This is a genomic window from uncultured Methanobrevibacter sp. (assembly GCF_902801725.1).
Taxonomy (GTDB): Archaea; Methanobacteriota; Methanobacteria; order Methanobacteriales; family Methanobacteriaceae; genus Methanocatella.
The window spans coordinates 1-53203 of the sequence record NZ_CADCJB010000008.1 but is presented as its reverse complement, the minus strand read 5'-3'; the positions used below and the strand labels follow the sequence as shown (position 1 = coordinate 53203).

54 protein-coding genes and 5 tRNA genes are annotated in these 53203 nt (G+C 35.9%); 42 read left to right on the top strand and 17 right to left on the bottom strand.

From position 1 onward, the window contains the following. The 3 genes from QZV68_RS02765 to QZV68_RS02755 form a co-directional block, all read left to right on the top strand. A partial coding sequence (locus QZV68_RS02765; protein WP_363136856.1) for a molybdopterin-binding protein occupies nucleotides 1-398 on the top strand: 398 nt, incomplete at its 5' end. A 26-nt stretch (nucleotides 399-424) separates the two neighbouring features. Continuing rightward, on the top strand, nucleotides 425-886 hold the full coding sequence (locus tag QZV68_RS02760; RefSeq protein ID WP_296878342.1) for a GyrI-like domain-containing protein: 462 nt from the start codon (nucleotides 425-427) through the stop codon (nucleotides 884-886). A gap of 8 nt (nucleotides 887-894) precedes the next feature. Continuing rightward, on the top strand, nucleotides 895-1146 hold the full coding sequence (locus QZV68_RS02755) for a hypothetical protein (RefSeq protein ID WP_296878339.1): 252 nt from the start codon (nucleotides 895-897) through the stop codon (nucleotides 1144-1146). Between the two features lie 17 nt (nucleotides 1147-1163). On the opposite strand, the gene QZV68_RS02750 is transcribed toward QZV68_RS02755, so the two are convergent. The 3 genes from QZV68_RS02750 to hypD are packed head-to-tail and all read right to left on the bottom strand — an operon-like array spanning nucleotide 1164 to nucleotide 4238. Then, nucleotides 1164-2474, bottom strand: a complete 1311-nt coding sequence (locus QZV68_RS02750; protein WP_296878337.1) for a TldD/PmbA family protein — start codon at nucleotides 2472-2474, stop codon at nucleotides 1164-1166. Nucleotides 2475-2482: 8 nt separating this feature from the next. Further along, complete coding sequence (locus QZV68_RS02745) at nucleotides 2483-3187, bottom strand: phosphoglycolate phosphatase (RefSeq protein WP_296878335.1); 705 nt, start codon at nucleotides 3185-3187, stop codon at nucleotides 2483-2485. 4 nt (nucleotides 3188-3191) lie between these two features. Beyond that, on the bottom strand, nucleotides 3192-4238 hold the full coding sequence (hypD, locus tag QZV68_RS02740; protein WP_296878346.1) for a hydrogenase formation protein HypD: 1047 nt from the start codon (nucleotides 4236-4238) through the stop codon (nucleotides 3192-3194). 89 nt (nucleotides 4239-4327) lie between these two features. Here hypD and QZV68_RS02735 point away from each other — a divergent pair, with 89 nt between their 5' ends. Together QZV68_RS02735 and QZV68_RS02730 are read left to right on the top strand one after the other, a co-directional pair. Next, nucleotides 4328-5992 carry a cytidylyltransferase domain-containing protein gene (locus tag QZV68_RS02735; RefSeq protein ID WP_296878332.1) on the top strand — a complete coding sequence of 555 codons (1665 nt, stop codon included), beginning with the start codon at nucleotides 4328-4330 and terminating at the stop codon, nucleotides 5990-5992. 9 nt (nucleotides 5993-6001) lie between these two features. Next, nucleotides 6002-7054 (top strand): N-acetylneuraminate synthase family protein, encoded by a 1053-nt coding sequence (locus tag QZV68_RS02730; RefSeq protein WP_296878329.1) that lies wholly within the window; start codon nucleotides 6002-6004, stop codon nucleotides 7052-7054. Nucleotides 7055-7089: 35 nt separating this feature from the next. Here the strand turns inward: QZV68_RS02730 and QZV68_RS02725 are convergent, their stop codons facing one another. The 4 genes from QZV68_RS02725 to QZV68_RS02710 all read right to left on the bottom strand — a co-directional run bounded on the left by QZV68_RS02725 (nucleotide 7090) and on the right by QZV68_RS02710 (nucleotide 11605). Next, nucleotides 7090-7269: a 4Fe-4S binding protein gene (locus QZV68_RS02725; protein WP_296878328.1), complete on the bottom strand. Its 180-nt coding sequence runs from the start codon at nucleotides 7267-7269 to the stop codon at nucleotides 7090-7092. 89 nt (nucleotides 7270-7358) lie between these two features. Further along, nucleotides 7359-8900 carry an NERD domain-containing protein gene (locus QZV68_RS02720; protein ID WP_296878325.1) on the bottom strand — a complete coding sequence of 514 codons (1542 nt, stop codon included), beginning with the start codon at nucleotides 8898-8900 and terminating at the stop codon, nucleotides 7359-7361. A 131-nt stretch (nucleotides 8901-9031) separates the two neighbouring features. Beyond that, nucleotides 9032-10750, bottom strand: a complete 1719-nt coding sequence (locus tag QZV68_RS02715) for a glycosyltransferase family 39 protein (RefSeq protein WP_296878323.1) — start codon at nucleotides 10748-10750, stop codon at nucleotides 9032-9034. A 12-nt stretch (nucleotides 10751-10762) separates the two neighbouring features. Next, nucleotides 10763-11605 (bottom strand): UbiA family prenyltransferase, encoded by an 843-nt coding sequence (locus QZV68_RS02710; RefSeq protein WP_296878321.1) that lies wholly within the window; start codon nucleotides 11603-11605, stop codon nucleotides 10763-10765. Between the two features lie 158 nt (nucleotides 11606-11763). Here QZV68_RS02710 and QZV68_RS02705 point away from each other — a divergent pair, with 158 nt between their 5' ends. The 3 genes from QZV68_RS02705 to QZV68_RS02695 all read left to right on the top strand — a co-directional run bounded on the left by QZV68_RS02705 (nucleotide 11764) and on the right by QZV68_RS02695 (nucleotide 15838). Beyond that, nucleotides 11764-12858 (top strand): inositol-3-phosphate synthase, encoded by a 1095-nt coding sequence (locus tag QZV68_RS02705; RefSeq protein WP_296878319.1) that lies wholly within the window; start codon nucleotides 11764-11766, stop codon nucleotides 12856-12858. 193 nt (nucleotides 12859-13051) lie between these two features. Beyond that, nucleotides 13052-14764, top strand: a complete 1713-nt coding sequence (gene oadA / locus QZV68_RS02700) for a sodium-extruding oxaloacetate decarboxylase subunit alpha (protein WP_296878318.1) — start codon at nucleotides 13052-13054, stop codon at nucleotides 14762-14764. A gap of 69 nt (nucleotides 14765-14833) precedes the next feature. Then, complete coding sequence (locus QZV68_RS02695; protein ID WP_296878316.1) at nucleotides 14834-15838, top strand: tRNA-dihydrouridine synthase; 1005 nt, start codon at nucleotides 14834-14836, stop codon at nucleotides 15836-15838. A gap of 57 nt (nucleotides 15839-15895) precedes the next feature. Here the strand turns inward: QZV68_RS02695 and QZV68_RS02690 are convergent, their stop codons facing one another. The 3 genes from QZV68_RS02690 to QZV68_RS02680 all read right to left on the bottom strand — a co-directional run bounded on the left by QZV68_RS02690 (nucleotide 15896) and on the right by QZV68_RS02680 (nucleotide 17873). Continuing rightward, nucleotides 15896-16213 (bottom strand): TfoX/Sxy family protein, encoded by a 318-nt coding sequence (locus tag QZV68_RS02690; protein ID WP_296878314.1) that lies wholly within the window; start codon nucleotides 16211-16213, stop codon nucleotides 15896-15898. 278 nt (nucleotides 16214-16491) lie between these two features. Next, entirely contained in the window at nucleotides 16492-17211 is a 720-nt protein-coding gene (locus QZV68_RS02685; protein WP_296878312.1) for a DUF4012 domain-containing protein, read from the bottom strand. 131 nt (nucleotides 17212-17342) lie between these two features. Beyond that, nucleotides 17343-17873: a hypothetical protein gene (locus QZV68_RS02680; protein WP_296878310.1), complete on the bottom strand. Its 531-nt coding sequence runs from the start codon at nucleotides 17871-17873 to the stop codon at nucleotides 17343-17345. 148 nt (nucleotides 17874-18021) lie between these two features. Between QZV68_RS02680 and QZV68_RS02675 the strand changes: the two genes are divergently transcribed. The 3 genes from QZV68_RS02675 to QZV68_RS02665 all read left to right on the top strand — a co-directional run bounded on the left by QZV68_RS02675 (nucleotide 18022) and on the right by QZV68_RS02665 (nucleotide 20062). After that, entirely contained in the window at nucleotides 18022-19038 is a 1017-nt protein-coding gene (locus QZV68_RS02675) for a M48 family metallopeptidase (RefSeq protein ID WP_296878308.1), read from the top strand. A gap of 8 nt (nucleotides 19039-19046) precedes the next feature. Continuing rightward, complete coding sequence (locus QZV68_RS02670; protein ID WP_296878306.1) at nucleotides 19047-19295, top strand: ArsR family transcriptional regulator; 249 nt, start codon at nucleotides 19047-19049, stop codon at nucleotides 19293-19295. A 149-nt stretch (nucleotides 19296-19444) separates the two neighbouring features. Next, nucleotides 19445-20062: a vWA domain-containing protein gene (locus tag QZV68_RS02665; RefSeq protein ID WP_296878304.1), complete on the top strand. Its 618-nt coding sequence runs from the start codon at nucleotides 19445-19447 to the stop codon at nucleotides 20060-20062. On the opposite strand, the gene queC is transcribed toward QZV68_RS02665, so the two are convergent. Together queC and larC are read right to left on the bottom strand one after the other, a co-directional pair. Beyond that, nucleotides 20063-20740: a 7-cyano-7-deazaguanine synthase QueC gene (gene queC / locus QZV68_RS02660; RefSeq protein ID WP_296878302.1), complete on the bottom strand. Its 678-nt coding sequence runs from the start codon at nucleotides 20738-20740 to the stop codon at nucleotides 20063-20065. Continuing rightward, nucleotides 20737-21906, bottom strand: a complete 1170-nt coding sequence (gene larC, locus QZV68_RS02655) for a nickel pincer cofactor biosynthesis protein LarC (protein ID WP_296878300.1) — start codon at nucleotides 21904-21906, stop codon at nucleotides 20737-20739. Before larC ends, queC begins: the two co-directional genes overlap by 4 nt. Before the next feature lie 86 nt (nucleotides 21907-21992). Here larC and QZV68_RS02650 point away from each other — a divergent pair, with 86 nt between their 5' ends. The 3 genes from QZV68_RS02650 to QZV68_RS02640 all read left to right on the top strand — a co-directional run bounded on the left by QZV68_RS02650 (nucleotide 21993) and on the right by QZV68_RS02640 (nucleotide 24685). After that, a complete protein-coding gene (locus QZV68_RS02650) occupies nucleotides 21993-23069 on the top strand; it encodes a phosphatidylglycerophosphatase A (RefSeq protein WP_296878299.1) in 1077 nt (358 codons plus the stop codon). 2 nt (nucleotides 23070-23071) lie between these two features. Continuing rightward, the gene (gene cobS, locus QZV68_RS02645) at nucleotides 23072-23854 is read left to right on the top strand and encodes an adenosylcobinamide-GDP ribazoletransferase (protein ID WP_296878297.1); all 783 of its coding nucleotides are present in this window, start codon (nucleotides 23072-23074) and stop codon (nucleotides 23852-23854) included. A gap of 288 nt (nucleotides 23855-24142) precedes the next feature. Beyond that, the gene (locus tag QZV68_RS02640) at nucleotides 24143-24685 is read left to right on the top strand and encodes a tRNA (cytidine(56)-2'-O)-methyltransferase (protein WP_296878344.1); all 543 of its coding nucleotides are present in this window, start codon (nucleotides 24143-24145) and stop codon (nucleotides 24683-24685) included. Here the strand turns inward: QZV68_RS02640 and QZV68_RS02635 are convergent. Then, entirely contained in the window at nucleotides 24682-25776 is a 1095-nt protein-coding gene (locus QZV68_RS02635) for a DUF763 domain-containing protein (RefSeq protein WP_296878295.1), read from the bottom strand. The genes QZV68_RS02640 and QZV68_RS02635 overlap by 4 nt on opposite strands. A gap of 674 nt (nucleotides 25777-26450) precedes the next feature. On the opposite strand from QZV68_RS02635, the gene QZV68_RS02630 reads away from it, so the two are divergent. Together QZV68_RS02630 and QZV68_RS02625 are read left to right on the top strand one after the other, a co-directional pair. Next, complete coding sequence (locus QZV68_RS02630; RefSeq protein WP_296878293.1) at nucleotides 26451-27185, top strand: peptidylprolyl isomerase; 735 nt, start codon at nucleotides 26451-26453, stop codon at nucleotides 27183-27185. Between the two features lie 87 nt (nucleotides 27186-27272). Then, entirely contained in the window at nucleotides 27273-27848 is a 576-nt protein-coding gene (locus tag QZV68_RS02625) for a sugar O-acetyltransferase (protein WP_296878291.1), read from the top strand. Here QZV68_RS02625 and QZV68_RS02620 read toward each other — a convergent pair. Continuing rightward, nucleotides 27845-28336: a fumarate hydratase C-terminal domain-containing protein gene (locus tag QZV68_RS02620; protein ID WP_296878289.1), complete on the bottom strand. Its 492-nt coding sequence runs from the start codon at nucleotides 28334-28336 to the stop codon at nucleotides 27845-27847. The genes QZV68_RS02625 and QZV68_RS02620 overlap by 4 nt on opposite strands. Nucleotides 28337-28472: 136 nt before the next feature. Between QZV68_RS02620 and QZV68_RS02615 the strand changes: the two genes are divergently transcribed. The 6 genes from QZV68_RS02615 to QZV68_RS02590 are packed head-to-tail and all read left to right on the top strand — an operon-like array spanning nucleotide 28473 to nucleotide 33074. Then, nucleotides 28473-28736, top strand: coding sequence for a ferredoxin family protein (locus QZV68_RS02615; RefSeq protein WP_296878288.1), 264 nt, complete (start codon nucleotides 28473-28475; stop codon nucleotides 28734-28736). Between the two features lie 2 nt (nucleotides 28737-28738). After that, entirely contained in the window at nucleotides 28739-29860 is a 1122-nt protein-coding gene (locus QZV68_RS02610; protein ID WP_296878286.1) for a 2-oxoacid:acceptor oxidoreductase subunit alpha, read from the top strand. Nucleotide 29861: 1 nt separating this feature from the next. After that, on the top strand, nucleotides 29862-30725 hold the full coding sequence (locus QZV68_RS02605; protein ID WP_296878284.1) for a 2-oxoacid:ferredoxin oxidoreductase subunit beta: 864 nt from the start codon (nucleotides 29862-29864) through the stop codon (nucleotides 30723-30725). Nucleotides 30726-30734: 9 nt separating this feature from the next. Beyond that, on the top strand, nucleotides 30735-31283 hold the full coding sequence (locus QZV68_RS02600; protein ID WP_296878282.1) for a 2-oxoacid:ferredoxin oxidoreductase subunit gamma: 549 nt from the start codon (nucleotides 30735-30737) through the stop codon (nucleotides 31281-31283). A gap of 8 nt (nucleotides 31284-31291) precedes the next feature. Beyond that, the gene (sucC, locus tag QZV68_RS02595; protein WP_296878280.1) at nucleotides 31292-32410 is read left to right on the top strand and encodes an ADP-forming succinate--CoA ligase subunit beta; all 1119 of its coding nucleotides are present in this window, start codon (nucleotides 31292-31294) and stop codon (nucleotides 32408-32410) included. Between the two features lies 1 nt (nucleotide 32411). Then, on the top strand, nucleotides 32412-33074 hold the full coding sequence (locus tag QZV68_RS02590; RefSeq protein ID WP_296878278.1) for a flavodoxin family protein: 663 nt from the start codon (nucleotides 32412-32414) through the stop codon (nucleotides 33072-33074). Here QZV68_RS02590 and twy1 read toward each other — a convergent pair. Further along, nucleotides 33049-33966 (bottom strand): 4-demethylwyosine synthase TYW1, encoded by a 918-nt coding sequence (gene twy1, locus QZV68_RS02585; RefSeq protein WP_296878276.1) that lies wholly within the window; start codon nucleotides 33964-33966, stop codon nucleotides 33049-33051. The two genes, QZV68_RS02590 and twy1, sit on opposite strands and share 26 nt — an antisense overlap. 131 nt (nucleotides 33967-34097) lie before the next feature. Here twy1 and QZV68_RS02580 point away from each other — a divergent pair, with 131 nt between their 5' ends. Genes QZV68_RS02580 through QZV68_RS02565 form a run of 4 tightly spaced genes read left to right on the top strand, consistent with a single transcriptional unit; the run spans nucleotide 34098 to nucleotide 37797 of the window. Further along, nucleotides 34098-34967, top strand: coding sequence for a hypothetical protein (locus QZV68_RS02580; RefSeq protein WP_296878274.1), 870 nt, complete (start codon nucleotides 34098-34100; stop codon nucleotides 34965-34967). Between the two features lies 1 nt (nucleotide 34968). Beyond that, nucleotides 34969-35847 carry a site-specific DNA-methyltransferase gene (locus QZV68_RS02575; RefSeq protein WP_296878272.1) on the top strand — a complete coding sequence of 293 codons (879 nt, stop codon included), beginning with the start codon at nucleotides 34969-34971 and terminating at the stop codon, nucleotides 35845-35847. Nucleotides 35848-35892: 45 nt separating this feature from the next. After that, on the top strand, nucleotides 35893-36561 hold the full coding sequence (gene tpiA, locus QZV68_RS02570) for a triose-phosphate isomerase (protein WP_296878271.1): 669 nt from the start codon (nucleotides 35893-35895) through the stop codon (nucleotides 36559-36561). A gap of 21 nt (nucleotides 36562-36582) precedes the next feature. Then, nucleotides 36583-37797: a phosphoglycerate kinase gene (locus QZV68_RS02565; RefSeq protein WP_296878269.1), complete on the top strand. Its 1215-nt coding sequence runs from the start codon at nucleotides 36583-36585 to the stop codon at nucleotides 37795-37797. 247 nt (nucleotides 37798-38044) lie between these two features. Here the strand turns inward: QZV68_RS02565 and thiE are convergent, their stop codons facing one another. Continuing rightward, entirely contained in the window at nucleotides 38045-38665 is a 621-nt protein-coding gene (gene thiE, locus QZV68_RS02560) for a thiamine phosphate synthase (protein ID WP_296878267.1), read from the bottom strand. Then, nucleotides 38662-39528, bottom strand: a complete 867-nt coding sequence (thiM, locus tag QZV68_RS02555) for a hydroxyethylthiazole kinase (protein WP_296878265.1) — start codon at nucleotides 39526-39528, stop codon at nucleotides 38662-38664. The genes thiE and thiM overlap by 4 nt, the downstream gene beginning before the upstream one ends. A 115-nt stretch (nucleotides 39529-39643) precedes the next feature. On the opposite strand from thiM, the gene QZV68_RS02550 reads away from it, so the two are divergent. From QZV68_RS02550 to QZV68_RS02475, 16 genes are all read left to right on the top strand, one after another. Then, a tRNA-Thr gene (locus QZV68_RS02550) sits at nucleotides 39644-39717 on the top strand. Between the two features lie 116 nt (nucleotides 39718-39833). Further along, nucleotides 39834-39908 (top strand) — tRNA-Pro (locus QZV68_RS02545). A 4-nt stretch (nucleotides 39909-39912) separates the two neighbouring features. Beyond that, nucleotides 39913-39986 (top strand) — tRNA-Tyr (locus QZV68_RS02540). 136 nt (nucleotides 39987-40122) lie between these two features. Next, nucleotides 40123-40194: transfer RNA gene (locus QZV68_RS02535), tRNA-Asp, on the top strand. Between the two features lie 30 nt (nucleotides 40195-40224). Then, nucleotides 40225-40298 (top strand) — tRNA-Lys (locus QZV68_RS02530). A gap of 44 nt (nucleotides 40299-40342) precedes the next feature. Beyond that, nucleotides 40343-40576: a DNA-directed RNA polymerase subunit H gene (locus QZV68_RS02525; RefSeq protein WP_296878263.1), complete on the top strand. Its 234-nt coding sequence runs from the start codon at nucleotides 40343-40345 to the stop codon at nucleotides 40574-40576. A 244-nt stretch (nucleotides 40577-40820) separates the two neighbouring features. Beyond that, the gene (locus QZV68_RS02520; protein WP_296878261.1) at nucleotides 40821-42365 is read left to right on the top strand and encodes a DNA-directed RNA polymerase subunit B''; all 1545 of its coding nucleotides are present in this window, start codon (nucleotides 40821-40823) and stop codon (nucleotides 42363-42365) included. A gap of 19 nt (nucleotides 42366-42384) precedes the next feature. Beyond that, nucleotides 42385-44190: a DNA-directed RNA polymerase subunit B gene (gene rpoB / locus QZV68_RS02515; RefSeq protein WP_296878260.1), complete on the top strand. Its 1806-nt coding sequence runs from the start codon at nucleotides 42385-42387 to the stop codon at nucleotides 44188-44190. Between the two features lie 25 nt (nucleotides 44191-44215). Beyond that, a complete protein-coding gene (locus QZV68_RS02510; RefSeq protein ID WP_296878258.1) occupies nucleotides 44216-47443 on the top strand; it encodes a DNA-directed RNA polymerase subunit A' in 3228 nt (1075 codons plus the stop codon). An 8-nt stretch (nucleotides 47444-47451) separates the two neighbouring features. Next, nucleotides 47452-48639, top strand: a complete 1188-nt coding sequence (gene rpoA2 / locus QZV68_RS02505; RefSeq protein ID WP_296878256.1) for a DNA-directed RNA polymerase subunit A'' — start codon at nucleotides 47452-47454, stop codon at nucleotides 48637-48639. Nucleotides 48640-48647: 8 nt separating this feature from the next. Next, entirely contained in the window at nucleotides 48648-48947 is a 300-nt protein-coding gene (locus tag QZV68_RS02500; protein ID WP_296878254.1) for a 50S ribosomal protein L30e, read from the top strand. Nucleotides 48948-48953: 6 nt separating this feature from the next. Then, on the top strand, nucleotides 48954-49385 hold the full coding sequence (locus QZV68_RS02495) for a NusA-like transcription termination signal-binding factor (RefSeq protein WP_296878252.1): 432 nt from the start codon (nucleotides 48954-48956) through the stop codon (nucleotides 49383-49385). 329 nt (nucleotides 49386-49714) lie between these two features. Then, entirely contained in the window at nucleotides 49715-50140 is a 426-nt protein-coding gene (locus tag QZV68_RS02490; RefSeq protein WP_067044341.1) for a 30S ribosomal protein S12, read from the top strand. Between the two features lie 12 nt (nucleotides 50141-50152). Beyond that, nucleotides 50153-50713: a 30S ribosomal protein S7 gene (locus tag QZV68_RS02485; protein WP_296878251.1), complete on the top strand. Its 561-nt coding sequence runs from the start codon at nucleotides 50153-50155 to the stop codon at nucleotides 50711-50713. Between the two features lie 28 nt (nucleotides 50714-50741). Next, nucleotides 50742-52943, top strand: a complete 2202-nt coding sequence (locus QZV68_RS02480; protein WP_296878249.1) for an elongation factor EF-2 — start codon at nucleotides 50742-50744, stop codon at nucleotides 52941-52943. Nucleotides 52944-53104: 161 nt separating this feature from the next. Beyond that, nucleotides 53105-53203: GTP-binding protein (locus tag QZV68_RS02475; RefSeq protein ID WP_296859870.1), on the top strand; the 99-nt coding region annotated here is incomplete at its 3' end.

Below are 53203 nucleotides of genomic sequence, written 5' to 3'. Positions count from 1 at the left end.
TAGGCGAAGTTCACATTCATGGAATTTCAGTTCAACCGGGAAAACCTACAATTGTTGGGGTTATTGATGGAAAACTTGTTATTGGCCTTCCTGGAAATCCGGTTTCTGCTCTTATGATTTTCAATGCATTTGTGGCTGAACCGTTAACAAAACTTGCAGGAATTGATAAGAACTTTGAACTTGAAACAATCAAGGGCAAAATCACAAAAAGAATTCATTCTCAGGTTGGACGGATGCAATATCAACTTGTTAAAGTCGACGGTGACAATGTCCAACCTATTTTCAAGGATTCCGGAGCAATTTTTTCACTTTCAACTGCTGATGGGTATGTGAAAATTCCAAAACTGGTTGAACTTGTTGATGAAGGTGAAGAAGTAGAAGTTTATTTATTCAATTAAGATTAAAATTTAAATTAGGTGTAACAATGGATTATGAAGTTAAAGTAGTTCCTGAACAAAAATTAGGTGTTATCAATTATAAAGGTCCGATTTCCGATTTGGATGTTTTGGTTTCCAAATTGATGGGTTGGGTTGATGCTGAAGAGATAGAATACGAAGGCGAACCATTTGTTGTTTATTTTTCACCAAGACATGAAGTCAATCAGGGTGATGCAGTTTATGATGTCAGTATCGTAATTAAGGAAGATGCAGACGAGCAGGATGTCATTCGTGTTGTTGACATGATAGAAAACAAGGTTTTAAGCGGAATGCATTACGGCTCAACAGATAATATTATGGACACTTACGCTGAACTGGTTGAGGTTGCTCAGGCCAACCATTATGACATAATAGGATCTCCAAAGGAAGTTCTAATAAAAAGTTTCCACAACTGTGATGATGAAAAGGATTACATCACAGAGATTCAATTGCCAATCATAGAAATGTAGGTGGAATCATGTCTAAAAAGAAGGAAATTGATTTTGAAAAGGAAGTTGAAAAACTTGCCCGCAAATCCAATTTGAATATAAGAAAATCTGAATATGCATTCGAAAATCAGATAAGGAAGTTGGATAAGGACATAGATAAAATTGTAAAGGATAAAATAAAAGATTTTGATAACAATAAACAGTTGACAGAAGAATATTTGACTATGGACTACACCAATTCCACAATTAATCAGTATAGAGAAAAATTAAAGAAAATTTAAATTTTCTCTCTTTTTTTTTAATTTTGACCGACAACTCTTAAATCATGCACTAACAGTTTTGGGATAATAAATGATCCGTACTGTCTGATTTCTGAGGTAATACCTTCTACATTTTTCATTATTTCAAATATGTTTCCTGAAATCATTGCTTTATTGATAGGTTCTGTCAGTTCTCCGTTTTCTATTTTAAATGCGTTACTTGCTTCTACTGAAAAGTCTCCTGAAATCGGATTGGCAGTGTGAGCTCCAAGAACGCTGGTGGTCAGAACTCCTTTTTTAATTTCAGATAAATCTTTCATTTCACTGAATTTGAATTCGAGGTTTGATGGAGAAATCATCGGTGTTGTAAGGTAGCTTCCTCTGTATCCGTTTGAAGTTGTTTTCACACCTTCTTTGTTTGCGGTGTAAATGTCATATATGAATGAGTTTAAAACACCGTCTTTGATTAGCTCAGTAGCTTTTGATACGCTTCCTTCCCCATCACATTTTGTTGTTGCCATTCCTTTTTCCAGTAATGGGTTGTCAATGATGCTTAATGAAGGATTTGCAATCTCACTGCCTATTTTATCTTTCAAAATTGACCTTCCTCGCGCCACATTTTCACCATCAAAAGCATTGATGAATGTTTGAATAAGTCCTATGGCAGCATAATAATCCAATACGACGTTATAATTGTCGGTTTCAATCGGTTTTGAATTCAGTGAACTTTTAGCCAAGTTACATACTTCGTCAGCTAATTTTTCACCTTCTAAATCGCAGAATCTTGAAGAAGCTGAATTGTATGCTGTTGCAATTTCTCCGTCTTTTTGGATAGTCACTGACAGGGAAATGCCGAATCCTGTTTCTTTGTTTTCTATTGAAACTCCATTGGAATTTAGTATTAATGACTTGCATTCGGATGCTGAAAATCCTGACCCTGTTACTTCACATCCGCTATCTCTGGCTTGTGAAATGGTATTTTTCAGCAATTCCACGGATTCGTTCAGGTTAAGGTCGTTAAATTTTTTATCATAAACTTTTTTAACATCAGTTACTTTTTCCAATTCTGCAAATGAGTAGTTTTCATCACGTTTATTCAATTTGGTGTTTTCTATTGATTGTCTTGCAGTTTCGGAAATTTTGTCCATGTTTGATGTGAATGCAAAACCTATTTTGTTGTCTTTGATTACTCTAATTCCAACTCCGGTTTCAATTTCTTCTTTTGCAAAATTTAACCTGTCCTGTTCGGAGTTAAGTTCAATCAGTTTGCTTTCATCAATGTAAATTTCAAAAGCGTCACAATTGTTTTCAACTTCTCTTTTTGCTTTTTCGGCAATTTCATAAATCATATTATCACTTATAATGCAAATTTCTCAATGGCTTCAGCTACGCCGTCGCCGAATTTATTTTTACAGGTGTATGTGCTTATTCCTTTCAATTTATCTTCGGCATTGCCGACGGCTATTTTATATCCTGCTTCTCTTAAAAAATCTTCATCGTTTTGACTGTCTCCGATAGCCATAACATTTTCCATATTAATTCCGTTTCTTTCACATAAATATCTGAGTGAAGTTCCTTTGTTCACTCGCTTATCGGTAATGTGCAATGCAAAACCGCTGTCGTAAAGTTCTAATTGGTCAATGTACTTGAAATCTTTAAGCGCTTCCTCAAGTTCATCTCGTGCAAGAGTTTTGTAAAATACGGTTTCAGTTAATCTGTACATGTTGTCATGGGATGCGTGCTTGTCGAATTTGTCACCTAACCTTTCCTTCAGGTGTTTTTCTGCAGATGTTACAAAGTCTCTTTCGACTAGGGTTTCAACAGCATTATTGTTTTCGCCTTCTTTAAATACGACGCCTCCGTTTTCTGCAACTAATCCTCCGCTGCATCCGATTAATACTTCGGTTGCATAAGCATAGTTCACTACATTGCCGGTAACTATGATTGTTGGAATTCCTTTAGCTTCGGCTTTTCTCAAAGCTTCAATTGCTGAGATGCATATTTGTCTTTTCTCATCAGTAATTGTGCCATCTATATCTACTGCAATTGCTTCTATTGTCATTTTATCACTGTCTTGAATATCTGTGCGCAATATTGCAGGTTCCTTCTTTACTTACCATACATGCTCCGATTGGGTGAAGAGGATTACATTCATTTCTGAATAGTTTACAATCTTCAGGACGTGCAAGACCTCTTAAAATAGGTCCGCAAATACATCCTTTAGGAGCTTCATTGACATCCTTCACTTCAATGTCATATTTTTCACGGGCATTGTATTCGCTAAATTCATCTTTTATCTCAAGGATGGAATTCGGTATTTTTGGAAATCCTCTCCATTCTCGAGATCCGACATCAAATACCTGTTCAATCATGTCCTGTGCTATGACATTTCCTTCCTCGCGCACTGCTCTGTTGTATTCATTATCTATTTTCGGTGTTTCGTTATGAATTTGTCTTAAAATCATATATACTGACATTAATATGTCTAATGGGTTAAATCCAGCTACTGCTTGAGGAATATTGTAGTCTGTTGAGAAATATTCGAAAGGTTTGGTTCCAATGATTGTACATACGTGTCCAGGTTGAATCAATGCATTTAGGCTTGTCTGTCCTGAATTAATTAAAAAATCGATTGCAGGAGGTATCAATCTGTGGCATGAAAGTACTGAGAAGTTTTCAGGAGGTTTTGCTAATAATTCAGCGGCAGTAGTTGGTGCAGTTGTTTCAAATCCGGCTGCAATAAATGCCACATCATTGTCTGCTTTTTCAGCAATTTCAATAGCTTTGTTAATTCCGTAAACCACTCTTACATCGCCTCCTTCAGCTTTGGCATCTGCAAGTGATGAGTGAGATCCAGGAACCCTTAACATATCTCCGAAGGTTGTGATTGTAACTCCCTTGTCAATAAGCTCCAGTGCTTCATCAATTTCACGGGATGGAACCACACAAACTGGACATCCAGGGCCCGCAACGATTTCCACTTCATCTGGAAGCAAACTTCTTATTCCATTTTCCATTATTGTGTGTTCATGAGAACCGCATACGTGCATTATCTTTACTGGTGCGGATAATTCTTTTATTCTTTTCAATAACTCTTTTGACATATTTTTCATATTCATATTAACACCGAAGATTTAATATTATACTATTAATATATTTATTTGTATTAATTAAATTTTATTGTAAACTTATAGGGATTATTATGTTCAATAATAATAAGATTTTAGTAGTGATTCCGGCAAGAGATAACTCTAAGATTATTCCTCGTAAAAATATGCATTTGCTGCATAATAGGCCGGTGATTTCTTATGCAATTGGGGTTGCTCGAGCATCCCAATATGTTGATGATGTTGTGGTAGTTACTGAAGATTCTGAAATCGCATTACTTTCTGAAAAATTTGGGGCAAGTGTCATTAGGCATTCCAAATTGGATTTAGAAGACAATTTTTCATTAGATGCACTTGTTTATGATGCAATGATTCAAAAGGAGAAGTTGACTTTTGATGAATATGATATAGTAATCACTCTTAAGCCCAATTTCCCTCTGCTCAAAACACAAACATTGGATAGCTGCATTGAAAAATTTGAAGACTTTTCAATTGATAGTGTCATCACTGTTGTGGATGATAGGCGTTTGGACTGGGGTTATGACGAAAAGAATCAAAGGTATTTTCCATTGTATATGAAAAGGGTAGAAAAGGAACTGCTGCCGAAATCCTTTAAGGAAACAGGTGCTATACTGGCTACCCGCAGGTCATTTGTACATGAAGATTCTCGTTTGGGAACTAATATTGATTTGGTTGAATTGAACAGGGTAGAAACAGTAGATATTGTTGATATGGGTGGATGGCTGATTGCAGATACTTATCTTCAAAAAAGAAGGATTGCAATTGTGGTAAATGCCTATGAAGAAATTGGAACTAGTTACATTGAAAGGTGTCTATCTATAGCTTCAAATTTAATTTTTCAGGATGTCCTGTTTTTCGTTGATGAAAATTATCCGTTGACTAGCCATATTTTAAGTAATTATGATTATCCTTATGTGCTTTATGATGGTGTTGATGAACTCTTTGATAAATTGAGACGATACCATACCAATATCGTTATTAATGATATCATGGACACCTCTTCGGAATATGTTCTAAAATTGAAAGAGGAAGGATATTTTGTCGTCAACTTCGAAGATTTAGGAACAGGCAGTGAATTTGCTGATATGGTATTTGATTCACTGTATGAACATGACTTCTCTGAAAGGAATGTATTTTCTGGTTATAAGTATTATCTTTTAAGCGATGAGTTTTATTTCCAACCTCCGAAAATCATTACCAATGAAGTTAAAAATGTGCTGATTATTTTTGAGGGAAGAGATTCGAATAATTTGACGGAAAAGGTTTTAAATTCGATTTTGGCAACCAATTACAATGGCAGGATAAATATTATTTTGGGATTGGATTATCCTGATAAGGAAGGATTTATTTCTAAAATCGAATCAAATCCATCAATTCAAGTTTACACTAATGTATCAAATATCAGTGAATTCATGTTTAATGCAGACATTGTTTTCACATCTGCAGGCAAAGCCATGTATCAAATTTGTTCATTGGGGGTTCCAACAATCTGTCTGATTCAAAATGAAAGGCAATTAACTCATGAATTTTGCAGTGAATATAATGGATTTATTAATATGGGCCTTGGTATAAATCTGGATGAGGAAACTATTTCAAATCAATTTGTAAGTTTGGTTAATGATTTTGAACGCAGACTTGAAATGAACAGGAAAATGTTAACCATTGACTTGAAGAACGGATTTGAAAATCTCCATTCTGCAGTTAGAGAAAATTATAGGGAATTCGAATTGCGCAAGTAGGTGATCTATTTGAACATTTTTAACAAAAAGCCATTTTTGATTGCTGAAGTTGGTGTAAATTTTTTCGATATAGCTGAAAGGGATGGAATTTCAGATATTGATGCTGCAAAGCTCATGATTGATGAAGCAAAATCATGCGGAGTTGATGCAGTAATGTTTCAGGCATATACTGCTGAAAATGTAGTGTCTCAATCAGATCCTGCTTTTTGGGATTCAACAGAAAAACCTATTGATTCACAATTCGAGTCATTTAAAAAATTTGATAAATTCGGTGAAGAGGAATTTCGGGAATTGTCCGATTATTGCATTGATGTTGGAATAATGTTTTTGGCAACTCCCTATGATTTTGAATCTGCAGATTATCTGGCTGATTTTGCAAAAGTCCTTAAGATATCCTCTTCAGACTTAACCAACATTCCTTTTATAAAACATATTGCAAGCAAAAATAAACCAATTTTGCTTTCCACAGGAGCTTCAACCATAAAAGAAATAAAAGATGCAGTCAATGCAATCGAAGGTGTTTCCACTGTTGATATAGCAATCATGCACTGTGTTTTATCTCATCCTACCTATTATGATGATGTAAATCTTTTGATGATTAAGGATTTGGCCAGTCATTTTCCCGAATATGAAATCGGATATTCTGACCATGCCAAATCCGATGAGGACATGATGATTTTAACAACAGCCTACACTTACGGAGCCACAATTTTGGAAAAACACTTCACCTTGGACAAATCTTTGCCAGGCAATGACCATTGCTATTCCATGGATTCCAGTGATGTTTTGAAATTTAAAGAAAAGATATCCTTTTTGTCCAAAATAAGTGGCCATATTAATAAACAGCCTTTAATTTGCGAATCCGCCACAAGAAAGGAGACAAGACGATCTGTTGTGGCAAATAAAGATATCAAAAGGGGAACTGAAATTACTGAATCCGACATTGCATTTAAAAGACCCGGCACTGGAATTTCTCCTGCCGATGTTGATAGCGTAACTGGAAAAATTGCATGTGTAGACATTCCAAAAGATGCCTTAATCGATTTTGAAATGTTAAAATAAGAAATTGGTGGTGGTGGCGGTGAAAATAATTCAACTTATTCGACTGTAATGCATTCGTTAGGACAAATGTCAACGCATGTTTCACAGTAACTGCATTCGTCAGGGTCATTTATAGTTATTTTACCATCCTTAAGTACTAAAACTTCCATGGGGCAAACGTCACTACAATCCCCGCAATTATCACATTTTTCCATATCTATTGTAATATCTGCCATTTTATTATCTCCTAATGTTTGTCATATTTTTTTTTTAAATCTTTTTGTATATAAAAATTAGTTTCATTTAATAAAAATAAAAAAAGAAATTAAATTTCTGAAGAACAATCTGCAGAATACTTGTTAATTAAAACTGCGCATTTGTCAATTGTTTCAGAATCTAATTTGATTGTACCTGTTTCGATTTTATTCAATAACTCTTCTATGAATAAATCCTCATCAGTTAAAGGCATATTGATTACAACAACTTCATTGTTTATAAATCCAACTAATGGTTCAACAAAGCAGTTTCTAATGTTGTTGTCATTGAGGAAATTAATTAAATCTTCACCTAGACTCAAGGATTTTTGCTTGATTTTATTGTCCTGTGAAAATTTAGCCTGTTTAGTTGTGTATCTGAATTTGCTTTTGTTTTCTGAAGTGGTTACCTCTTCAATTTTGTCTTCATCCTCTTCAGTGGATCCTATGAGATTCAAATTTTCGTTTTCAGACTCCAATCTAAGTTTCGGATTGTATTTCTGTGAGATGAGTGCATAAATTCCGGTTGGACCTATAACCAAGTGATTGATACTTGATGATGAAGTTGGAGTTTTAACATTATAAAAGACATAATAATCATCAGAAAGGGTTAATAAATGTTCTCTGATAATTCTTGTTCTTTCTTCAGTTTCTTTTACATCACGAGTTTTATAAAATCCATAAACTAAGATAACTACGCCAATAAATAAAGTAAATATGCCTATTCCACTATTGATGGTCAATATTTCAATTATGCTTAAAATAAATATGACAGCGCCTATCGCTAGGAATGTTGTATTTGGATTCATGTCGGGCATATTGAAGTCAGGTCCGCCCTGTTCAATAAATGAAATGTTTGATTCTTCAACAGCTTCTTCAGGTTCTTTTATACTAATTTTATCTATAAAACTTCCAAAAGTATCGCCAGATTTGCTTTCATCAATTTCAGGATAAGACTCATTTATTCCTTTGATAAATTCGTCTTTGAGGAAATTTTTCATGATGGTGTAGTCATTGGATTTTGGTACTGCAAACTCTTTTCCGAATTTAGACATAACAGCTTTAGGTATGGTGGTTCTAGCAGTCCGGTTATCCATTTCTTTTGCTTGTTCCAGTTCTTCTTCTTTTTTCTCAGCATCAGCTATTTCCAGCATATGTTCTTCTGAGAAGAAGTTTTCTAGTTTATTAGTAATTGACTTTAAGGATATGTTATCTTCTGTTTTAGGTTCTTCTGGTGTCGGTTCTTTAGATTTATTTTGTTCTCTGAATTTTGCAGCTTCTTCTTTCCTTTCTTTTAGGTAATTGTCAAGTTCCTTATTCATATCGTCATCAAGATACCTTAAGGATCCTCCACAACTGTCGCATTCATAATCGAGTATGCTATCGCTACTTTTAATTTTATATTTTAATCCGCAGTCTTCACATTGGACAATATAAGAATTATCATACCTGAATGAGTCCATAAAAGATGAATGGGATTCTTTGCTCTCATCAGAATACTCTTCTAAATATTCTAACTCTCCTGCACATGAAGAACACTCGAATGTACTTAGGTCATCATTATCTTCGAGTTGGTATTTCGCACCACAGTTCTTACAGCATACAACTTTCATGTTATCCTCTTTATAATTACTTGTTATGATATTACTTTTTTATTTTTTTTATTATATATGTTTCTAAAGTAAGGTAATTTTTTACATTTTTTTATTATTTGTTTTTAATTTAAACTTCAATATCTATTGGATTATTGTCCTTTATTTTTGTAGGAATACAGACATACCTCTCCGTTTTGATAAATTTTGGTATAAGGCTGATTAATTGTCTTGTTGTCCTTTGCAATGAAGTAATCCACTTTGTTTTTAATCATTCCGTCTGTAAAGTTTGTTTCATTCGATGTTTTTTCACATGACTGTATCTCCTTTTTCAATATGAATGACATGTCTCCGCCACGGTCAGCCCAAATTGTTTTGTTCATGTATTGTGGATCATGATTCATCAGCCATTCTCCCACAGCCTTTTCCTCTGAAGCTGCAGTTTCAAAGTTCGGATGCATTTGATTGTCGAAGGTATGGGGGGAATTCCCCAGAGCATAGACTCCTGAACAGATCAATATTAAACAAATTAAACCGATTGGAGCTATAATTCTGATTTTTTCAATATATTTCATTGATTTAAGCTTATCGAAGATTAATGAAAGGGATAATATGATGTAATAAACGACAACCGGCAGCATAGGTATAAAATACCTGTCCACTTTGATGTGGTGGAATGTGAAGAATGTAAAGTTGATTGCAAACCAAAAAATCATTATGAAGTCAAATGATATGTAGTCGACATCAGTTTTATATAATGCCCTATAAAGCGCCAGAAGTGATATTGAAACCAGTATTATTGACAGCAATGCTGAAATTTTAATGAATGTGGCTATGAATATCACCAATGTGATGGCGAATATCACCAACTTTATCTTATTTTCTTTAGTCTTTAAAATTTCCCTGTTTTTTTGACTGAACAGCTTTTTAAGATACAGTACCAGTCCAATAAGAAGAATTGCTATGAGTATATATGAGATGAATGACGGATTCCCTCCAAGCCACTGCATTTTTTCTATGCTGAATGACCCCGGTTTCAGGGAGTACGGAATGAAGTTAGGAGTTCCCAGGTATATCGGGAAGTTTTTTATGTAGTAGAATATGTTGTTTTGTGCGGTGTCGATAACGGCATGGGTAGCGCCTGAAATGTCTTGGCCCTGGTCTAGGAAAAACAGTCCTATGTTCATGTATTGGTAGATTCCAATGAATAGAGCAAAAACCAATCCTCCAAGGCCTATCCCAATCACTATGTCTTTTATGTTCTCTTTTATGTATGTGATAGGTTTTTCTACAAGGAAAAATTGGATTAAAAGTACTGGAATCATTAGACCTACTGTAAATCTTGTGAAAAATCCGAAAGCGACAAGGGGAAATGCAATGTAGAAGTATTTCGTGTTCTTTCTGAATGCCAGCATCATAAAGTAGACTGACCATATTGATAGGCACATTCCTGGGATGTCCAGCATTCCTTTTGTAACCCATACGATAATTAATGGGAATGTGGATAAGAGCATTGATCCGGTAAAGCTTAAAACTTCGTCAAATCTTAATCTCAACAGGAAATACATTCCCAAAGCTGAAAATATGTAGAATACGCTACTTACGATAATTATTGTTCCATCTGATATGAATCCCATTCTGAAAAATATTGAAGTTATCATGGGGATTAGTGGAGACAATCCTCGAGTATTTTCCAATCCAGTATCATAGCCTGAATAAAACAGGGCATTGTTTAAATAGAAAAATACGTCTCTGACATAATATACTCCAACTTTCAAGTCAATATTGAGAAGTAATAGGGTAATTGCAGTCACGATTACTAATATTGATGAAATTGCAAGTATATCTCTTTTATGATCTTTAAAATTCATTCTGACACCTCATTAAAATGACCCGAATATGAATGAGACAAATGCAATCAGCATTCCGATTTTCAGATATTTTGAAACTTTTTTGGCTGTAGCTCTTTCCTGATTTTTAAGGATTAAAACTGCAGAATATAGGAATAATATGGCTGCAATTGCTATTATTGCCAAATAATAGATTCCGAAGATGTTGATGTGGTATAGCAATGGGCATAATGCACAGTCAATGATTATCAGTATGGCCGCTAAAATGGCGGTTGTCCTTTCACCATATAGTATAGGAAGTGTTCTTGCCCCTTCTAACTTATCTCCTTCCACATCTTCAATATCTTTTACAAGTTCACGTGCAGTTGTCATTACAAATGCGAAAAATCCTAAATAAATTGAAGTGATAATTATATTTGGATTATTTAGCGTAAATCCTCCGAATACAAATCCGAATCCTGTCATGAATCCCACAGCAAGGTTTCCCAATAGTGGTGTTGATTTTAATTTGTATGCGTACAAATAAAGAACAACGTCAGCTAATAGAACAATCATGAATGGAATCCAATTGTTTGTCATGAAGCTAATCATGAAACCGCAAACTGTTCCAAGAGCAAATAACAGGTATGCATAGTTTCTTCCGTTTTTCAGGGAAATTCTTCCTGATGGTATTGGCCTTTCGGGTTTGTTTACCAAATCTATATTATAATCAAAATAGTCATTTATCACATTTCCTGCTGCAGTTTCAAAAAATACCGTGAGCATTGCAAGTATTATGGGCATGTTGAAACTTCTGTCTATAATTGCCACTAAAATAATTACAATTGCGCTCATTATGGCATTTCCAGGTCTTAAAATCTCAATATAGGGATTCATTTTAATCTCTCTATAAATTACTAATTTTTAATTTTTTTATCTGATTCTACTTTTGTAGTAAATAAAGCATACTTTTATATAATTATAGCATATACATAATATTAGTATTCTATTTAATAAAATTATTACTTAAATTAATTTATTAGCTGGTGTTAAATTTGGATAAAATTAAAATAGCTATTGTTGGAATGGGAAACTGTGCGAGTTCTCTCATTCAAGGAATTCATTATTATGATGGTAAAAATCCAGAAGATGCAATAGGACTCATGCATTGGGATATTGGAGGATACAAACCCAGTGACATTGATGTCGTTGCAGCTTTTGATGTTGATGAGCGAAAAGTTGGAAAAACAATTGATGAGGCAATATTTGCAAAGCCTAATTGTACTACTGTTTTCCAAGAAGATATCCCAAAATATGATGTTACTGTAAGTATGGGTCATGTTTTGGATGGTGTTGCAGAACATATGTCTAAATATGATGATGAATACACTTTCGTCGTAAGCGATGCTGAACCTGTCGATGTCGTTAGCGTTTTGAAAGAAAGCGGTGCTGAAATTTTAGTTAACTACTTGCCTGTAGGTTCTGAAGAGGCTGCAAGGTACTATGCACAATGCGCTCTTGATGCTGGAGTCGCTTATGTTAACTGTATGCCTGTATTTATTGTTAGTGATGATGAATGGGATGCAAAATTCAAAGAAAAAGGAATTCCTATTGTTGGGGATGACATTAAAGCTCAAATTGGTGCTACTATCACTCACAGAACACTGGCTAACTTATTCATGGATAGGGGTGTAAAATTAGATAAGACCTATCAAATTAATACTGGTGGTAATACTGATTTTCTCAATATGCTTAATAGGGACAGATTAGATTCTAAAAAAGAGTCTAAAACTGAAGCAGTTCAGTCTGTTTTAACTCAAAGAATGGATGATCGTGACATCCACATTGGTCCTAGTGATTATGTCCCATGGCAAAATGATAATAAGTTATGTTTCCTCAGAATGGAAGGACGTACCTTTGGTGATGTTCCAATGAATATTGAACTTAGGTTAAGCGTTGAAGATTCTCCAAACTCTGCAGGATGTGTAATTGATGCTGTAAGGTGTTGTAAAATAGGTTTAGAAAGAGGTGTTGGCGGACAGTTGACTTCCATTTCTTCATATACCATGAAACACCCTCCAATTCAATACACTGATGATGAAGCATATGAAAATGTTGAAAAATTCATTTCTGGCGATTTAGAAAGGTAATTTTTCAATTCTATTTTTTTTTAATTCGAATAGATATTTTTCAATATCTATTGTCAATTCTTTTTTGATTACTTTTAAACCAATTTTAATTTCATTCAATTTTTTCTTTAAATTTATATAATAATAAATACATATATTATAGTTGGATAATTTAAGATTACTTTATGAATAAAAATTAAAAGAGGTGTAATTAATGGCAAAAGTAAGATTTACAGAAACAGCACTTCGTGATGCTCACCAATCTTTACTGGCAACTAGGATGAGGACAAGAGATATGATTCCTATTGCGGAAGAAATGGATAAAGTTGGATATTTCTCTGTTGAAGCATGGGGTGGAGCTACTTTTGATACATGTATCAGATATTTAAACGAAGATCCATGGGATAGGTTAAGGCAATTAAAATCTGAATTTAATAATACTCCTATTCAAATGCTTTTAAGAGGACAGAATTTGGTAGGTTACAAACACTATCCTGATGATGTTGTAACAAAATTCGTAGAAAAATCTTATGAGAACGGAGTGGATGTTTTCAGGATTTTTGATGCTTTAAATGATATTAGGAATATGGAAAAAGCAATTAAGGTTGCTAAAGACCAGGGAGCACATGTTCAGGGAACAATTAGTTATACTATAAGTCCAGTACATACTTTAGATGATTTTGTAGATTTAGCTAAAGAATTGGAAGCTCTTGATTGTGATTCTGTTGCTATTAAGGATATGGCTGGTTTAATAACTCCTACTGCTGCTTATGATTTAGTTTCAGCATTGAAAGAAGAAACTGATTTGCTTGTAGATTTGCATTGTCATTGTACTAGTGGTATGACTCCAATCAGTTATTATGCAGCTTGTCAGGCTGGTGTGGATATTTTGGACACTGCTATCTCACCTCTGGCTTGGGGAACATCCCAACCACCAACTGAAAGTATGGTTGCAGCATTGCAAGGTACAGAATTCGACACAGGATTGGATTTAAAATTACTGGCTCATATTAAGAAATACTTTGATGATATTAAAGAAAAATACTCCGGCATCTTGGATCCAATTTCTGAAAGTATTGATGCTGATGTATTGTTATATCAAATTCCTGGAGGAATGCTTTCAAATCTTATTTCACAGCTTAAAGAGCAAAACGCTCTTGACAGATATAATGATGTATTGGAAGAAATGCCTCGTGTTAGAAAAGACATGGGATATCCTCCTCTTGTAACTCCAACAAGCCAAATTGTAGGTATTCAATCAGTTATGAACGTGTTAGGTGGAGAAAGATACAAAACAGTATCTAATGAAGTAAAAGAGTACATGAAAGGAATGTACGGTAAACCTCCTGCACCTGTAAATAAAAAAATATCTGAAAGAATTATTGCTGATGATGAGGTAATTACATGCAGGCCTGCAGATTTACTTGAACCTGAATTTGACAAGTTCAAATCAGAAGGTGAAGAAAAAGGATTTGTCAAATCTGATGAAGATGCTTTGACTTATGCATTATACCCTCCAATTGCACCTAAATTCCTCAAGGGTGAAGCTGAAGAGGAAGAACTCAAGCAGGCAAATGTGATTAACGAGGATGAGGGTATTGGAATTCCAACACAATATAATGTTGAAGTTGACGGCGATGTATTTGAAGTTAAAATCATGCCAACAGGATTCATGGAACTTGAAGAAACCGACAGTGGTAATTTCAAACCTGTTGAAGGTGGCGTAACTTCATCAATGCAAGGTATGGTAATCAAACTCAATGTTAATGTTGGGGATAAAGTTACTAAAGGCTCAACAATCTGTGTTATTGAAGCTATGAAGATGGAAAACGATATACAATCAGAAGTTGACGGTATCGTAGAAGAAATCTTTATAGAACCTGGTGATGCAGTTAGTGCTGGAGATACTTTAATGGTAATCAAATAGATTGCCATTTATTTTACTTTTTTTTAATTATTTTATGTAATATTTTTTTAACAGAGGGGTTGTTTTTTTATGAAGGATATTTTTGATGAATGTCAATTGGCCGATTTGAAACTTAAAAGCAGGATAGTCAGAACAGGTACCTGGGAAACAGAAACGGAAGAAGGCGGATTTTTAACACCTGCCATTTATGATAGGTATGAAAAGATGGCAGGCAGTGGTGTTGGGGCAATAATATCTGAAATATTTGCACTTGACCATAAAGACAGATTCTTTCCGTATTCCGCCAGCTTAAATTATAAGGGGTTCATTAAGGATTATAAGCTGGTTACTGATATCGTACACAGCCATGATGTTCCTATCTTGGGGCAGCTGGCCTTTTTCTATTATGATGATGGTGAAAATCAGAAGGTGGAAGCTAATGAAATAACCTTGGAAGGCATAAGAAAGTTGCAGGCCGAAGTCATAATGGCTGCTAAAAAGTTTTCATTTGCCGGTTTTGATGGAATTCAAATAAATATGGGTAATAATTTTTATTTGGCTCGTTTCATGAATCCATATTTCAATCAAAGGGAAGATAAATATGGTGGAAACACTGAAAATCGTGTAAGAATATCTTCTGAAATTATTAAAGTCATTAAAAATTCAATGGACATGCATGTAAGCTGCAGAATTAATCCATGGGATGTTAGAAAAGGTGGAATGACTGCTGATGAAAGTATTGCCATTGCACGTGAGCTTGAAAAGGCTGGTGCAGACAGCATTCAATTGACTGCACGTACAATTTCACAAATTTATGATAAAGGTGAAAAACATCCGTTCTTAATCTATGCTGATGATTTGATTGATGCGGTTGATATTCCTGTTATTTTAGGAGGATCATTAAGGGAAATGTCTAAAATCAATGATGTATTGAATAATTCAAAAGTTGATTTTGTTTCAATGTCCAAACCATTTGTGGCCCAGGCCGACTTTTTGGCGGATTGGAAAGAAAATGGCGAAGGGGTAGCAATCTGTCAAAGCTGCAACAATTGTTATTCTAAAAAAACAAGCACCTGTTTTAAATACTCTGAATAAATAATTAATAAGAAAAAGAAAAATTAGAATTTGAAGAGTTGTTGGCGGAATCTAATGTTATTTACGCTTTTTCTTTGGAGCTGGAAGTTCCCCATACATTGATTCCAACAATTCTGCCAGAAATGCTTTATTTTCAACATCACTAACGAGCAGCATTTCCTTTGCACCTTCATATGGCAATTCCATATCGCCGTCTGGCATCATTGTCATTGCAGAGTTTACGGGCTTTACGAGGAAGCGGTCATCGTAAATACCTCCAACAATCTTTTCCCGATAGTATATGATGTATTCTCCCATCATTGCCCGATAGGATATGCCATCTAAATCAGACAGCTGTTCCAGTATATATTCCAGATATTCCTTACTTGAGGTCATGTTCAAATCTCCTAATTATGGAAAATTCATAATTTTTCAACCATTCGAATTCTTAATTTCAAAGCTTATAATTTTGAAAGTATTTTGATATTCATTACTTTAATGAATGTTATTTGTTATTTTTATTAAAGAGTCATAATCTTAATCTTTTTTCTCCAGTGGCATGTAGATAAACTTATTGAAAATATGTTTTTGTGAAAAAAGATGTTGCAAATAATAAAATAAGTTAAAAATAAATAAAAAAATTCTTTAAAGAATTTGAATAAATCCTTTAAAGATTAAGAGGCTATACTTTCAAATCCTTTTGTAGCAAGTAATCTGGTGAATGAACCTTCTGGTTTCATTATGATGTTTCCATTAGAATATTCTTTTAATGCTGTTTGTACCATTGCATTTTTCTTATTTGGATCTTTTGTAGCATTAACAAGTGCTTTTACTAATACCATTACTGCATCTCCTCTAGACATATTTCCTTGCACGTTTTCGTTACCAGGATAACCTTGGTAAGCGTCGTTTTGACGTATAATTTCTGTCGCAGTAAGGTTGGTTGCTTCACCATCTACTATAAGTGGGCTGGCAGAATTAATAACACTGTCTACAGCTACATCGTATACGACAACTACAGCATCTGCTTTCATTCCAGTGTTGGCTTCTACTATTTCTTTAGCATAATCCATACCCTGATCTACTCCGTCCCAGAGGCAATCGTGCATAAACATTTTACCTCCCAGACCTCCCGGTGCGGGTTGTGTAGGGTGTGTCATTCCTCCAGGATATACTGGAGTGTAATTTTTCAATGACCCGTTTTCTAAACGAATCATAAATGCCATGTCTACTCCACCATTGGACTGTTCAGTTTTATCAGAAGCTAATACAAGTATATTCTTACTTTCAGCAGTCAAATCCGGACCGCTGAATAATGATCCTGCGATTACAGCGACAAGACCAAGAAGAACAATGACAAGAATAGCTATAATTAATTTTTTTGTTCTATTCATTTAATTCACTCGCATTAATTTTTGATGTAAATTAAATTATTCATGTAATTTTTATATAAATACTGAAATGTATTTATTTAATATTTAATTGTTTTAATTATATAAAATTTTTCACAATTGGTTCATTTGGTTCAATTATATCGAGTCAACAAAATTTCCTTCAATCGTGTGTCGTCTTGCTTTTCATTTGAAATTTGTGAGTTGTATTTCGATTCCAAATAATTATGCTCTCCATCTTTGTTCAATTGTTCTGTTCTTTCTTTTTTGTATGTTTCAATGGATTTATCAAGGAGTTTATTGAATGTATTTATATCGATATTTGATTTTGGCGCATTTTTAATCATGTTGTTTATGTCCGGTGTAATTTCGTTTCCTATCCAAACAATTTCATAGATGGAATCTCCTGATGCGAAGTATGCATGGGACTGATTGTTCTTAATGTAACTGTTATATTGGCAGTAATGCCTAACCGGATGGTCTGATATGGTTAAGTTTTTACTGTGGTCCATTTCGCATGCCCAAAGCCCAATGCTTTTCGGTATATTTCCGTCAATACACCTGATGGAAAATATGTCATCTAATTTGTATTTGTCGTTGATTGTTTTTCCACCTTGATATTTTGAAGGTATTTCAAATTCAATGTCGTTTATTTGTACTGCCATGTCATTTTGGGCGCAGACAGAACTTATAAGAAAGAAAGTTATGAGCAATATCCATATTTTTTTCTTCATGTTGTGTTTCTTTTTGTTTGTTATCTATTAAAAAACTTTTTAAACACAAATTAACAATATATTTATAGGAGGATTTGTTATGGCAAAAGATGACCGGAGTGCCGTTAATCCGTTTACCGGTAAATCCCACTTCGATATAATAAATGATGATAAATTTCTGCAGGACTCATATAATGAGTATTACTCTCTCATCAATCAATCCCGGCTTCTAGACAATACTCCTCAGGGTCAGTTGGTTAGAAATGTTGCAATCAGATTAATTCGTGCCGTTGAGGATTATCTTTCCAAAATAGGTAGGAGCGATTATACTGAAGATTATTATGACTGGGATTTTCATTTGATTGCAGACAATACCATAAATGCATTTTGCATGCCCGGAGGTAAGATAGTAATGTTTTCAGGCATACTGTCTGTTGCAGATAGCGAAGAAAAGGTCGCATTTATTTTAGGTCATGAAATGGCTCATGCACTTCTCGATCATTCCAGAACTAAGATAAGTGCTCAAAATGCTCAAAATGCCATTACTTCTGCAGTTTGGATTGGTAGCTTTGCTTTAGACCTTGTTGGGTTGGGTGATGTAGGTAGCCTTACAAGAGCAGCCACCAATGTTGCAAGCGTAGGCTCCCAATTTTTCCTGCTGAATCCATGGGGAAGAGACCAGGAATTGGAAGCTGATAAGCTGGGAATGATGATAATCCATTGGGCAGGCTATGACATTTCGCAGATTCCTAGTTTCTGGCAGAGCATGGCCGGCGGAAATCCTAACGACCATGATTTTTTCTCGACCCACCCTTCTGACGATAAGAGAATTTCAGTTATGAATGAACTGATTAATGAAATTGAAAATCAGAAGGATTTCTATTCAGCTCCGGTTTTAAATGAGGTTCCTACACCTAAAGAGGAATTTAAAAGGTCTCATTTGATTAGCGAGGATAAAAAATATTGTCAAAACTGTGGTGCTGTTGCAGGTAAGGAGGATAAGTTTTGCACTGAATGCGGTGCCAAATTCGAAGTTGAGTTGAAATGTCCAAACTGTGGGGCTTTGGTAGATGTTGGCGATTTGTTCTGTACAAATTGTGGAAAGAAACTTGATTAGGTGATTAGATGGATGATAAAGTGAAATATGTTAATAGGTCTTCTTACAGAGTGAAAGTAATAAGGTCTCTTGAAAAAGATGTTATGATGCCTACAGAAATAGCGGAGGATAGTGGTATTTTACCTAATCACATATCCAATGTATTGAGGCAATTGAAAGAAAAAGAACTTGTTGAGTGTATTAATCCTGAAGTTAGGAAAGGCCGTCTTTACAGATTGTCTGATGAAGGATTGGATATCCTCGATAAATTGGAATAGCTACTTTTTTTCTACTTTTTTATTTTTTCATTATTTTTTTTCGAAATGTTTATATACTAGTTTTAGTTAATATATTGTGTGTAAGTTATTAACAACTTATTAACAAAGTTCATGAAGAATCTAAAAATTTTTAAAGGAAGTGAAAAGCTATGGTAAAAGTATCTCAAAACCAGGATTTGGATTTAATTTTTGTAATTGACAGAAGCGGATCAATGTGGGGATCTGAAAATGATACTATCGGAGGATTCAATGCATTTATCGAAAAGGAAAAAAACAAAGAGTTCAATACAAGAGTAACTACAATTCTTTTTGATGACCAATATGAAGTGCTATATGAAAGAAAAGAAATTGGAGATGTTTCACCATTGACATCCAATGAATATTATGTAAGAGGTTCAACCGCACTTTTGGATGCAATCGGAAAGACAATTACCTCATTGAACAGCAAAATTGAAAACAATGTGCTGTTTGTCGTAATGACTGACGGAATGGAAAATGCTTCTGTGGAATTTTCAAAGTCCCAGATTAAAAACATGATAAACAGCCACAGTTGGGAATTCATTTTCATCGGTGCGGATATTGATTCATACTCCGAAGCGGGGTCAATTGGATTCAAAAAATCAAGAATTGCCAATTATGAAAAATCCCAACAGGGGGTTGAAGACATGTACTGTTCAGTTGCATGTTTCAGCGACCGTATGAGAAGTGGGGAAAGCATGGACTTGGATGATGTTGATTGGAAAAAGGATTTAAGAAAGTACGATTAGCTATTTTTCATATTCGGTTAAATCTTTTATTCCCAATTTTTTGAATGCTCGTTTCCGCCTCATGCAACTTTCGCAGACGCCGCAGTGTTTTTGCCTGCCTGCATAACATGAATAACTTAGTTCCATTGGAGCATCAAATTCCAGGCCCAGTTTAACAATTTCCTCTTTATTCAAATCAATGGCCGGTGCTTCAATTCTTATGTTTCCAGGAGAGCCGATTCCTATCAATTCATTGAATGCGTTCATGAATTCTTTGGAATTGTCTGGAAACGTTGCGGCTTCTTCAGCATCCCATCCGACGATTATTATCTCTGCACCAATGCTTTCGGCGAAGGATGTTGCAATGGAAGTAAACACCATATTTCTTGCAGGAACCCAGACACTGTCTGCGGTTTCTTTGCTTTTTTCCAGATTGTCCAGTTCGTCTTCGTTGATTTCTGGGATGTCTTCATCAGTATTCAGGCTTGAATTGCTGATTTGTGCCAGCCATGGTAGGTCAATCACGTGATGTTCAAATCCCATTTTTTCGCATATTTCTTTTGAAGCTTCAAGTTCTCTTTTAAAGCTCTTTTGCCCGTAATCAAAAGTAATGGCATGAATTTCATAGTCTTTTGCATAGACACTTGTTGCAACGGTGCAGTCAAGACCTCCGGACAATACTGAAATTGCCTTTTTCATTTTATCAAATCCCTAACTTTTCTTAATGGGATGCCTGTTTTTTCAGCAATCTTTTTTAAGTCTTCATATTCTGCTCTTGATGAGATTAGCTCTCCGTTGACATAACCGTTTTTGAATGTAACTTCAAACAGCTCTCCATTAATATCATATTCCTTTTTAACAAATTCTCTTTTTGCAATTCCGCGATGCAAGTTTGGCGCTATTCGGATTCCCAAACTTCCTGTTTCTTTAAAAATGACATCAATAAGCTTGTCTCTGTTTTTTCTTGGAGAGATTACTTTCAAAAGGCTTCCCTGGCGGTTCTTTTTCATGATTATTGGGGTGATTGAAACATCACTCGCCCCTTCATTCAATAGCTTGTCGAAAAGATATCCTAACTCTTCGCCGGTTAAGTGGTCAAGATTTGTTTCGATAACATCTATTTCATCACTTTCGCTAATGTCTGAAGTTTCTATAATTCTTAAAACATTAGGATGGTCAAAATCCTTTTTTCCTGCTCCGTATCCTACTTTTTTAGGCTTTGCTTTTGGAATGAATTCCCTTATCTCATCACATATTTCTGCATAGATTGCACTGCCGGTAGGTGTTGCAAGTTCGCTTTCAACAGGGCCTCCAACAATATTTGCATCTTTTAGAATTTCTAAAACTGCAGGGGCTGGAACAGGTATTGTTCCATGTGCAGTTTCTATCCTGCCCCCTCCAACGGCAATTGGAAGGCCAATTATTTTTTGATTATTCAGGTTAAGTGAATAGTATGCGGATATTGACCCTATCACGTCAGCTACAGCATCGCTTGCTCCGACTTCATGAAAATGTATGGTGTCCATGGTTTTCCCATGAACTTTTGCTTCCGCTTTGGCTATTCTTTCAAATACTCTTATTGAAGTTTTTCTGATGTTTTCATCCAATTCCAGATTTCCAATCTTTTCGATGAATTCTGGATAGTTTAGCGAAGGTGACTTTTCGGTCATTTTGACATGGCAGTATGTCGAATCGATTCCATGTTTTGAAACCTTGCTGAAGCTCACTTCAACCTCGCCGAACGGTCTGGCGGATTTTTCCATTATTTCCTTTAGTTTATTTTTATCAGCACCCAAATCAACCAGGGCTCCAATAATCATGTTTCCAGCTATTCCGCTGGATTGAGGGTCAATAATAATTGTCATGTTAAAATTTCCTTTGAAAGTAATATGATATAAAATTTAAATTAAATAATTAATATACTATATGTATAACATTATTAGGTCATAACATGAAAATTGATATCATTGAAAAGGATTATGGAATTTGCATTAACAATCCAAATCATTTTTTGGCTTTCAGTGATTTCACTGTCGGTGATGGAATTGATATTGTTGAAAATGTCAACATAGTCAAGGCTAAGGATGATTTCAAGTCAACAGCCAAAAGGGCTGAAGTTTTCAACGGGTCTCAAGGTTCATACATTGCCCAGGCAACTGAATCCCTCAATTATTTTAAAAATACTTATGGTGATTTGACCCTTTTCACATTCATGGCAAACGATGTTGTCGTTGAAGAGTTCACAAATCATTTGAAAGTTGCCAATTCTCCCAAGGGTTTTCATGATGCAAGAATTAATCTGAGTCACGTTTTATATGTTGATAAGGTATTGTCTCCAAGGAATCTGCTTAGGATATTTAAGATAATTGCCAATGTCAAGGCGAAGGTATTGGCTAATATGGCTTTGCCTCTCCACATTCAAAACATATTGAATACTGATGATTTTCTTGCAGTTTTGTCAAATGTCCCTCAAAGTGATTCCAAAAGCCTGGACATAAACAATGCAGAATATGATGAGGTCGATTTCGATGAATTGAGGATTCGCATTGAAGATGCAGTTGAAATCAGCATTGAGGATGCCTTCGAAAGACTTGATTTAACTTTCGGAATTCTGGATTATTTTGTTGCTGAGGGAATTCTTATTGGGGATTTGGTCGATGCAGGAATGGAGCTTGTTGATGATGATGAAGTTACTGATGAGCTGAAGGAAAAGATGAAGTCTCAAATTTTCAAGTCTTTAACTGATATCAATGTTATTGCACTGATTGTAGCTGCAATGAGAACTGAACAGGACTTAACCGGAAACCGCATAAGGGAATTTGATTTAAGTGACGGTTCGGCTTATTTGTATGCTGATGATGTATTGGGTATGGCCATTTCAAATCAGATTGCAGGAACAAAAGCAACTTTTAATTTCAAACGATATGACGAAGCAAAACCTGGCATAATTTATGGATTGCCTCCAGTTTTGGAGGATATATTTGCGGGTTTGATAGCCGGATGCATATCTAAAATATTTGAGGAATGATTATGGAAGATGATAGCTATTTTGAGGATGAGGAGTTCTCACCGGTCAAGTCCCTGTTGGGTCTTTTGACATTTTCAACAATATTGCCTATTCACGTTTACACTTCAATAGAATACATGACCAAATTGACATGGTGCTGGCCGTTTCTTCACCTGTTCATAGGTGTTCTGGCAGGAATATGCGGTTATGTCTGTCTGAATTTCTTGCATTTGAATTTATTTTTCACAGCAGCGATAGTTTATGCATTTTTGATGATTATTACGGGTTATAATCATTTGGATGGTGTAATGGACATGGCAGATGGGGTTATGGTTCATGGAGATCCTGAACGCAAAATCGGAGTGATGAAGGATCCTTCTGTCGGTGCAGGTGGCGTTGCAACATTATTTTTGGTTGCCAGTTTGACAGTGGCAGGGTTATATAATATTTTGGCTTATAAATTCCTATTTGGAATTGTCATCTGTGAAATGGTTGCAAAGACTTCTCTTCTTACGACAGCACTTTTATCCAAACCGCTGACTCCAGGAATCGGAAGCTATTTCATGTTTGAAACCACTCCTTCAAACTATCTGATATCAACAGTTCTTGTTTGCGCAATTTCCTTTTTGTTGGGTGGCGTTGTTGGTGTTCTTGGTGTTTTGGGAGCCATGTTTTCCGGAATAATAATAGCTCTTGTTGCAAGAAGAAATTTTGTGCTTGCCAATGGTGACGTTTTGGGAATGAGCAATGAAGTCGGTCGATTGATGGCATTGCTGTTTATGGCATCAGCATTATATTTCTTCTAATTTTTCTATTTTTAAAGCAATTTATCGTATTTAAATTAATATTGTTGTCTTAAAAAGCATTAGTTTATTAATTAGGTGGCATATAATTAGTTTTGATGTGTGTGCCACTTGCTATTCAACATATTCATCACCTCCATCTTAAAATTAGTTTCTTCGTGAAAATCTTATTTGAGCAACAAACATCAATATTTAATATTCGTGTGGAGTAAGTGGCCCCATATCATTGTTGCACAAATTATTTAACATTTAAAATTTAAAATTTAGATTAATCAATTTATTTTTTTGGATATTATGAATGTAAATGTTTTAAGATTGGATCACAGATTAAAAAGGGATACTCGTATAACAACTCATGTATGCTTGACTGCCCGTGCATTTGGAGCAAGCAAAATCTATCTTGCAGGCGAAAGGGATAATAAACTCATGGAAAACGTAAGGGATACATCATCAAGATTCGGTGGAAATTTTGAAATTGAATACACTGAAAGTTATATGGGCATCATCAATAAGTGGAAAGCTGACGGCGGAAAAGTAGTTCACCTGACAATGTACGGGTCACAGGCTCATGAAGTGGCTCCTGAAATCAGGCAGGACGGTTCTGATATTTTGATTGTTGTTGGCGGTGCTAAAGTTCCTGGAAAGGTTTACAAGGCTGCAGATTGGAATGTTTCCGTTACAACCCAACCTCACTCTGAAGTGTCTTCACTTGCGGTATTCCAGCATTTGTTGATGGATGGCAAGGAGTTTGAATTGGAATTTGAAAATCCTGTGCTTGAAGTCATTCCGACCGCTCACGGAAAGAATGTCAATATCCACAATGAAAACCGTTAGGATATGAAGTCGTCCAGTCTTTTAACGGCTTTTAATTTATCATCTTTTTTTATTTTTGCCTGGTCAATGGCATCTCTGATGGTTTCTATTGAATTGTCATAGACTTCCCTGTCAACAGGATATGGAAAACCGTCTTTTCCTCCGTGGGTAAAACTGTATTTCACCGGATCCTTCCAGCTTGCAGGTTCTCCATAGACCAAATCTGATATTAATGCCAGTGCCCTTATTTTTTTAGGACCTATTCCCTGAAGGAGAATTAGTTCCTCATAATTTTCAGGCTGTATTTCCCAGGCTTTCGTTAAGACTTCAAATTCCTTATCTGAAATGTCCATGTCTAAGACAGGGTGGTGTTCGGGCATTGTAAAATCTTCCAATAGCATTTGATTGTCCTTTCTTTTAAAATATTGTCTTAAATGATTAGGATTGTCATTTATCAAATCAACGCTTATTTTTTGTGCTTCCTTGCTGTCTTTTGAAGACATGTTTAGTGTATTGGGGGTTTTTTTATCGCATGAAATCCCGCTGTGGGGGTCATTCAATAGTTTGTCTACCTCCTCTCCAAGCCAATGGTATCTACGAGCATATTTTGTTTCGGTGTTTAAGCCTTGCTGAACAACGGCCCAATCGCCTTTTTCGGTTACAAAGAAGTTGTGCTGATATAATGTGTATCCATCCTGAATGCATGAATTATCAATTTTGGCAGATAATTTGCTTGTCTCAACGAGCTTTTCAGTTGTTTTGGTTTTCAGGTTAAATACTTCTCCCGCATGTTCTATTCCTTCGGGTGTTTTTCTGGATCGCGCTCCTTTGCCTCCAGTCAGATAAATTCCATGTTCTTCGGGAGACAGTGATGCTTTCAGGGCTCCTAACGTGGTTGTTGTGGTTCCTGAGGAATGCCAATCAAAACCTAAAACGCAGGAAAATGCTTGAAACCAGTAAGGATTAGAAATTCTGTTTAAAAATTCATTTAAACTGTATTCCTCTATGATTACTGAAGCCAAAGCTCCTGACAAATCAACCATTCTTGAAAATAGCCATGCTGGTGGATGGCCTCCATGAAGTGGTAAATTAACTGCTCCTCTTCTTTGCATGGTAATTTTTTATATTTTTTATTTATATTAGATTTTTACCGAGAGCATTTGGAAAGTATTATTATAATAATTATGTCCGGTTTCCATCTTTTCAATTTGAGTTTCGATTGTTGTGTCATCAAGTTTGCATTCAGCATTGCTTCATAAACAAGGATTGTTGAGGCATATCACAAAATTTACTATTAATTGATTTATAATTAAATATTGTAATTAATTTAGAATTATTTAAAATTTGCAAAAAATATGTTTTAAATATATTACATAATATTTCTGATTAATTATAATGTTTCTGAATGAAATAATAAAATGCTTTCTATTTTCAATATTATTTTGAAAAGATTGGAATAACTCAATTAAAATTCAAATATGCATTTATAATTTTATATAATCTTCATAATGGAGTGTAACAATAAAATTATTCTATTCCAAACATTTTTTTCTAGACTATCAAATGCATACATTGCCAGTTTTCATGTTGGGTTCAATATATTGTGAATGGGGATTTTGAATTTTTATATATTTTAATACATTCAACAGTAACTATATAAAGTAAAAAGTACATAATTATTTGTTGTATAATTAGTGTAAAGAGAAAGTTGTTGATATTTCACTTAATACTATGTTATATTTATTAACAAATTATTTAATCAAAATTATTTAGGAGCGTAATTATTATGGCTATAGAAAACGGAGATTTTGTTAGAGTAAATTTCACTGGTAAAGTTAAAGAAACTGATGATGTATTTGATACTACTTATGATGAAATAGCACAAGAAGCAGGTATTTTTGAAGAAAACAAAACTTACAAACCAATTCCTATTGTTGTTGGAGGAAACCACTTATTACCTGCTATTGAAGAAGCAATTATAGGTTTGAAAGAAGGTGACACTAAACACATTGAAGTGGATTCCGATAATGCATTCGGTGCAAGAGATCCTAAAATGATTCAGTTAGTGCCAATCAAAGAATTCAGAAAACAAGGCATGAACCCTGTTCCTGGTATGAAAATCCAATCTGAAGGCGCTACCGGTAAAATCTTAACCGTAAACGGTGGAAGAGTTAAAGTCGATTTCAACCACGAATTAGCAGGTAAAGACTTAATTTATGATGTTGAAGTAACAGAAATCATCGAAGATGAAGCAGAAAAAATCAAAAGTATGATTGAGTTACACTACTCCAACCCTAATGTTGATGTTGACAAAACTGAAATTGATATCGTAGACGGCGTTGCAAACATCAAATTGGATGAAATGGCTAAATTCGACCAACAATCCTACATGGATGTTACCTTTGCAAGATTCAGAATCGCTAAAGATATCTGGGATAACATAGAAAACATTACCAAAGTAAACTTCGTTGACGAGTTTGAAAAAAGAGAAGAATCCGACGACGAAGAAGATGAAGAATAAACTTATTTTATGAGTTATTTTAAATAACTCTTTTCCCTTACTTTTTTTTACATAATTTAATATACTACTTTTTACATATTACCCTTCATGTTAGAACTTGAAGAACTGTTGGCTATTTTCAACGAAGAAAAGACACTGACTATGGATAAAGAAGCGGTCTCCACATGCAATTACTACTCTCAGGAGGCACAGAAAATCACCTGTGAGATTAATTGCAAGTATCATGACCTTGATGAGATTCGTGAATTGTTCTCCGAATTGATTGGTGAAGAGGTCAGTGATGATTTTAGACTGTTCCCGCCGTTTACAACTGATTTTGGAAAAAACATACATATCGGAAAAAACGTTTTCCTCAATTCCGGCTGCAGATTCCAGGATGAGGGAGGCATTTATATTGGTGATAATGTGCTGATTGGCCACAATGCTGTTTTTGCTACACTGAACCATGAAGAAAATCCTCAAAGAAGAGGCAATTTGATTCCAGCTCCTATTAGGATAGGCGACGGTGTGTGGATTGGATCCAATGTTACAATCCTTCCGGGCGTTACTGTCGGCAGAAATGCTATCATTGCTGCCGGTGCAGTTGTCACAAAGGATGTGGATGAGAATACTGTCGTTGCTGGGGTTCCCGCACGCTACCTCAGAGACATTAAAATGGATTAGATTTTTTTACCGTTGTGGATTGCTACAATTGCAGGAATCTTGTCTACTTTTAGCCTGTACATGGCTTCCATACCTTCTTTCTCAAACAAAACACATTCCTTTTCCAATACTTTGCTTGTAAGCAGTGCAGCTACGGGCGGGGTTATTGCAAAAATTGAATTGTTCTTTTCTAGGGATTTGGCAGTATCATCGCTCAGCATTCCCTTTCCGATATGTATCTTGACGCCGTTTTCGCTTAAAAATCCGATTGTGGATTCGATTTCTTCCTTGTTGCTTGTTGTCGGGGCGATGCCTGCTTTGCTGAAAGCGGTATGCATAATGACCATTCCATTAGTATCAAATGGAACGTTGCCCCTTTTGATTAAGTCAACAAATTGGGGAAGTGCTGCATCACGGCCGGTGTAGATTGTTCCTGAAATCGTAATCTGGTCGCCCACATTAAGATTGGATAAATCATCATCGCTGATTGGTGTAGTTAAATCTTTCATAATTATTTGTTTTGACATTAATTTTTAATATATTTTTTAATTTTTCACTTTTTTCATAACCTATTTAAATGTTTATTAACATATATAATTCATATTCTATATTTATTTATGATAAATATATTAGGAGATTTTAAAATTGATTATTATTGATGAAGATTTATGTAAAGGATGTCATCTTTGCTTATTCATGTGTTATAAGAATGTATATGCAATATCTCCGGAAACTAACAAGAAAGGTGTTCAATTACCTTTTACTAAGTTCGAAGAGAGATGTACAAAGTGCGGTACCTGTGAAGTGGCATGTCCAGATCAAGCCATTACAGTTGATTTACCAGAAAATTGGTGGATGAAAGACGGCAATGATGTTAATTTCAATCCTAACTTTACAAAGGAGAAATAGAAATGTCTGAAGAATTTTTTATTCAAGGAAATGAAGCATGTGCTAAAGGAGCAATAGCTGCAGGTTGCAGATTCTTTGCAGGTTATCCTATTACTCCATCTACAGAAATTGCAGAAACTTTAGCCCGTGAATTGCCAAAAGTTGGTGGTTCATTTGTCCAGATGGAAGATGAAATTGCATCTGCTGGCGCTATCATCGGTGGTTCTTGGGGAGGTGCCAAGTCAATGACTGCAACATCAGGACCGGGTATTTCATTGATGCAGGAAAATATCGGTTATGCATTCATGAGCGAAACTCCGATAGTTATTGTTGATGTTCAAAGAGGTTCTCCTTCAACTGCTCAACCGACCATGGCTGCTCAAGGTGATATGATGCAAGCTCGCTGGGGATCTCATGGGGATTATGAGCCTATTGCGCTGTCCCCGTCAAGCGTACAGGAATTTTTTGATTTCACAGTAAAGGCATTCAATTTGGCTGAAGAGTACAGGGTGCCTGTTTTTGTCATGGCGGATGAGGTCATTGGACATATGAGGGAAAAGATAGTTGTGGATGAAAATATTGAAATCGTCCCAAGAAAAAGACCTGAAAAATCAGATGATTTCCTGCCGTTTGAAAATATTGAAAACGGAACAACACCGATGCCTGCTTTCGGTGACGGATTTAACATACATGTAACCGGACTCACTCACGATGAGAGAGGTTATCCGGATACAAACAATCCTGAAACTCACGATAAACTCATTCAAAGAATTTGTGATAAAGTTCTAAACAATAAAGATAAGATTTGTTCTCTAAAAGCTGAAAACTGTGAAGGAGCAGATATTATCATAGTATCCTATGGAGCGCCTGTAAGGTCTGTTGTTGAAGCTATGAAAAGAAGCGATAAGAAAGTCGGCTTCATTAAGATAGATACTCCTTGGCCGTTCCCTGATGAAAAGATTGCCGAGTTGACAAAAGACGCAAAAGACATACTTGTAGTTGAAATGAATTTGGGTCAGATGTATTATGAAGTTGACCGCGCATGCAAAAGGAATTCCAATGTCCATCTGATGGGTGTCATCGGAGGACTTTTGCCAACTCCTGATGAAATTTTAGAGCAAGTCGATAGGTTAGGAGGAAACTAAAATGACTGAACATAAACAAAATAGATTTCTCCCTTATTTAAGAGAAGACAGATTGCCTCACATTTTCTGCCCTGGCTGTGGAAATGGGGCTATTATAAATGCATTTCTTGCAGCAATGGAAAAAGCAGAAATGGATTTTGACAATATTGCTATGGTTTCCGGAATTGGATGTTCTTCAAGAATTCCTGGTTATTTAAAATGCGATTCCCTTCACACTACTCACGGAAGGGCATTGAGTTTTGCAACCGGTTTGAAAACAGCCAATAAGGATTTGGATGTTGTAGTATTCACAGGTGATGGTGATGCAGCATCCATTGGTGGTAATCATTTAATCCATGCGGCAAGAAGAAATATTAATTTAACAGTAATTTGTATCAATAATAATATTTATGGTATGACTGGGGGTCAAATCAGCCCTACATCTCCTAAAGGCAGTTTCGGAACAACTGCTCCATACGGTAACCAGGATACTCCATTCCATTTAGCTGAACTTGTTGCGGCTGCTGGAGCCAGTTATTCAGCAAGATGGACTACAGTTCAAATTGAAAACCTTGTTTTATCCATAAAAGAAGGATTGAAAAATCCTGGTTTTTCATTTATTGAAGTTGCAACACAATGTCCAACTTACTTCGGTCGTAAAAACAAGTTGAAAACTCCTACTGCAATGGTTGCTGTCATGAAAGCAAATACAGTATTCAAATCCGCTGCCGAAAGGATGAAACCAAAAGAACTTGAAGGAAAAATAGTTGTTGGCGAATTTGCAAATACTCAAAAAGACGAATTTACTGAAAACATTGATAAAATTAGTGTAGAAAAATCTGGTAAGAGAACTCTTATCAATTCTGCATATGAAGCGGAGTTATAGGTGGATAAAATGAGAACTGAAATTAGAATTTGTGGATTTGGAGGTCAGGGAATTATTCTTGCAGGCATTATTTTAGGTAAGTCTGCAAGTCTCTTCGACGATAAGGAAGCTGTTCAAACCCAATCATATGGTCCTGAAGCTCGTGGTGGGGCTTCCAAATGTGAAGTTGTTATCAGTGACAGCACTGTTGACTATCCTAAAGTTCAAAGTCCCGATATTTTAGTGGCTATGTCTAACGAAGCTTTAATGAAATATATTGTGGATTTGAAAGACGGGGGAACATTGATTGTTGATCCTGGAACAACTGATGTTGAAGATGTTAAGGAATTCATTGAGGAACATAATATTGAAGTTTATGAAGCTCCTGCAACCAAAACAGCTACAGATGAAATCGGATTGAAAATCGTAGCAAATATCGTTATGGTTGGAGCAATTACAAAAATAACTAAAGTTATATCTAAAGAGGCAGCTATTAAAGCTATTGAAGTTAGTGTACCAAAAGGAACTGAAGAGAAAAATATCGCTGCTTTCGAGGCAGGATATGCTTTAGCGGATTAGGTGTTATTATGAAATTTTTTGAAAACGTTGCAAAAAAAATTTTTAATCAAGAAGGAATACCAATTTTGGAAGGTCATGTCGCTTACTCTCCTGAAGAGGCAATGACTATTTCTTCTGAAATGGATGTTCCAGTTGTTGTCAAAGCACAAGTTTTAACCGGTGGAAGAGGTAAGGCTGGTGGTGTCAAATTTGCAGATAATCCAGGTGAAGCTTTAAAAGTTGCTGATGAAATTTTAGGAATGGAAATTAAAGGTGAAAAGGTAAAACACCTTTTAATTGAAGAAAAAGCTGAAATTCTAAATGAGTTCTTCGTAACTGTGTCTATTGATAGGGGCGCAAGAAGACCTGTAATTTTGGCAAGTAGTGAGGGTGGAGTTGAAATTGAAAATTTAGCTAAAACTAACCCTGAAAAGATTATCAAATACTATCCAAATCCTTTGATTGAATTTTTACCATATGAAGCACGTGAAATCGCACGTAAGATGAATGTTCCATCAGAATTAATCTCTCCGATGGGTGATATGATTTGGAAACTCTACAATGTATTCGACAAATATGATGCAGATACTGCTGAAATCAACCCATTGATTTCAACTCCTGATGGACTGGTTGCTGCGGATGCAAAATTGGTGGTCGAAAACGATTCACTCTTCAGACATCAGGATTTGGTCGAAAGACTCCATTATAAAAAGAAAGGTGTTGACTTTGTACAATTGGATGGAGATATTGCAGTAATCGGTAATGGTGCAGGATTAACATTGACTGCTATGGACATGATTAAATTGAATGGTGGAGAACCTGCAACTTTCCTTGATATTGGTGGTGGAGCTTCAGAACAAATCATTAAACAGTCATTAAACCTTGTTTTAAACTATGAACCTGTTAAAGTAGTGTTCCTGAATGTTTTGGGCGGAATTACAAAAGCGGATGATGTGGCTCGCGGTGTAATCCATGCATTGAAGCAAACCGATAGGGAAGTCCACATTGTTATCAGATTAACCGGAACCAATGAAGAAGAAGGTCAAAGACTTTTAGAGGAAGCAGGCATTCCATATGAAACTTCAATGGAAAAGGCGGCTATTAAGGCTGTTGAGCTATGCAATGAGTTAAAAGCAGAAAGTAAATAGTATGAAATTTTTTGCTGTCAATGGTTCACCAAGGAAAAATTGCAATACTGCTCAACTCTTGGACAAGTCCCTGGAGGGTGTCATGGATGTTTTTCCTGATGCTGAGGTGAAAAGAGTTGACCTGTATGATTTTCCTTTCCATGGTTGCAAAAGTTGTTTTGCATGCAAAAGGATTAATGGAGCTCATTATGGTAAATGTGTGCAAAAGGATGATTTAAAACCTATTTTGGAAGAATTGGTCCATGCTGATGGCATAATATTGGGTTCTCCAATTTATCTTAGTGATGTAACCGGAAATATGAGGTGCTTTTTGGAGAGATTCATATTTCCTTTCGTAGCTTATAGTAAAGTTGAGGTTGTAGAACATAAAAGAATGCCTTTGGCTTACATTTATACTATGAATGCTCCAGAGGAGGTTTCATATCAGATTGGTTATCATGATTTGCATGATCACTTTGAAATGGGTTTGAGTGGTGTATTTACAAAAGTGGAACATCTTTATGTATATGATACATACCAATTCAAAAATTACTCAAGATATGTCTCCGATATGTTTGATGAAAGTAAAAAAAGACATGTTCGTCAAACACAATTTCCTAAAGATTTGGAAAATGCATTTGAACTTGGAAAAGGTGTGGCTATTCGAGCAAAACAACTCGACTAACTTCAGATTCATTAACCAGCTCTTTACCGCATTCATCACCTATTTTTTTTGCAAATTCTTTAACTTCACTAAATAAGGGCATATTTTCCAGGCTTAAGCGTTGGCGTGATGAGCCTACGAACATATATGCTTTTACTTCAACATAGTCCGGGTCCGCCTTTTCGATAAGTTTCGCATACTCTTCAGGGTTTTCCATATTTCTTCCCTTAACGCATGTGTTTCTTATGCAGGTACGTGAGTTAAAGCTGGACAATAGTTCAAGTGACTCATTTAAATTGCTCCATGCATCGCTTATTCTGGGTCTGCACACTTCATTAAATGTTTTCTCATCAGGTGCATCCAAGGAAAGGTACAGTTGGTAAGGATCATTTTCAAGGTTTCCTAATCTGTCCGGGCATTGGCCGTTGCTCACGACAAATGTTGTAAAGTCACGTCGGTTGAACTCGCCAATAAGTTCATCGATTTTAGGATAGAGTGTCGGTTCTCCAGCTAGAGAAATGGCTGCATTTGTTGGATTTTTCATTTCTTCCAGTTTTTTCTTGTTTGCCTTGTCATTTCCATAATATCCGCATAACAAATTGTTTTGCGCTTCAATAGCTCCGTCAACTATGCTTTTTGGGTCATCGTATTCTTCATCTTCCCAATTGGTTTGGGTGTATGTCAGGTCTCTCCAACAGAATTCACATTCTTGCTGGCAGTTTGGAACTGCAGGAGACATTTGCAGGCATCTGTGGGAGTTGATTCCATAGAATTTTTCTTTATAGCAGACTCCCTTATCTACAATACTTTGACGTGTCCAGTGGCATGTTTTTACGGCAGCATGGCCGTGCTGTCCGACGAACCTATATCCGCTTTTTTCTAATTTTTCTATTTGGCTTTTGTTGAATGACATAAAATCACATTAATGTTTAGTTCTGCTAGTATATACATTTTTCAAGTTAGAATCAATTCAACATATTTTGAACAATATTGCAATTTAAAATATTTAAAATATTTATATGTTTAATTATTATAATTTTTCACATGAAATTATGGAATAAAAATCAAGAAAAATTATTTTTCATTAATTCGCTTAGAACGGCTTCTCCCGACCAGCTGTTCTACCGGGATGATGACGGCAAACTTTTGGCATACTGGCCGAAAGGATATCGGGGTGTCAAATCAACATTACAATCTAGAAATTCTCTGATTGGAAATTTTACAGAAAAATGGGTTGAAAACCTGTTTGAATCACTTATAGTTGACAAGAGGTTGTATGTGGTTAATCAGGCGAGGATTCCAGCTTTGGGAATTACTTCAAGCTCTCCTGCAGATATTGTGATTGCCACCAAGGATAAAAAAATTTTAAAAGCCAGTGAAGTTAAAGTAATATTTGAAGTGAAAATGTCCATTGTGTGGAACTGGCAATATGATGGGAAATCGGAGGATGTTTTCCAAATCGGTGATTTTAGAACTCATCAGGGAAAGCCAAGTTTCACACGTTCGGATTCAATTCTGAAAGCCATAGGCAAGTGCATTGACATTAGAGTTTCAAACTTCAAGTCCTCCAGAATCCCAATAATTGTTTTGGGAAATGCTCCCTTGTCAAACGGATTTTGCAAGAAAGCAGACCATCTAAAACATGCAGGCATCATTCAGGGATTTTGGTCATTGAATCCATTTCCGTTAAATCATGGCAATACCCGAAAGACAACTCCAAAAGGTGGTTTTTTAAGAATGGATTCGAGTGTTGAGCTGAAAATGCATCTGAATCGATTGTTTAATCAGGATTTGAATTTCTTTTCTGGAATGGAAAACTTGGAGTCTTTAGGTCAATATATTGAGATGGCGAATATGGAAAATAGTTATAAAAATAAAGGATTAAAATTTTTAAATCTGTTAAAGAGGTCTTAATGTGGTTAGAAAAACACAAACAACTTCATTCGGCTCTGTTGTAAGAGAGTCACATAGTTCAAAGAAGTTTTATAGCTCAAATTTATTTAAAAATTTCGAAATTCCTAAAAACATCGATTTCAAAGAAAATACTATCAAACCAGAAAAACTAAACAGGCTATATTGCAAATCTAGTGAAAATATGGGTGAAATTCCAGACAGTAGCGTTCATCTGATGATTACATCTCCACCATACAATGTTGGAAAGGAATATGACAATGACCTTAGTTTGGACGAATACCTTGAGTTGCTAACGACGGTTTTTGCTGAAACTTACAAAAAATTGGTCGCAGGCGGAAGGGCATGCATCAACATTGCCAATGTTGGAAGAAAACCCTATATTCCCCTTCATGCAATGCTGATTGAAATAATGCTTGATTTGGGATTTCTGATGCGTGGAGAAATCATATGGGATAAATCCGCCAGTGGCGGAGGGTCATGTGCATGGGGAAGCTGGATGTCTGCATCAAATCCTGTACTTAGAGATTATCACGAATACATTTTGGTGTTTTCCAAGGAATCCTACTCCAAAAATAAGGGTCAGCCCAAAAGGGATACAATAGAACATGACGATTTCATCAGCTGGACAAAAAGCATTTGGACATTTCCTGCTGTGAACGCTAAAAAAATAGGCCATCCGGCACCATTTCCAATCGAATTGCCCCATAGACTTATTAACCTTTATAGTTATGAGGGTGATGTTGTTTTGGACCCATTTTGTGGAAGCGGTACGACTTGCCTTGCGGCAATTCAAAATAACCGAAATTACATCGCTTATGATAATAAAAAAGAGTACATAGAATTGGCTGAAAAAAGAATTTACAATCAAAACTTTATTTAATAATGTAATCTAAATATAAATATTAAAGTAAATTGTGGGATTATTATGGACACACCAATTGTGATATTAAACTATAAAACTTATTTGGAATCAAGTGGTATGAATGCACTGGAACTTGCACATGACTTAGAAAGTGCTGCAAATGAGTCTGGAATTACTATGGTTGCAGCTCCGCAGGCTGCAGATATTTATAGAATCAGTGAAGAAACTTCTCTTCCAATCTTTGCACAGCATATCGATCCAATCGCTCCTGGCGGACATACTGGTTCAAGTTTGATTAATACATTAATTGATGCTGGAGTCAGTGGTTCATTGATTAACCATTCTGAAAACAGGATGAAATTGGCAGATATTGATGAGGTTGTAAAATTGTGCAAAGCTAATGAAATAGAGTCATGCGTTTGTACCAACAATATTGAAACTTCAAAGGCTGTGGCTACACTTGCACCTGATGCTGTAGCTGTTGAACCTCCTGAACTGATTGGTACTGGTATTCCTGTTTCTCAAGCTCAGCCTGAAGTTGTTGAAGATACCGTAAAAGAAGTCAAAGCTATCAATAAGAATATTAAAGTTTTATGTGGTGCAGGAATTACTACTGGTGATGATATGAAAGCCGCAATGGATTTGGGTGCTGATGGAGTATTGCTTGCATCAGGAATTATAAAGGCTGAAAGTCCAAAAGAAGCTTTGCTTGATTTGGTAAGTAAATTATAATAATTTAACTGAGTGAGATAAATGGCTGAATTTAATACAATTGATGATTTTGATGTTGAAAATAAAACAGTATTGGTTAGAATCGATATTAATGCTCCTGTAGATCCAAGTTCTGGAATCATATTGGATGATACAAGATTAAAACTGCATGCTCAAACTATTAAGGAATTATCTAACAAAGGGGCTAAAGTTGTGCTCGTGGCGCATCAAAGCCGTCCGGGTAAAAATGATTTCACAACATTGTCTCAACATGCTGAGGTATTGTCAGAAATTTTAAATTTAAGAGTCAAATATGTTGATTCATTATTTGCCAGTGCTGCTAAAGATGCCATCAGGGATTTAAAGCCTCATGAAATTTTATTGCTTGAAAATGCACGTTTCTTTTCAGAAGAAACTCTTTCAAGAACTCCTGAAGAACAGTCTAAAACTTTGTTTGTAAGACATTTATCTCCATTAATCGATTATTTTGTCAACGATGCTTTTGCAGCCGCCCACAGGTCTCAGGCATCTTTGGTAGGGTTTACTGTAAACACTCCTTCAGCAGCAGGGCGTGTCATGGAAAAAGAATTGACCGTGATTCAGGATGCACTTGATAATGTGGAACATCCTTGTGTATTCCTTCTTGGGGGAATGAAACCTGAAGATTCTATTGATGTTATGGAAAATGTATTAAGCAACGGCACTGCAGATTCCATCTTAACCACTGGTATTGTTGGAAACATTGTCCTTTGGGCTGCGGGCATAGATATAGGTCAGGTCAACAAGGATTTCATCGCAAGCAGAGGATATGAAAGCATGGTTGAAAAAGCCAAAGAGTTGATTGACAGATTTGGCGACAAGGTAAAATATCCTATTGATGTTGCATGTGAAATTGATGGAAACAGAGTGGACATTGATTTTAAAGAAATTCCTAATGAAGCCATTTTTGATATAGGCGTTAAGACAATCGCTTATTATGCAAAAGAAATTAGGGATGCAAAATATATATTTGCAAACGGTCCTGCAGGAGTATTTGAAGACCCTCAATTTGCTATGGGAACTGAAGATTTGATTAATGCAATGGCTAGTTCAAATGGATTTTCATTAATTGGAGGAGGACACATTGCAGCAGCTACTGCCGGGCTTGGTCTTGAAGACCATATGAGTCACCTGAGCAGTGGTGGTGGAGCTTGTATTAGCATGCTAGCCGGTAAAAAGCTTGCTGCAGTAGAAGCTTTAAAAAACAGTAAAAAATAAAAGTGGTTTGGCACAGTTTTAAGGATTTCCTACTGCAAAATTATCAAAAAGCATTCTGATTAAAAAGGAATATATTAAAAAAACATTTACAACAAATTCAAAAGGCCATATCAAATTCATGACAAATAATTTGTCCTATGGCCAGTCATTAACTTTACATACAATGCTACAATAAAGACAGTAAAAAAATAATTGTTAAAATAAGATTAGATGCAAATGCATCCATCTCTTTCTTTTTTAAAATATATTAGCTATTGAAAATATTCAACAGCTCTTCAGACGATTTTTTAGGATTTTCAGAACTCATTATGGCACTAACGACAGACAATCCTGCAATTCCAGTGTCTGTTAGTTCATGAGCGTTTTCCAGAGTTATCCCTCCAATTGCCACTACAGGGATATTTATGGATTCAACAACATTCTTCAAATCCTGTTTTGTTATTGAAGGGGCATCGTCTTTGGTGGCTGTTGGAAATACTGCTCCGGTTCCAATATAATCTGCACCATCTTTTTCAGCTTTTTTCGCCTCTTCGATTGTTGCTGCTGAAACTCCCAATATTTTATTGTCTCCAATCAGTTTTCTTGTAATGTCACAGGGCATATCTGATTGGCCGACGTGAACTCCGTCAGCATCAATTGCCAGTGCAACATCGACTCTGTCATTGATGATTAAAGGTATATCATATTTTTCTGTAATCTCTTTAACTTTCAGAGCCAAATTATAAAAGTCCAGGGTTTCTGCTGTTTTTTCCCTGATTTGGACTACACTGACTCCGCCCTTAATTCCTTCTTCAATGGTATTTAAGAATTTTTCAACATCGTCGCTTTTGTCTGTGACGAGGTAAAGTGATAAATCTATTTCGTTCATAATATCTCAATATTTGATTCGTTGACTAAGCTTTCAGCATTAGTTTTGTAAAGGTAATCAATTAGATAGGTTCTGAATGAACCTGTACCTTCATCTCTTTCCTCCACTTTTGCTCTTGCCTTTTCACCTGCAAGGTTCATTGCTAAAATTGCCACTAATGTTCCTTCAAGGGGTGTTGATCCTCCAATGCAGCTTCCAACAATTGAGGATAGCATGCATCCGCTTCCGGTAATCAATGGCATCATGTCATCTCCATTGTCAATTGCCACGGTGGTTGTTCCATCACTCAATATGTCGATAGGGCCGCTTGCAAGTATTGTTGTATCCAATTTATTTGCAAGTTCCTTTATGATTTTTCCGTTTGCAGACAGGTTTTCCCTAGTGATGATGTCATCTGTATTTACATCCACACCTTTTGCAGTGTTGTTTTCATCAATCACTCCTACTAGTTTTGCTATTGACTTGATTTCACTTATGTTTCCACGTATTGCTGCAATTTCATAATTATTTATTAAATCTAATGTGGTTTTATTTCTTAGTTGGGTTACTCCAACTCCAACAGGATCAATGACAATCGGTGTTTTTGTTTCGTTTGCCACTTTTGCGCTTACATGCATCGATTTGATTTGCTCTTTACTTAATTTGCCTATATTTATAACTAATACATCGGCTATTGTCACCACTTCTTCAAGTTCTTCAGCATCTTCTGCCATGAATGGTGATCCGCCAATGGCAAGCACGGCATTTGCACAATCGTTAATTGTAACTGAGTTTGTTATGCAGTGTGTCAACGGATTTTTTTCCTTGATTTGTTTTAATGTTTCATCAATTTTTTCTAGTAAGATAGTTTTGTTATCTGTCATGATTATTAATTATAAATTCCTTAATATTTATATTTTAAACATTTTTTGGTGATTTATAGTAAAGTATTTAAACTACTTTTTACATAAATTATATTGTTCTATAATATAGATTTAAGCCTCGGTGGCTCAGTCTGGTAGAGCGCGAGACTTGTAATCTCGTGGTCGCGGGTTCAATTCCCGTCCGGGGCTTTATAATTTATGTTTGAAAATTGATTTTTTTATCATTTTGCAGTAAATATAGTAACATTTATATAATAGAATATATAGAATACTAATAGTATGCTATCTCATACATGTTTATGTATGGGTCCGTAGGGTAGCTTGGTCGATCCTTTGGGCTTTGGGAGCCTGAGACTCCGGTTCAAATCCGGGCGGACCCATTATCCCGCCTTAGCTCAATTTGGCAGAGCGTTGGACTGTAGATCCAAATGTTGCTGGTTCAAGTCCGGCAGGCGGGATTCCAAAAATTATTTATTTGTTGTCATATGTTATTTTTTTGGGAAATAGTGCTATTTTCCGAAACATTTATATATGATGTTGCAAATATTTAGTAAATAGTGTATTATTACACATATTATCGTTTAAGTATTTCTTGCCCTGGTGGTGTAGGGGCTATCATGTGGGCCTGTCGAGCCCGCGACTCGGGTTCAAATCCCGGCCAGGGCGCTTCGAATACTAAATGATAGAAATTCATGTAGGCCTGTAGCTCAGTCTGGCAGAGCGCTTGGCTTTTAACCAAGCGGCCGCGGGTTCAATTCCCGTCAGGCCTGTTTCTAATTTTATATTTTAACTTTTCTATCTGGAGGATAATAATTTGAAAATTGACATTCAAGACCATATACTTGTACCAACCCATGAAATCATGACAGAAGACGAAATTGCTGATGAATTTAGTGATGTTGAGTATGATTTTAAAGATCTTCCTAAAATTAGATCTGAAGACCCTGTGGTAAAAGCTATTGGTGCAAAACCAGGTGATGTTTTAAGAATCACTCGTGAAAGCCAAACTGCTGGTGTGTTTGTTACTTATAGGATAGTGGAAGATTAATATTAATATAATTTTAGAGTAGTGAAATTTAATATAGTATAATTTCTGTGTTTTTTTATTGTTTTTAGAAATTCATTATAATAAATTTAACTTAGTTTGAGAGGAATTATCTTAATAGGAGATAGTTATGAGTAAATTAAGAATAATGATTAAATGAATTGGTGTTAGGTTTTTACCTACTTGTTATTTACTTTTATTTAGTTTATTATTTTTATAGTGTTTACGTAAATGCTGGAGGAAGTCCATGACAGAGAATAATTGGAAATTAGTTGATGCATTTTTCGATAAATATGATTTGGTTGATCACCATATTAAATCATATAATGACTTTGTAAATAATAGGATTCAAAATATCATTGATATTACTGAACCTATTACATTAGATGATGGAAAATACACTTTAAAAACTGGTAAAGTACGTATTGAGAAACCATCTAATAAAGAAGCAGATGGATCAAGCAGTATTATTGATCCAACTGAAGCAAGACTTAGAAATTTAAATTATTCCGCAGATATGTACCTTGAAATGGCACTTAATGAGGAAGGAGAAGACAATCCTTTGGAAGAAGTGTACATTGGTGAATTGCCGGTTATGCTCAAATCAGATATTTGTCATCTTAACGGTCTTACTGCTGAAGAATTAATTGAAAAACATGAGGATCCTCAAGATTTAGGAGGTTACTTCATTGTTAACGGTTCAGAAAGGGCTGTTGTTACAATGGAAGAAATCGCTCCAAACAAAATCATCCTTGAACGTTTGGATGAAGTTGAAGACAGGCACGCAAAGGCTGTCGTTACTTCAATCAAAAGTGGTTTCAGAGCCAGAATTACTTTGGAATACAAAAAACCACGTAAAAATGGAGTATTTTTAAGAATTTCTTTCCCATATCTTCCAGGAGAAATTCCATTAGTTATCTTGTTAAGAGCTCTTGGATTGGCTACTGATGAAGAAATCATTACAGCAATCTCTGACGACAATAACTTCCAGATGATGGTTGCAGACGATATTCAGGTTTCACTTGAATCCTTGAAATTGGACCAGAATGAAATGGACGGCATGACCCTTGATGAGAGAAGGGAATACATGCAGGATGCTGCAATTAAATACATCGGTAACAGAGTGGCTAAAAACATGCCTGCTGATTACCGTACAAAACGTGCTACCGATGTAATCAACCGTTATCTGTTACCTCATATGGGTACTGAACCGGAAAGATGTTATGATAAGGCTATTTACTTAGCTGAAATGACTGAAATGTTACTTGAAGTTATCGAACAAAAAAGAGAACCTCATGATAAGGACCATTACACTAACAAAAGACTCAGAGTATCTGGAGATTTAATGGAAGACTTGTTCAGAGTTGCTTTCACTAACTTGACCAGAGATATGAGTTATCAACTTGAAAGAAGTCTTTCTCGTGGTAAGGAACTTTCAATTAAGCAAGCTGTTCGTAGTGATGTTTTAACTGAAAACATTAAGCACGCTATCGCTACCGGTAATTGGGTAGGTGGAAGAGCTGGTGTCAGTCAGTTATTAGACAGAACTAGTTACATGGGTACACTTTCTCACTTGAGACGTGTTGTATCTCCGTTAACCAGAAGTCAACCTCACTTTGAAGCAAGAGATTTACATCCAACTCAATTTGGTAAAATATGTCCAAACGAAACCCCTGAGGGACCTAACTGTGGTTTGGTAAAGAATTTAGCTTTAATGTGTAATATTTCTGAAGGTTCTGATGAACAAGAAATTATAGATGTTATTGAAAGTATGGATGTATTAATTGAATAGGCTATTAGGAGGGAATTTTTTGCAAAAGTGTAAAATTTACATAAATGGTGAACTTCTCGGTGCTTGTGAAAATCCGGTTGAGTTTACTCAAGAGATGAGAGAAAAAAGAAGAAACGGCGAAATCTCTCACGAAATGAATATCACATACTATGAAGACAATAATGAAATTTATATATTTAACGATCCAGGTAGAGCAAGAAGACCATTGATTATTGTTAAGGAAGGAGTTCCTCTTTTAAGAGAAGAACATTTAAACAAAATCGCAAACGGAAAATTAAAATGGGATGACTTAATCGATAATGGTCTTATCGAATACTTAGATGCTGAAGAAGAGGAAAACTCCTACATTGCAATGTCTTTGGCAGATTTAAGTGAAGAGCACACTCACTTGGAAATCGACCCTGCTACCATGCTCGGTATCTGTGCAGGAATTATTCCATTCTCTGATCACAACTCTTCTCCAAGGAATACCATGGAAGCGGGAATGACAAAACAGGCTTTAGGTTTATATGTATCAAACTATGCATTGCGTACTGATACTAGGGCTCACCTGTTACATCATCCTCAAACTCCTATCGTAAAAACACGTATTATCGATTCAACTAATTATGATTTAAGGCCATCAGGTCAAAACTTTGTTGTAGCTTTGATGTCCTATGAAGGATACAACATGGAAGACGCAATGGTCATTAACAAAGGAGCTTTGGAAAGGGGACTTGCAAGATCCTCATTCTTCAGGGCTTACGACACTTCAGAAAAAAGATATGCTGGTGGGCAAGTCGACAAGTTTGAAGTGCCTGACAAAAACATCAAAGGATACAGGTCTGAAGAGGCTTACAGAAACCTGGACGATGATGGTGTAGTCAATCCTGAATCCGTTGTAAAATCCGGTGATGTATTGATTGGAAAAACTTCACCTCCAAGATTTTTGGAAGAGGACTTCGGTACTGTTGCAGATAGAAGAAGGGAAACTTCTGTAACTGTAAGACATGGTGAAAAAGGTATTGTTGATGCAGTGCTCCTTTCTGAAACTGTTGAAGGTTCCAGATTGGCAAAAATCAGAGTAAGGGATACAAGACAACCTGAATTTGGTGATAAATTTGCATCAAGGCACGGTCAGAAAGGGGTTGTCGGTTTGATATTGTCCCCTGAAGACATTCCATTCACAGAATTCGGTGTAGTGCCTGATTTAATTGTTAACCCTCACGCGATTCCGTCCAGGATGAGTATCGGTCAGGTGCTTGAGATGGTTGCAGGTAAAGCAGGGTGTCTTGAAGGTGAAAGAGTGGATGCAACTCCATTCAATCAGGACCTTGAAGAAGAAATCAAGCAGCAACTCCTTAATAACGGATTTGAATCTGCAGGATGTGAATCTTTATACAGCGGAGTGACCGGTGAAAGATTGGATGCAGAAATATTTGTAGGTGTTGCATATTACCAAAAATTACACCACATGACTACTGATAAGGTTTACGCCCGTTCCAGAGGTCCAGTACAAGTGCTTACACGTCAGCCTACTGAAGGTAGAGCACGTGAAGGTGGTTTAAGATTCGGAGAAATGGAAAGGGATTGTCTTATTGCACACGGTGCAGCATTAACCTTAAAAGAAAGATTATTAGATGAATCAGACAAATACGAAGCTATTGTCTGTGAAAACTGTGGTATGCTAGCAGTATTCGATAAGAATAAAAATAAAAAATACTGTCCTATCTGTGGAGATGTGGAAACATACCCTGTTGAAATTTCATACGCATTTAAATTATTATTAGACGAACTTAAGAGTTTATGTATTTTCCCTAAATTAGTTTTAGGAGACAAAGCATAATTAAATCGATATAAGGAGCCAACACATGAACGGTTATATTAAAAAAATTAAACAAATAAATTTTGGGCTAATGTCTCCTGAGGACATTCGTGAAATGTCTGTTGTTACTGTTGAAACTCCAGACACCTATGAGGATGATGGTTTCCCTATTGAAAAAGGTTTAATGGATCCTCGTTTAGGTGTTATTGACCCTAGTTTAGTCTGCAGAACCTGTGGTTTCAGAGGTGGAGATTGTCAAGGACACTTCGGAAGTATCGAACTTGCAAGACCAGTTATTCACATTGGTTTTGGTGATGTGATTCATAAGATTTTACGTTCCACATGTAACAGTTGCGGTCGTGTTCTTTTATCTGAAGCTGAACTCGAAGAATACACTGAAAAAATAACTGAAGCATTGGAGAACAAGGAAAGCATCTCTGAAATCTTAAAGAAATTGCAGAATGATACCAAAAAAGTCGAAATGAACGAGACAAAACAAAATGACATTGTCGATAAAATCATGAAAGAGGTCTATCCTGAAGGGGAAGACACCTATGACGATGCTGATAGGGAAGATATATTATTGAATATATTGGATCAGCTTTATGCTGAAGCTTACATGGAAAGGGATGAAACTGAAGAAAAACATCCTTTCAAATACATTGATCCAAAACAGTTATGTCCTCACTGTAAGAAAAATCAGTCCTTGGCTGATATTGAAGCAAGCTATGACATGATTGAAGCTAAAAATTCTGATGAATTGAAAAAGATTCATGATAAAATCGTTGCAGACATTGAAGAGGAATTCGAGAAAAAGATTGAAAAAATCGACAAAAAAATCGAAAAACTCCAAGACAGCGAAGAAGACGAAGAAGATGCAATTGCAGATTTGGAAGAGGAAAAAGCTCAAATCATTGCAGAAAACGAAGAAAAATTCGAGGACAAAGTCTTCAAGGAATACAAAAAACGTACCAGAGACTATGTCAAACAATACCTCCAGGATTTAATTCAGGAACCTATCCTCTTGGATAAACCTGTAACTATCCGTCAAGGAGATTACAAATTGACCGCATCCGAAGTACGTGAAAGACTTGAAAACATTACTGATTACGATTCATTCATTTTAGGAGTTAACCCTGAAGTTGCAAGACCAGAATGGTTAGTATTAACAGTACTTCCTGTTCCTCCTGTAACCGTAAGGCCATCAATTACTTTGGATACCGGTGAAAGGTCTGAAGATGACTTGACACACAAGCTTGTAGATATTTTACGTATCAATCAACGTTTGCTTGAGAATATGGAAGCAGGTGCTCCTCAATTGATTGTTGAAGACTTATGGGAATTACTCCAATATCACGTTACCACTTACTTTGACAATGAAGCCAGTGGTGTTCCACCTGCAAGACACAGGTCCGGAAGACCTCTCAAGACCTTGACTCAAAGGCTGAAAGGAAAAGAAGGAAGATTCAGATCCAACCTTTCCGGTAAACGTGTAAACTTCTCTGCACGTACAGTAATTTCACCTGACCCTAACATCAGTATCAACGAGGTCGGTGTACCTGAAATGATTGCAAAAGAAGTAACCGTACCAGTATATGTAAATGAATGGAACATGGATGAAATGAAAAAATACATTGAAAACGGTCCAGAAGTTCACCCTGGTGCAAACTATGTAATCAGAAAAGACGGAAGAAAAATCAGGGTACGTACAGAAGAAACCAAAGAACTGATTCTTGAACAGTTAGAACCTGGTTTCATTATTGAAAGACACCTGAAAGATGGGGACATGGTACTGTTCAACCGTCAGCCTTCATTGCACAGAATGAGTATGATGGCTCACGAAGTAAGAGTACTTCCATACAAAACTTTCAGATTAAACTTATGTGTATGTCCTCCATACAATGCGGATTTCGATGGAGACGAAATGAACATGCACGTATTCCAGACTGACGAATCCAGAGCGGAAGCTAAGTCATTGATGCGTGTACAGGAACACATCCTATCCCCAAGGTTCGGAGGACCTATTATTGGTGCAATTCACGACCACATTTCTGGAGCTTATCTTTTAACCAGGGATGGTGTTGAATTCACAGAAGAGGACGCTTTACAAATTATCCGTAAATCTCACTTGAAAATACCTGAATTCAAATCAGGCCATTGGATTTTAAAATATGATCCTGAATTTGATGAGGATTCATACATTTACAAGGAAAAAGGAGAAAAATGGACAGGTAAAGAGTTGTTCTCATTATTGTTACCTAATGACTTGAACTTATCTTATAGTGCGGAGATTTCAAAATGTCCTGTAGTATACCCGCAAACCGATGCAAATGTTGTAATCAAAAACGGTATTCTTGTACATGGTGTTATTGATGAATCCGCTTACGGTTCATTCTCAGGTAAAATCCTGGATAAAATCGTTAAGGAATATGGTCCGGGTAGGGCTAAAGAGTTCTTAGACAGATCCACTGACCTTGCTATCTGTGGAATTATGAAGACTGGAATTACAACCTCCTTAAATGATGAGGAAATTCCGGCTGAAGCTCAAGACCGTATTAACGAGCACTTGGACAATAAGATGGCTGAAGTAGATAAACTTGTTGAATCTTATGAAGAAGGATATCTCCAAGCTTTGCCTGGTAGAAGTCTTGAAGAGACCTTAGAGATGAAAATCATGCAGGTTCTCGGGGAAGCTAGGGATATGTCCGGTCAAATTGCTGAAAACTACCTTACAATGGGTAAACAATCTGACGATGACCCATACGAACATGTGATGGCTGTAGAAAACCACTCTGTAGTAATGGCACGTACCGGTGCAAGGGCATCCATGCTGAACCTTACCCAGATTACTGCTTGTGTAGGACAACAAGCGGTTAGGGGTGGACGTATCGAAAGGGGATACCTTAACAGAACCTTACCTCACTTCAAGAAAGGTGAGTTAGGGGCTAAAGCTAAAGGATTTGTTCACTCAAGTTACAAATCAGGTCTCGACCCAATCGAATTCTTCTTCCACGCAATGGGAGGAAGAGAAGGTCTTGTAGATACAGCGATTCGTACCGCTCAATCCGGTTACATGCAAAGAAGACTCGTAAACGCATTGCAAGATTTACAAGTTAAGCAATCCGGTCTTGTTACAGACAATCAGGGTAACGTTATCCAAACCATGTTTGGTGAAGACGGTGTAGATCCTGCAAAATCTGACTTCGGTAAACCGGCTGACTTGAACAAGCTAATTGACGAAATCAGAATGGAAAGTGGAGTAGAAGGTAAGTAGGTGTAACTATGGATGATGTTATAACTAAAATAAATGATACAATAATTGAAATTAATGATGCTGAAAATCTTAACATTGATTTTCCAGATAGTTATATCGAAGATTTGGCCAAAGCTTATATCCAAAAGGATTTAACTGATGATGAATTAAGAAAATTAATTATTAAGCTTAAAAATGCCTATGACCGAGCTCATGTAGAAGCTGGAGAGGCTGTTGGAACAGTAGCTGCTCAATCTGTTGGTGAACCGGGTACTCAGATGACTATGCGTACTTTTCACTATGCAGGGGTAACTGAGCTAAACGTAACATTAGGTCTTCCGAGACTTATTGAGATTGTTGATGCAAGAAAAGAGATTGCTACTCCAACTATGGATATTTACTTTGATGAGGAAAGACGTGATGACGAGGAGTTTGTCAGGACTTTAGCTAATAAAATTGGTAAAAGTACTATTAACGATATTCTTTCCGATTTCAATTTAAATTATGGTACTATGGAAGTTGAAGCAATTTTAGATAGTAAGAAGATTGAGGAAAAAAGACTTGATCGTGAAGAAATCAATGCTATCATTGGAAAAACTTTCAAGAAAGCTGTTATTAATAATGATGAAATTGTTATTCCATCAGGAAAAACCGATTCCAAAGAACCAAAATTTGAAATCAGGGAACTCCGTCTCTTGGCAGACAAGGTTCGTGATTTGCAGATAAGTGGTATAAAAGGTATTGGAAAAGTTATTATTCGTCGTGATGACGAATGGATTATCCATACCGAAGGATCAAACCTCAAGGAAATTCTTGATATGGAAGGTATCGATCATGTGAGAACTACCACCAACAACATTCATGAGATTGGTGAAGTTTTAGGAATCGAAGCAGCTCGTCAATCTATTATTAACGAAGCTCAAAATACACTTTCAGAACAAGGTCTTAGTGTAGACGTAAGACATATTATGTTAGTTGCAGATATCATGACTTCCGAAGGTGTCGTAAAATCTATCGGAAGACACGGTATTAGTGGTGAAAAATCAAGTGTTTTAGCTCGTGCAGCTTTTGAAGAGACTGGTAAACATTTACTTCGCGCAAGTATTCGCGGTGAAGTGGATGATTTAACAGGTATCATCGAAAATATTATTATTGGACAACCAATACCTCTTGGTACCGGTTCTGTCGGTGTCAAAATGGATTATAAAAATGAATAGGAGGCTAGATGATGGACGTAGATAGAGGAATCAGGGTAGCTGTCGACACTGGTGATGTGACTTTAGGCTCTGAAAAATCAATTCAATCTTTAAAATTAGGAAAAGGTCAACTTGTAGTTGTTGCCGCTAACGCTCCTAAAGAAATTCTTGAAGATGTTGAATATTATGCAAATCTTTCCGAAATTCCATCCTTTGTATATGATGGAACTAGTGTAGATTTGGGTTCTGTTTGTGGTAAACCTTTCACTGTTGCTACATTAATCGTAAACGATCCAGGAGATTCTACAATATTAGACGATTTGAGGTAGATTTAAGTGTCTATTAAATTTAGTGCAAATGAAATTAGATACATAGCTCTTTTCGAAAATATGACTGGAGCAATGGTTAAAGATTGCATTATCGATGATGAACATGGAAAAGTTACTTTCGTTGTTAAGAATGGTGACATGGGACTTGCAATTGGTAAAGGTGGAAGTTCCGTATCTAAAGTTCAAAGAGCAGTAGATAAAGGTGTTGAAATCATTGAACTAGACGATGATCCAATACAATTTATTAAAAACGTTTTATCCCCTGCTAAAGTGAAATCTGTTAAAGTAAGTCAAAAGCAGTCAGGCGAGAAAATAGCTACTGTCACAGCAGACAATACAAACAAACGTATTGCTATCGGTAAAAACGGAATCAATATTGAAAGAGCTAAATTATTAGCAAATAGACAACATAATATTGACAATATTATTTTAAAATAGCTTTCGAGCTATTTTATTTAATTTATTTTTCTAAAAAATACTTTTTTTATTTTTATATAAATAGTAAATACATACCTTTATAAAGGTTGAAATATATATTTTATCATAAGATATCTGTACTGTTTTATAACATGACTATGTGTGCTTTTTGTCTATGTTTGAATATAATTTCAAGATATCTTTTTTAGATATAATTTGTTTTTTTATCTAAATTATATTATTATACTGATTAATATCTTTGAATTTAGATTGTACTATAGACTATAGTATAAATCGCAGCGGTGGATTCTTAGATATGCATTTTAACAAAAAGATTAGAGGAAAAAAATATGCCAGGACTTTTTGCTGCAAAAAAACTTAAAAAGAATAGACAAAATTTTAAGTGGAAAGATGTGGATTACAAAAGGAGAGCTTTAAGGTTAGACGTTAAAGCAGATCCTCTCGAAGGAGCTCCTCAAGCAAGAGGAATTGTAATCGAAAAAGTAGGGATAGAAGCAAAACAACCTAACTCTGCTATCCGTAAATGTGTTCGTGTTCAATTGATTAAAAACGGTAAACAATTAACAGCTTTCGCACCAGGTGACGGAGCTATCGGATTTATCGATGAGCACGATGAAGTGATGATTGAAGGAATTGGTGGACCTTCCGGAAGATCCATGGGAGATATCCCAGGGGTTCGTTGGAAAGTTTCCAAAGTTAACAACGTAGCTTTATCTGAAATGGTAAGTGGAAAAATAGAAAAACCTGTAAGATAAGGAGTTATATTTATGAGTAAATTATTCAATAAATGGGATCTCGATGAAGTAAAAGTTGAGGACTTAGGTTTAGTAAAATATATCTGCTTAGACGAAACTTTAGTTCCACACACTTCTGGTAGACACGTAAAAAGACAATTCGCAAAATCTAAAGTATCAATTGTTGAAAGATTAATAAACAAAGTTATGAGAACTCATCTCAACTCTGGTAAAAAGAATAAAGCTTACAACATCGTAAAAGATGCATTAGAAATTATCAATAGAAGAACTAAAAAGAATCCTGTTCAAGTTTTAGTTACTGCAGTTGAAAACACTGCACCTCGTGAAGAAACTACCCGTATCAAATACGGTGGTATTGGATACCAAGTGGCTGTAGATATCTCACCACAAAGAAGAGTAGACCTTTCATTAGGATTCTTGACTAGAGGTACTTTACAATCTTCATTCAAAAACAGAAAATCTGTTGCTGAATGTTTAGCTGATGAATTAATTCTTGCTTCTGAAGAAGATTCCAGAAGCTTTGCTTTACAAAAAGCTGAAGAGAAAGAAAGAGTTGCTAAAGCAGCGCACTAATCATATAATGTTTATATAGGTGGTTATTTTGAGTAGAAGAGACAAAATGATTGCAAAAATCAAGGAATTGATGTATGAACCTAGTCAAATCAGAAACATCGGTATCTGTGCTCACATCGATCACGGTAAAACTACCCTTTCTGATAACTTACTTGCAGGTGCAGGAATGATTTCTGAAGAACTTGCAGGGGATCAAAGATTCTTGGATTTTGATGAACAAGAACAAGCACGTGGTATTACTATCGATGCTGCTAACGTATCCATGGTACACGATTACCAAGACAAAGAGTACTTAATCAACTTGATTGATACTCCTGGTCACGTTGACTTCGGTGGGGACGTAACTCGTGCTATGAGAGCTGTAGACGGTGCAGTAGTTGTAGTTTGTGCTGTAGAAGGTATCATGCCTCAAACAGAAACCGTATTCAGACAAGCTTTAAAAGAAAACGTAAAACCAGTTTTATTCATTAACAAAGTTGACAGATTAATCAACGAGTTAAAATTAGAACCTGAAGAATTGCAAAACAGATTCTTGAAAATCTTCATGGAAGCTAACAAATTGATCAAAAACATGGCTCCTGAAGACAAAAAAGAAGAATGGAAATTGGACTTTACCAACGGTAGTGTAGCTTTCGGTTCAGCATACCACAACTGGGCTATCAATGTTCCAACAATGCAAGAAACCGGAATCAATTTCAAAGACATTATCGATTACTGTAATGCTGAAAACGAAAAAGAATTAGCACAAAAAGTACCTTTATCTGATGTATTGCTCGGTATGGTAGTTGAACACTTGCCTTCTCCTAAAGAAGCACAAGTTTACAGAGTACCTAACATCTGGGACGGAGATGCTGATTCTCCTGCTGGAAAAGGTATGATTGAAACTTCACCTGACGGACCTTTAGCTGTAATGGTTACCAACGTATCCGTTGACAAGCACGCTGGTGAAATCGCAACCGGTAGGGTATACGGTGGAGCTATTCAAAAAGGTACTGAAGTCTACATGGTCGGTTCCCACGGAAAATCCAGGGTACAGCAAGTAGGTGTATACTTCGGTCCTGAAAGAGTTAATACCGACAAGGTACCTGCTGGTAACATTGTTTACATTGCAGGTGCTAAAGGAGCAATCGCAGGGGAAACCTTATGTTCACCTGAAGACAAAATCAAAGAGTTCGAAGGTTTAGAACACATCTCAGAACCTGTAGTTACTGTAGCTGTAGAAGCTAAAAACACCAAGGATTTACCAAAATTGATTGAGGTTTTAAGACAAACTGGTAAAGAAGACCCAACCGTTAAAATCGATATTAACGAAGAAACCGGTGAACACTTAGTATCCGGTATGGGTGAGCTTCACTTGGAAGTTATCGGTTACAGAATCAAAGACAAAGGTGTAGACATCACTACTTCCGAACCTATCGTAGTATACAGGGAAACCGTAAGAAAACTCTCCCCACAAGTTGAAGGTAAATCTCCAAACAAACACAACAGATTCTACATTACTGTTGAACCTATTGAACAAAGCCTTTTCGATGCTATTCAAGATGGAGATATTAAAGAAGGTAGAGTTAAAGGTAAAGAAGCAGCTAACGACTTCATGGAAGCTGGTTTAGATAAAGAAGAAGCTAGAAGAGTATGGGCTGTTCACAACAGAAGTATCTTCCTCAACATGACCCGTGGTATTCAATACTTGGATGAAGTAAAAGAATTGTTACTCGAAGGATTTGAAAATACCTTAAAAACCGGTCCTTTAGGTGAGGAAATTTCCATGGGATTAAAATTCAAACTCCATGATGCAAAACTTCACGAAGACGCAGTTCACAGAGGACCTGCTCAAGTATTGCCTGCTATCAGAAACGCAATATTAGGATCCATGATGTTAGCAGAACCTGCTTTACTCGAACCTATGCAAAAAGTAGTTATTGATACTCCTAACGATTATATGGGTGCATGTACTCGTGAGATTCAAAACAGAAGAGGCCAAATCGTAAATATGGGTCAAGGAACTGGAGATATGGCTAAAATTGAATCCAAAGTGCCTGTAGCTGAAATGTTCGGTTTCGCTGGAGACATCAGGTCTGCTGCTGAAGGTAGATGTTTATGGTCTACTGAAATCGCAGGATTTGAACCTCTCCCACGTGAGATGCAAAATCAAATCGTAAGAGAAATCAGACAAAGAAAAGGTTTATCTGCAGAACCGTTCCCTGCAAGCCACTACTTAGGTGATTTATAAGATTAAAATTTAAAAATTTATATTTTTAATTTTTTTATATTTTTTATTAAAAATTATATGAAAAAACATTATCTATTTATATGTTGAAGTATAAAGTTTATTTAAGCTATCATTTAAGCTTATAGATATTGTTTGTTAATATTACAAAAGAGGTTATTATTATGGCAAAAGAAAAAGAACATCTTAACTTAGCATTTATTGGACACGTTGACCACGGAAAATCCACTTTAGTTGGACACTTATTATTAAAAGCTGGTGCA

Bases quoted from the DNA above. Each gene is read 5' to 3' on its own strand.
- QZV68_RS02760 (WP_296878342.1), top strand. From the start codon at position 425: ATGGATTATGAAGTTAAAGTAGTTCCTGAACAAAAATTAGGTGTTATC.
- QZV68_RS02755 (WP_296878339.1), top strand. From the start codon at position 895: ATGTCTAAAAAGAAGGAAATTGATTTTGAAAAGGAAGTTGAAAAACTT.
- QZV68_RS02750 (WP_296878337.1), bottom strand. From the start codon at position 2,474: ATGATTTATGAAATTGCCGAAAAAGCAAAAAGAGAAGTTGAAAACAAT.
- QZV68_RS02745 (WP_296878335.1), bottom strand. From the start codon at position 3,187: ATGACAATAGAAGCAATTGCAGTAGATATAGATGGCACAATTACTGAT.
- hypD (WP_296878346.1), bottom strand. From the start codon at position 4,238: ATGAAAAATATGTCAAAAGAGTTATTGAAAAGAATAAAAGAATTATCC.
- QZV68_RS02735 (WP_296878332.1), top strand. From the start codon at position 4,328: ATGTTCAATAATAATAAGATTTTAGTAGTGATTCCGGCAAGAGATAAC.
- QZV68_RS02725 (WP_296878328.1), bottom strand. From the start codon at position 7,269: ATGGCAGATATTACAATAGATATGGAAAAATGTGATAATTGCGGGGAT.
- QZV68_RS02720 (WP_296878325.1), bottom strand. From the start codon at position 8,900: ATGAAAGTTGTATGCTGTAAGAACTGTGGTGCGAAATACCAACTCGAA.
- QZV68_RS02715 (WP_296878323.1), bottom strand. From the start codon at position 10,750: ATGAATTTTAAAGATCATAAAAGAGATATACTTGCAATTTCATCAATA.
- QZV68_RS02710 (WP_296878321.1), bottom strand. From the start codon at position 11,605: ATGAATCCCTATATTGAGATTTTAAGACCTGGAAATGCCATAATGAGC.
- oadA (WP_296878318.1), top strand. From the start codon at position 13,052: ATGGCAAAAGTAAGATTTACAGAAACAGCACTTCGTGATGCTCACCAA.
- QZV68_RS02695 (WP_296878316.1), top strand. From the start codon at position 14,834: ATGAAGGATATTTTTGATGAATGTCAATTGGCCGATTTGAAACTTAAA.
- QZV68_RS02690 (WP_296878314.1), bottom strand. From the start codon at position 16,213: ATGACCTCAAGTAAGGAATATCTGGAATATATACTGGAACAGCTGTCT.
- QZV68_RS02685 (WP_296878312.1), bottom strand. From the start codon at position 17,211: ATGAATAGAACAAAAAAATTAATTATAGCTATTCTTGTCATTGTTCTT.
- QZV68_RS02680 (WP_296878310.1), bottom strand. From the start codon at position 17,873: ATGGCAGTACAAATAAACGACATTGAATTTGAAATACCTTCAAAATAT.
- QZV68_RS02675 (WP_296878308.1), top strand. From the start codon at position 18,022: ATGGCAAAAGATGACCGGAGTGCCGTTAATCCGTTTACCGGTAAATCC.
- QZV68_RS02670 (WP_296878306.1), top strand. From the start codon at position 19,047: ATGGATGATAAAGTGAAATATGTTAATAGGTCTTCTTACAGAGTGAAA.
- QZV68_RS02665 (WP_296878304.1), top strand. From the start codon at position 19,445: ATGGTAAAAGTATCTCAAAACCAGGATTTGGATTTAATTTTTGTAATT.
- queC (WP_296878302.1), bottom strand. From the start codon at position 20,740: ATGAAAAAGGCAATTTCAGTATTGTCCGGAGGTCTTGACTGCACCGTT.
- larC (WP_296878300.1), bottom strand. From the start codon at position 21,906: ATGACAATTATTATTGACCCTCAATCCAGCGGAATAGCTGGAAACATG.
- QZV68_RS02650 (WP_296878299.1), top strand. From the start codon at position 21,993: ATGAAAATTGATATCATTGAAAAGGATTATGGAATTTGCATTAACAAT.
- cobS (WP_296878297.1), top strand. From the start codon at position 23,072: ATGGAAGATGATAGCTATTTTGAGGATGAGGAGTTCTCACCGGTCAAG.
- QZV68_RS02635 (WP_296878295.1), bottom strand. From the start codon at position 25,776: ATGCAAAGAAGAGGAGCAGTTAATTTACCACTTCATGGAGGCCATCCA.
- QZV68_RS02630 (WP_296878293.1), top strand. From the start codon at position 26,451: ATGGCTATAGAAAACGGAGATTTTGTTAGAGTAAATTTCACTGGTAAA.
- QZV68_RS02625 (WP_296878291.1), top strand. From the start codon at position 27,273: ATGTTAGAACTTGAAGAACTGTTGGCTATTTTCAACGAAGAAAAGACA.
- QZV68_RS02620 (WP_296878289.1), bottom strand. From the start codon at position 28,336: ATGAAAGATTTAACTACACCAATCAGCGATGATGATTTATCCAATCTT.
- QZV68_RS02610 (WP_296878286.1), top strand. From the start codon at position 28,739: ATGTCTGAAGAATTTTTTATTCAAGGAAATGAAGCATGTGCTAAAGGA.
- QZV68_RS02605 (WP_296878284.1), top strand. From the start codon at position 29,862: ATGACTGAACATAAACAAAATAGATTTCTCCCTTATTTAAGAGAAGAC.
- QZV68_RS02600 (WP_296878282.1), top strand. From the start codon at position 30,735: ATGAGAACTGAAATTAGAATTTGTGGATTTGGAGGTCAGGGAATTATT.
- sucC (WP_296878280.1), top strand. From the start codon at position 31,292: ATGAAATTTTTTGAAAACGTTGCAAAAAAAATTTTTAATCAAGAAGGA.
- QZV68_RS02590 (WP_296878278.1), top strand. From the start codon at position 32,412: ATGAAATTTTTTGCTGTCAATGGTTCACCAAGGAAAAATTGCAATACT.
- twy1 (WP_296878276.1), bottom strand. From the start codon at position 33,966: ATGTCATTCAACAAAAGCCAAATAGAAAAATTAGAAAAAAGCGGATAT.
- QZV68_RS02580 (WP_296878274.1), top strand. From the start codon at position 34,098: ATGAAATTATGGAATAAAAATCAAGAAAAATTATTTTTCATTAATTCG.
- tpiA (WP_296878271.1), top strand. From the start codon at position 35,893: ATGGACACACCAATTGTGATATTAAACTATAAAACTTATTTGGAATCA.
- QZV68_RS02565 (WP_296878269.1), top strand. From the start codon at position 36,583: ATGGCTGAATTTAATACAATTGATGATTTTGATGTTGAAAATAAAACA.
- thiE (WP_296878267.1), bottom strand. From the start codon at position 38,665: ATGAACGAAATAGATTTATCACTTTACCTCGTCACAGACAAAAGCGAC.
- thiM (WP_296878265.1), bottom strand. From the start codon at position 39,528: ATGACAGATAACAAAACTATCTTACTAGAAAAAATTGATGAAACATTA.
- QZV68_RS02520 (WP_296878261.1), top strand. From the start codon at position 40,821: ATGACAGAGAATAATTGGAAATTAGTTGATGCATTTTTCGATAAATAT.
- QZV68_RS02510 (WP_296878258.1), top strand. From the start codon at position 44,216: ATGAACGGTTATATTAAAAAAATTAAACAAATAAATTTTGGGCTAATG.
- rpoA2 (WP_296878256.1), top strand. From the start codon at position 47,452: ATGGATGATGTTATAACTAAAATAAATGATACAATAATTGAAATTAAT.
- QZV68_RS02500 (WP_296878254.1), top strand. From the start codon at position 48,648: ATGATGGACGTAGATAGAGGAATCAGGGTAGCTGTCGACACTGGTGAT.
- QZV68_RS02490 (WP_067044341.1), top strand. From the start codon at position 49,715: ATGCCAGGACTTTTTGCTGCAAAAAAACTTAAAAAGAATAGACAAAAT.
- QZV68_RS02485 (WP_296878251.1), top strand. From the start codon at position 50,153: ATGAGTAAATTATTCAATAAATGGGATCTCGATGAAGTAAAAGTTGAG.